The following is a 54,850-nucleotide window of genomic DNA, read 5'->3' on the forward strand; positions in this document are numbered from 1 at the left end:
GAGATTAAAACATTTCCGTGCTATTGCAACTCGATTTGATAAACTGGCACGCAATTATAAATCTATGATTCGTATAGCCTGTATATTTATTTGGTGCAAAGCCAAATGAGGACACACCCTAGTAATCGTTGAAAATGCCAGTTCGAAAGACTGGCATTTATTATGCGTAGTTGATTCTTTTTTATTTGGTTTTGCATTCTGCCAGAAATGGATTTTGAGCCTGTATGATGATTTTATCTGAAAATTTCCCTTCATATTCAAAACCATTTTGTATGATTTTTAGCGTTTGAAAACCACATTTTTCCTAGGCACGACTTCCACCTCAATTATGTCCAAAGACTTTTGAGTTGTAATGGCTTAAAGAAAAACTCTTTGACCAACTTGAGCGCTTCACTGCCACAGCCTTGAGCTGTCCAAGTGATTGTTGAGATTGCAATACAAAATTCAGCATGTTGAGCACAAGATTGATTTCTAGAATTCAAAGTTTACCGATCATTTCATCATGATGGTTTAAACAAATCGCAAAGTCATAACGGGTTGGATCAGCCAAACAGCGCTGACTATGTGCCTGCATATCTTCAAGTGTAAAATGCCATTTCAAGCCGGTCATATAACGCATTTCATCGATTTGCGTGAGCGCTAAAAATGTGAGTAGATTTTCAACTTTCAGTAAGTGTAAGTAGATGCGGTTCCATTTAAGATCAGTGTTGATGTGATGCTCTTTGAGAGCATTTTTTATTTTTAGAAAAGTAATCGACAGATTATAGAATGTCCGACTTTAGAACAAAAATGATTAAAAAAACCACCCCATCTTGCGAGAGGGTGGTGAGTGCGGAGCTATTAAATTTATTGAGCCTGCTGTTCTGCCTGAATCGCGGTTAAGGCGATGGTAAATACAATATCATCGACCAAAGCACCACGAGACAGGTCGTTCACCGGTTTGTTCAAACCTTGCAACATTGGCCCGACACTGACTACATTGGCAGCACGTTGCACAGCTTTATAAGTCGTATTACCCGTATTTAAATCCGGGAAAATAAAGACATTGGCACGTCCGGCCACTTGTGAATCTGGTGCTTTTTGACGGCCAACACTTTCAACCGAGGCAGCATCATATTGTAATGGCCCATCAATTAGCAGGTCAGGACGACGTTCTTTGGCAATTCGTGTTGCTTCAGCCACTTTCTCGACATCGGCACCCATACCTGAAGTTCCGGTAGAGTAAGAAATCATGGCAATCCGCGGGTCAATGCCAAAGGCTTTGGCAGAATCTGCTGATTGAATCGCAATCTCGGCCAGCTGCTCTGCATCTGGATCAGGATTAATCGCACAGTCGCCATAAACATAGACTTCATCTGGCAGCAGCATAAAGAACACAGAAGAAACCAATGAATAATCCGGTGCAGTCTTGATCAGCTGAAAGGCAGGACGTACGGTATTGGCCGTGGTATGTACCGCGCCAGAGACCAGACCATCAACCTGATCCAGCGCCAGCATCATGGTGCCGAGCACCACAGTGTCTTGCAGCTGTTCACGCGCTTGCAGTTCGTTGAGTTTGCCTTTACGTAGCTCGACCATCTTGTCGATATAGTTATCACGAATCAGATCCGGATCCAGAATTTCCAGATCTTCAGGCAATTCGATACCACGAGCTTTTGCCACTTCTAAAACAGATTCGGGATTGGCCAATAAAATACATTGTGCAATGCCACGCGACTGACAGATTGCTGCAGCTTGTATCGTACGTGGTTCATCACCTTCAGGTAATACAATACGTTTTTTGGCCGCAATCGATTTTTGTACCAGTTCATGCCGGAAGGCTGAAGGCGAGAGACGTGGCTTATAAGAACCATTCAACATCTGACCGAGCCATTCCGGATTGATGTGACTCGAAACAAAGCGCGTGACCTGATCTGCACGTTCCGTATCATCTACTGGAATTTCATTGCTGAGATTTACCAGTTTTTGTGCGGTTTCAAAGGTACTAAGCGGTGTATGTAAAATTGGTAAACCTTGTTTGATGGCGGTCTGGCAAAATTCCAGTACGTGATCATTTGGTTGATGATGTTCAGTTAGCACCAAGCCAGCCAAAGGAATACCATTGCTGCTGGCCAGACTGCTGGCCAATAACACATCAATCCGGTCAGATGCACTGATGATCAATTCACCCGCTACAAATTTATGCAATTCATGTTCAATATTGGCCGAAATCAGGCTGCTGTGCTGGACACGGCGCTGTTTCGCTTCGCCTTCATTAATCCAGTAGGCCTGAATATGTGCCGCCAGATCAGATATACGCGGCACACTTAAAGTTTTACTGAAAGGCACCAGTCCAATTACAGGTAACTTTTCTGAACCAATATGTGGATGGGTTTGCTGGATGGCACGAATAAATTGTGTGGTTTCTTCTGCAAGACGTAAATCCGGATCAAGCGTTACAGGAATCTGTGCAGATTCTTCAGGCAGACCTTTGGTTCGCATCAACAGGATGCCAGACAGGCGGGTTGAACTGGCGCCACCAAAGTTGCGAATCTGGTTTTCAACTTTATCGGCAGTCTGACCTGGCTGCTGGATATTGGCATTGCTGACCACAATCACTTTGGCATCCAAAGCCTGCGCCAGCGAGGCATTCAGATCATCGGCAAAACTGTCCTGAGCATTTGGCAATAGACCTTCGACAATAATCAGGTCATGTTGTCTGGCAATTTGACGATGCAGACGTACCGCTTCTTCCAGCAGTTCATCCTGTTCACCCAGATTAATCTGCTGCAAGACTTTGCTATAACGGATTGGTTCAACAGTTTCACTTTGAGAAATATGACGATACAAAGCCGTAGTACGGTCTTCGACTTCATTCAATTCCTGAGCAAAAGGTTTGAGAAAGCCAGCTTTAACCCCTTGGCATTCCAGTGCATAAATCAGGCCTAAACATGCAGAAGTTAAGCCTACGCCTTCCCCAGTGGGAACCAATAGAATCGTTTTCATAAGTTACGTCAGTCACACAATAATAAAAATCAGTTAAAAAGTGGCCCTGCTTGCTTATGCAAGCGCTACCTCAGCTTCAGACTTTTTTGCGTTTTTTTGCTCCACTTCAAGTTCTACAACGCTATGTACTTCTTGAGCGATACGACCTTCTTCGTCTGTTGGCACTACCCAGATTTGTGGACCTGTACCTGAATCGATACGGCCTTCAGTGCCACGTTTCAGGTCATTATTGGCACTTTTATCCAGGTTGAAGCCGAAGTGGGGCAGATAAGTCATGGTTTTTTCACGGATATAGGCAGAATTTTCGCCAATACCGCCAGTGAAGAACAAGCCATCAATACGTGGCAGACCACAGCTCAGTGCTGCCAGAGATTTGGCTAGACGGTAGCAGAATACTTCAATCGCTAATGCAGCATCTTCATTACCTTGTTCCGATGCTTCAATCAGGGTACGCATGTCATTCGACAAATCAGACAGACCCAACAGACCGCTCTGGCTATTCAGCATCTTGTCAATTTTATAGATATCCCAACCCAGGTTCTTTGCCAGGAAGCTGTGCAGGCTTGGGTCGACATCGCCACTGCGGGTGCCCATGACAATACCTTCAAGCGGGGTCAGACCCATTGACGTATCTACACTTTTCCCATTCCACACGGCACAGGTCGAGCTGCCATTACCGAGATGTGCTGTTAACCAGCCGCCTTGTTTCAGGCTACCTGCCAGTTCAGAACCACGGTCTGAAACATAAGCATGGCTGGTGCCGTGGAAACCATAACGACGCACACCATGGGCTGTATATAAGAATTTTGGCAGGGCATAGCGATATGCATGTGCTGGCATGCTTTGATGGAATGCGGTATCAAATACTGCTATTTGCGGTAAGTCTGGGAACAAGCGTTTGGTGGCTTCAATGCCAATCAGATGTGCCGGATTGTGTAAGGGCGCAAGCGGCGTTGCTTCACGAATCTTTTCAATAATTTCATCATTGATCAATTCTGCTTTGGTCAGGCTGCCACCATGTACCACACGGTGACCAATCGCATCTGGGCGATAGTTAGCCAGACGCTCCAAACCAACTTCAAGGGCTTTTTTATGATCTGCAAATGGAATATGGATATCGACTGGTTCGTTACCGACAGTCACGCCTTTGATACGAGCATTCTCTGTGCCTAAGTTCTCAGCTAAACCATGAATACGGAAGTTCTGTTCCTCAAGAAGTAATGCAAACTTGATTGAAGAAGAGCCACAATTAATAACTAATACTGATTTAGACACGATTGATTACCCGATTTTTAATTAAAATTCTCGTCCATTGACTTGATCCAGTGATCAGCAAAAAGGCACTAAGCTGAATCAATATTGATGTTTTAACATTTGTTTTTTTTCTGTCCTAGATAGACTTTAGCAGATTAGACTTAAGCATTATCGACCAGGCTGACAATAATAACTAAAATTTATCAGTTCATAGTTTTCATTTATAAATAAAATGATGTTGAAAATATAATCAATAAAGCTGCCAAATTCTATTTTCAATGTCGTACTGGAACAGATTGCTTTCAGTTTAGTGCCTAAAACAGCAAATATGACTTATACATACAATTCTATACAGAGATTCATCAATAAAATGACCCAAAGGTTCTGATCCATTTTGGTTTTAATTTTTATATCCATAAAAAATCAGCCTTGCGAACAAAGCTGATTTTTAACGTGATCATCTGAAATAGTTATTGGCGAATCTGACCATCACCAAATACGATCCATTTTTGTGAGGTTAGGCCTTCAAGACCAACCGGACCACGGGCATGAATTTTATCGGTTGAAATTCCGATTTCCGCGCCTAAGCCATATTCAAAACCATCAGCAAAGCGGGTCGAGGCATTGATCATCACCGAACTCGAATCGACACCGGCCAAAAACTCGCGTGCCAGACTGTAATTTTCAGTAATGATCGAATCGGTATGATGTGAGCCATACTGATTAATATGTTCAATCGCTTCTTCTATGCCAGAAACCACTTTGATGGCCAGAATTGGGCCCAGATATTCGGTATACCAGTCTTCTTCAGTGGCCGCAATCACTGCATCAGCAAGAATACGCTGGGTTTCTTTGCAACCACGGAGCTCTACTTTTTTCTCCTGATAAAGTTCTGCGATGCGGGGCAAGAACTCTTCAGCAACTTTTTCATCGACTAGCAAAGTTTCCATGGCATTACACACGCCATAACGATGGGTTTTAGCATTTAAAGCAATGGGTAAGGCTTTTAACAGATCCGCCTGTGCTTCCACATAGATATGGCAATTACCATCCAAATGTTTGATCACCGGGACACGAGCTTCTTCAGTAATGCGCTCGATCAGGCTCTTGCCGCCACGGGGCACAATCACATCGACATATTCGGTCATGGTAATGAGCTGGCCGACTGCAGCACGATCAACGGTATTGATCACTTGTACTGCTGATTCTGGTAGGCCGGAAATTTTCAGCGCATGTTGAATTGCTACGGCAATCGCCTGATTGGATTCCAGAGCTTCTGAACCGCCACGTAAAATAATCGCATTGCCTGATTTCAGTGCCAGTGAAGCCGCTTCCAGGGTTACGTTGGGACGTGATTCATAAATCATGCCAACCACACCCAAAGGTACACGCATCTTGCCCAGTTGAATGCCAGATGGGCGATAAGCCATATCGCTAATTTCACCAATCGGATCTTTCAGGCCAATCACATCTTTCAGACCTTCTAACATACCTTTAAAGCGTGCGGGGTTGAGTTCTAAGCGATCAAGCAGGGCACTGTCCAGATTGTTATTATGCGCTTTGGTCATATCTTTCTGGTTGGCAGCCAAAATAGCTGGCTGGCTATTTTCCAAAGCCGTATAAATAGCCGATAGTGCGTTGTTTTTGGTTTGGGTGGACGCACGAGCCAAAATGCGAGAAGCCTGGCGTGCCTGCTGTCCTACCGTTTGCATATATTGTTCAATAGACTCTTGCATAGCGCTTTGATCACTTAGAAATTTCACTTCGATATTAACAGTCTGCTGCCGGACAATGAAGCCCATCTGTTAAAAATCATCCGTTTTCGCGGACTTCTAAACATTTTGAAATTGTTTTCTGTTTAAAAGCAGATAAGTGGTCGCTGAAGCGGTTGCTTGTGAAAAGCCGCTCTGTATAGAATGAAATAAGCGACATTGAAGTCATATATAATTATTAAAGAGCAGGATGCGTGTTCAGGCTCATCGGAATGTGTCTGAAGCATAAGATCTGTTAATCATGACTTGCACAATAAAAATAAGGCAAGGACGGAGGAAAAGGAAAATGAATTCCATTATCCACATGGATGCCCATGTATTGGATTCGCAAAGCCATTATGGTTTTTTTGATCTTTATGATAAGCACAGTTTTAAGCAGCCAGCACGAAGCACCTGGATGGATGGCTGGAAAATCGAATATATGGCGATTGCCCGTTCGGATACCTTGCATCTCAGGCCGATGGTGATCATTGGGGGCGCCTTCCAGAATTTTAATTCCTATAAATATTGTGTCGAACAGCTCTTCGCTGCCGGCCCGATCATTCTGATTGACTTGCCTTCGATGGGAGCCAACCAGCAGATCAGCAATGTGGATACTGGTCTGTCGGCTGGAACTCTGGAGCTTGAAGACCTTGCTGCCATGCTGGGGCAATGGCTGGAGCAGATGCAACTTCCTCAAGTTTCAATTTTAGGCATGTCCTTAGGCTCAGTAGTCGCCTCCTGTCTGGCAGACCAGCGCCCTGAACTGGTGGATCGGATGATCCTGATGGGCGTAATGCAGAAAACCCGCAAAAGCTGGCGCATGCTATTGGAAGAATCCTTGCATCTGATGAAAGAACAGCGCATGGATGAATTTGGTCAGGCGGTCATTTTATATCTGGTCAATCATGCCCGTCTCAAAGAAACCCGCATGTCACCAACAGCAAAGCGCTTATTCTTCAAGCAGATGTCAGAATTCACGGTGACCGAACAAGAGCGTTATGATATTAACTGCAACCGTCTATTGCGTCTGACCCACGTGCCGATTCCACAGTGCAAGGTTCTGGTGGCCTGTGGTCAATATGACAGTTTTACCTTGCCACATGAGAATGCCAATTTTGCCCTGCAATGTCCAAATATGCAGTATGTACAAATTGCCGGTGCTGACCATGTGCCTCAGTTGCAGCGCAGGAAAGAAACTATGCATCTGTTTGCCACCTTCTTGCGTGATGAAGCAGTCGAGCAGTTGCCGGGAATTATTCCGTTTAGCCGTGAACAGATGCAGCAGATTGAACGGCGCGGTGAAGAACGGATTTGTGTGCAACAGCCACAACGTTATTTGAGTCATCGTCATTCGGATCTGCTGTTGAATGTAGAAATTATCGACATGAATTTCTTTGGAGTATTGCTGGAGTTAGACGCAGGACAGACAGAGTGTGCCGCAGCTTATCCGCGTGATCTGGCCTTGCATCTGGAAGATGAAAACGGCGAGTTCAAGATCGAATGTCTGATCTTTGAACAGGATGAGACTCAAGTGCGGGCCCTGTTTAAACATGGCAGTTTTGAAGTGGCAGAACGTTTATTGGCTTTTGTGCAACAACAGAAAATCCTTCAGCAAGAAGACGCTTTCGATGCAGTGATTTAATCGGGGCTTAATAAAAAAACAGCGTCATTTAACGCTGTTTTTTTTCACTGCATGAATCATCCAGACCAGATCACCGAGATGTTCATCCTGCTCCGGTGTCAGATTTTGCTGACGAGGCTCGGCAAAATAACGTTGCGGTTGTTGTACCTCAACCTGATTGAAACCGGCATCTTGAAAAAAGTGCTGTAATTCTTGGGGGATTTTAAAATGAAAGGTAAATGCACTGCGTGACATGAATTTAAGCAGACGGCTACAGCTCCAAATAAAATTCGCCAATTTATTTTTGACGGGTTCCGGGTAAATGTCGCTAAGGTAATGCAAGGCTGGAAAATGTCGTGCATTCTCTGCAATACCTTGCAACAGAATACGCAACATGCGTTGATCAAAGTAATTAATCAGCCCCTCATTAATTACCACCAAAGGTTGGTCGGGATCAAACATCTGAAAGATACAGTCCAACTCTTCACTAAAAATATCTGCAGTGAGCACTTCGGGAGCCTGCTGATCAATCTGCTGCAAGGCTTGGGTCTTGATTCTGGCCATGTCGGGAAGATCCAGTTCGCGATAATCAATCTCGGGAAATTTTTGCCTGAAATTCCAGCTACGTGGAGACAAACCGCAGGCAATTTCAAGAATCTGAAGTTGTGGATGTTGCTCGATCAACTGACACAGATGTTCATCAATCATCTGATGACGCTGCTTGAGTGTGGTACGCATACTGCCACCCACAGAGCGTTCTGCCCATACTTCGAGTGGATGTAGCAGTGTGGCCAGAAACTTGCCTTTAGTCGTGGCAAAAACCGGATGTGAGATCCCCATTTGATACCAGATATAGCCGGTATAATGTGCTGTAAAAGAAATATGGCGATGCTGCGAAAGTGATTTTGGCATAGGGTTCTGACCTTATTGTTATTTTAGTTGGGTGCTACAGAAGTAGCGCCTTTTTAACATCATAATAAAAAAGGAACACTTTGTCGTGTTCCTTTATCATATTGATTGGATTTAAAAAGTTTCAGCTAGTCTGCTGCTTGAATACCAGTATTTCATCACGAATCTTGCGCCATTCATCACCCAGATCCAGTTCAGTGCCAATTTGAATCGCTGGAATTTGACCGCGCATACGTTCTAAACGTTCCTGATTTGGCAACGGCAGATCAACAATCCCTTCCAGTGCAATACATTGTGCTGTACGGTCATTACAGACCAGACCCATATCACAACCTGCTTTAAGGGCTGCCTGAATTCGGGCATCGGCACCGCCTACCACACAGGCGGCCTGCATGCTTAAATCATCCGAGAACAGAACGCCGTCAAAACCGAGTTGCTGACGCAAGACTTTCTGAATCCAGAATTCCGAGAATCCGGCCGGGTTTGGATCGACCTGACTATAGATGACATGAGCCGGCATTAAAGCATCGAGTTGCGGCTGTAACTGGATAAAGGTCTGCATGTCTTTTTGCTGAATGTCTTCATAGCTGCGCATATCAATGGCTGCCGCAACATGTGAATCCGCTTTGACTGAACCATGACCTGGGAAATGTTTCCCGGTTGACGCCATTCCTGCACGTTTCATCCCTTTTAAAAATGCGCTGGCCAGTGGAATAATATCCGGAATATTTCTGGCAAAGCTTCGGTCACCAATCACATCACTGATGTCGTTTAAATCCAGCACCGGCGCAAAACTGAAATCAATCCCGACAGCCAGTACTTCAATCGCCATCAGCCAGCCGCATTTTTCGGCCAAATCTAAAGCACGCTGCGAATCATGAGCATACAGTTCGCCAAATTTCCCCATCGCAGGGAGCAGGGTAAAGCCCTGTCTTAAGCGCTGCACACGTCCACCTTCCTGATCGACTGCAATCAAAATATCAGGACGAATCTGGCGCATGTGATCGGTTAAGGCACGGACTTGAGCCGCAGATTCGATGTTACGTCCAAATAAAATGACTCCACCGACTTGCGGCGCACCGAATAGTTCAATATCTTCTTGAGTCAGGGTTGTGCCTGCGATGTCGAGCATCAATGCGCCAATCATATGCGGAATCCGTTTTAGAATTTTTCCGGGAAACAATACCTGATTTCTGCAATGATTTGCTACACTTTGTTAGCACAGAATATGATAAAACTACACGACATAAACATATTAAGTTGTTTAAGATGCTGAATACTTTAAATTCTGGTCGAAAAGCAACACGGTCACATTGGTCTCTAGGCCAAGGAAGTACGAATTATTTATGAAATTTCAAACGATAGCTTGCGCCGTTGCGATTGCGACAGGTGGCTTCTTTTTTACCCATGTCGTGAATGATGCGATTGCAGCCAATAGTGCAGAAGTGGTCAGCAAAGCCATTCAGCCATCTCAAGAACAGGCGTTGGTATCACGTCAACTGGCGACGCTGGTGGACCGTCAGCACTATTTGAATATGCGTCTGGATGCCCAGACTTCGCAGCGTATTTTCGATTTCTATATCGATAGTCTGGATCCGGAACATAGCTTATTTCTGGCACCAGAAGTTGAAAATTACAAGAAACGTTATGGGGCCAATTTCGGTGCTCACCTGAAAGCTGGCAATTTGTCGGGTTCTTATGAAATCCATGCGCAATATCGTCAGCGCCTGACTCAGTTCTATACTTATATGCTGGATGAGCTGAAAAAACCACAGAACCTGAATCAGCCAAATGTCTATATCGAAACGGATCGTGAAAAAGCACCATTCTTTAAAACTGAGGCTGAACAGCGCGCGCACTGGTCAAAAATGCTGGTGTCCCAGCTGATCAATCTGACCATCAGTAAAGAAGAAGAACAGGCCAAACAGAAAGCACTGAAGGCCAATCCAGAACTGGCCAATGGACAAGACCTTACCGGTCCTGAAGATCTGACGCCTGCACAAACCTTGACCAAGCGTTATACCCGTCAGCTGGAACGTGTCAGCCGGATCAAGAGTGATGATGTGCTCGACAAGACCTTGAATGCGATGATGCTGACCTATGATCCGCATAGTAATTATTTCCCGCCTGTAGATGCGATGGAGCTGAATCGTCAGACCACTTTGCAGCTCGAAGGGGTTGGGGTCTCGATTCGTCCTGAACGTGGCAATGAAGATTACACCAAGATTGAAACCATTGTCGAAGGTGGTCCTGCGAGTAAATCCGGTCAGGTGAAATCGGGTGATCGTATCATTGGTGTAGCCCAGGATGGCGAACAGATGGTCGATGTGATTGGCTGGCCAAGCAATGAAATTGTCGGTCTGATTCGCGGCAAGCGTGGCACTAAAGTCACTCTACGTTTACTCGGTGCAGGCGCGACCATGGGGCAGGCACGTAACGTGACCATTACCCGTGATGTGATTCAGGAAGAAGATGCCGGTGTGCGTACGCGTGTCGTCGACATTCAGCGCGATGGCAAGAAATATCAATATGGTGTGATCGAAATTCCGTCGTTCTACCTGAACTATCGCGCACGCCGTGCCGGTACGGATTATCGTTCGGTGTCTGAAGATACCAACAAAGCCTTGAAAGAACTCGCGGCGAAGAATGTTGCCGGAATTATTGTCGATTTGCGGAATAATCCGGGCGGTTCACTGGAAGAAGTGGCACGTATGTTGGGGCAGGTAATCAAGTCTGGTCCAGTGGTGCAGATCCGTGATGGTAATGGCAATGTCAGCGTCTTTGAAGATGATGATGGCGGTGCACAAACGTATGCGGGTCCATTGGCAGTGATGGTCAATCTGGCGTCTGCCTCAGCCAGTGAAATTTACTCTGCTGCGATTCAGGATTATGAGCGTGGGATTGTGATTGGCAGTACCACCACAGGTAAAGGTACGGCACAAGTACAACTGGATAGTCTGGCGCATGGTCAGGCGACATTGACGCAGCGTAAATTCTACCGTGTGACCGGTGGCAGTACCCAAAATAAAGGGGTTATTCCGGACATTAAACTGGTTGATATTTATAACGAAGAGTTCGGTGAGCGTAAGGCCAAAAATGCCTTGCAGTGGGATACCATTCCAACTGCGCCATTTAAACGTGAAGGGGCTGTACAGAAATATGTCCCTGAATTGGCTAAACTTTCTCAGCAACGGGTTACACTGGATTCTCAGTTCAAGTATCTGGAACAGCGTAAGGCGGTGATGAAAAAAGCCGAGGAAGAAAAGCGTCAGGTACTGGACTTGCAACAGCGTAAAGCAGAGTTGATTGCCATGGAGCAAAAAACGCTGGAGGCAGAAAATACCCGCCGTATGGCTACAGGTCTTAAACCTTATCCGAACTGGGAAACTTATCAGGCTTCAATGGATGCACTGATTGAAACCCGTGCCAAAATGAAAGCCAAAGAGCGTCCGGCGCTTCCTGAAGAAGAAGCCTTTGTGATCGAAGCTGCACATGTGTTGCTGGATTATGCCAAGTTACAGGCCAAACAGTAACTTTTAAGCATGTCCATTTAAGTATCTAAGGATCTAAAAAAATAGCCTGTTTCGACAGGCTATTTTTTTATGATATCCGGCTATTTAAAAATCAGAATAAATTTTTCACATGAATTGCTAGCTGTCTAAATAAAAAGAAAAAAATTGTGACGGTGGTCGAATAAATAAACTGGAAAAATAGATTTAAACATTTGCTAAAATTTTCAAGACTCATAAGATAGAAGTCATATTTTATGCTGATGCTCATCATGATTTCAGAATCTGTTCTCGACCCTGAATTAAAAAAATATAAATTCTAATTTTATTTAAAACCAGAGGCTTTGCACAGCGACACATGTGCATTGCTTGTCAACTTTACGATTCTGACGGCTTTAAACTTGACCAGGTGGAAATAGAAATACACGTGAGGGGAATAATAACAATGATGACCAATACGGAACATTTTATATGATCCCTATTCAGCATGATATCAGTCTGGTCATCGGATCAACTCTCTTTGCTTTCGTCGCTGGCTATTTTTTGATGCCGATTCAAAAAATATGGTGGCGTGAGTCGCGAAGAAAATTTGCAACACTCATGCTATTTGCAACGGCCGCATTACTGGGGCTGTTGATCTGGTCGATCCATTTCATTGGGATGACAGCAATTCATTTAAGTCATGTCTATCATTTTGATTTCAGCTGGATGTTGCTCTCTTATTTGAGTGTCTTTACGGCTTCTATTTTTACTCTCTGCTTAATGATCCAAAGCATCTGGTCATTTTCCCGAGTGGCTCTCGCGATCGTGGTGATGAGTCTCGGGGTCTCAGCCATGCACTATACAAGTAGTCTTAGGGCCAACTTTGAGAGAACAGAGATTACGCCAATCACAGAATCTTCACATGCGACTTATGATCTGTTGTTCGCGGTTGTGTTAATCAGTGCTCTGTTACTGATTGCCATGATTCGTCTGGTTCTCTCAGAATTGCGCCTGGCCTCTCGGAATCGCCAACTGCGATGGGCCAATAAAGAGCTCGAAAATCAAAATATCCAGGATAATCTCACCAAATTACCCAACCGTTTATACCTGGCTGAATACGCAGATATCTTGTTTTCCAAGCAACAACATCAGCAGGAAATTGCCTTTTTATATATTGATCTGGATCGTTTTAAGGCGGTGAATGATGTGTTTGGTCATCAGGTCGGAGACCAGTTGCTGATTCAACTGACTGCGCGTATTCATCAGTTATGGGGTGACCGTTCCAAGCTGCTCAGAATTGGCGGCGATGAGTTCCTGATGGTGCTGGAAAATACGTCCGTCAGCAAAGCTTCAGAAATGTCAGAGCAGATTCTAAATCTGATTCAGGACAGCTTCCTGATTGATGGCAAAACCATTAATATTTCGGGCAGTATCGGAATCGCGATGTATCCGGAGCATGGCAAGAATCTGCAAGATTTACTGGTGAATGCCGATGCAGCAATGCTCAGTTCTAAATATCAGGGCCGCAATACCTATTCAGTCTTTAATTTTTCTTCTGATCAGCATGAATCCAAGAGCCAGAGCAAACTGATTAATGATCTGTATAAAGCAGTTGAAGATCAGCAATTTGTACTGTTTTATCAGCCCAAATTTACCAGTGAGCGAAAAATTTGTGGGGTAGAAGCCCTGATTCGCTGGCAGCATCCGTTACATGGGTTGCTGGGTCCCAATATGTTTATTCATGGCGCTGAGAAAACTGGGCTTATTATTCAGATGGGCTATTGGGCACTGGAGCAGGCTTGCAAACAGATCCAACTCTGGGAAAAAAATAATACCGACTTTTTCCCGATTGCCGTGAATTTGTCTGCGGTGCAGTTTGAGCATAAGCATCTATTAGCTAATCTGCAAAACCTGTTTAAACGCTATAAGATCAATCCGCAGCACTTGATGATCGAGATTACTGAATCGACCGCCATGCATTATATCGATGCCAGTATTCGTACCCTTGAACAATTACGTAATATCGGCATCCAGCTGGCGATTGATGATTTTGGAACCGGACATTCCAGCTTCTTATATCTAAAAAATCTGCCCGTGGATGAACTGAAAATTGATAAAGAGTTTATTCAGGATCTTAGCGTCGGCTCTAAAGAAGAAATGATTCTGGAAAGCATTATTCGGCTGGCGATTAAACTAGGTTTAAAAGTGACGGCTGAAGGCGTAGAAACCACGCTGCAAGCAGATATTTTGACTCGCCTCGGTTGTCAGCAATTACAAGGTTATTTGCTGGCAAAGCCGATGCCAGTCGAGTCATTGGAAATACAGGGTTTTCTGTCTTAATTTGAATTTTTATACGCTACTAATGCGGTATTAAATAGTACATTGAACCTATATTTAGCATTATTCAGCAGGCCAGTTGAATGACACAAACTCCCATATTTAAGCTTCATAACCGTATTGTTTCCGACTCAATCTGGGCTGAAAAATACCGCAATCAACAAGCATAGATCTTATAAATACTGTCATTTCCTTCAGCCGTGGGCATACTTATTGGCTTTAGAAATCTGCTACAATATTGCCAATTTTCATATTGATCGTTTTTGATCTTGAGCACTGCGGTTCTGCAGTAGGTATTTTCCATGAGTTTTAAAGATGAGTTAGCGGCGCAGGTCGCTCAGCGACGTACATTCGCCATTATTTCCCACCCCGATGCCGGTAAAACCACCATGACAGAAAAGCTGCTGTTATGGGGGCAGGCGATTCAGGTTGCAGGTATGGTGAAAAGCCGTAAATCTGACCGGGCCGCTACATCGGACTGGATGGAAATGGAAAAAGAACGTGGCATCTCGATCACGACCTCGGTGATGCAGTTCCCGTTCAAAGACAAGATGATCAACCTGCTGGATACTCCGGGACATGAAGATTTCTCGGAAGATACCTATCGTACCTTAACCGCCGTCGACTCGGCATTAATGGTGATTGATGGTGCAAAAGGGGTGGAAGACCGGACCATTAAATTGATGGACGTGTGTCGTATGCGCGATACACCGATTATTTCTTTTGTTAACAAAATGGACCGTGAAATCCGTGAGCCACTCGAGCTTCTGGATGAAATCGAAAACGTTCTGAAAATTAAATGTGTTCCGATCACCTGGCCATTGGGTACGGGGCGTGATTTTGCCGGTGTATTTAATTTAATCGAAGAAAAATTCTACATTTACAAAACCGGTTTTGGTTCAACCATTCCTACAATCGAAATACGTGATGGTTATGACTATCCGGATCTTCGTGAGAAAGTTGGTGAGCTGGCGTGGGCTGCATTTGAAGAATCACTTGAACTGGTGCAAATGGCCAATGAGCCATTGGATCGTGAAGAATTTCTGGCAGGCCGTCAAACGCCGGTCTTGTTCGGTACAGCCTTGGGTAACTTTGGGGTTGACCATGTGCTGGATGCCTTCAGTCAATATGCACCGCCGCCGAAGGCCCATCCTACTCAGGCTCGTGTTGTCGAAGCTGATGAAGAAGGTTTTAGCGGTTTTGTCTTTAAAATTCAGGCCAATATGGACCCGAAACATCGTGACCGTATTGCATTCATGCGAATTTGTTCAGGTAAATATGAAAAAGGCCTGAAAATGAAGCATGTACGTCTGGATAAAGATGTGCGGATTAGTGATGCCTTAACCTTCCTGGCCGGTGACCGCCAGCATCTGGAAGAAGCGTGGCCGGGCGATATTATCGGACTGCATAACCACGGCACCATTCAGATTGGTGATACCTTTACTTCAGGTGAAAAGCTACAGTTCACAGGTATTCCGCACTTTGCACCGGAAATGTTCCGCCGTGTACGCTTAAAAGATCCTTTGAAATCGAAACAGTTGCAAAAGGGCCTGAAAGAGTTGTCTGAAGAAGGTGCAACACAGGTATTTATGCCACAGCATAATAATGACCTGATCGTGGGTGCAGTGGGCGTACTTCAGTTTGAAGTGGTGGCGTATCGTTTGAAAGAAGAATATAAAGTTGACTGTGTTTACGAACCCGTGAACATCAATACTGTTCGTTGGGTGTCTTGTGATGACGAGAAAAAATTTAACGAATTTAAGAAAAAAGCCCACGACCAGTTGTCAGTCGATGGCGGTGGTCACTTGACTTATCTTGCGCCAAGCCGAGTGAATTTACAGCTCATGCAAGAACGTTATCCGGACATCGTGTTCCATAATACGCGCGAACACTAAACTTTCAGGTATTCAAATATCGTCTAAAAATATCAAACAGCTTCTCCGGAAGCTGTTTTGTTTTATGTTACATTTAAACTATTCATAACCTGATAGATTGTTTAAAAATGAAGTTCAGCAAGGAAGCCGCCCTCGGTGCTGTCATTGGTTTAAGTCTTGTCCTGAGTGGCTGTGATAAAAGCGAAAAAGAACCGGAACTTGACCAGCCGGATGGAAAAACAACCCCAGTTAAGCAAAGTGCCAGTATTTTGCCTTACCTGAATATTCAAGAACAACCGGCCAAGATCGCCTTGCCATTTTGTGAAACCAAAAACTGTATCAATGTCGATATCCAGACTTTATATACGGCTGATCCATGGATGAATCACTGGATCGAAAAACAGCAGGCCAAGGTAATTCAGGATCAAATTGGCTTAAAACAGGATATGAGTTTACAACAGGCGATGAATGCCTATGTGAAAAAATCGGATGCCTGGCAGGCTCAACTCCAGCTCAATCAGGCTTATGAATTATCGCTGTATACCCGCATTCCCTATCAGCGTAATCAATATGTCTTGCTGCAAATTGGTATTGATAGTAAACAGGAAAATATCAGTGTGTATGAGCGCTATTATTTTTTTGTAGCCGATCGTCAACAACAAAAAATGCTGACCCCACTGGATATTATCGATCCCAAACAACAGTTGTTAATGGACAAGATCATTCAAACCGCTTATGAAAAATGGTTAAAGGACAATAATCACGAGGTTCAGCAGCAAGCACCGAAAAAACTGTATTGGGGGCAGGCTGAGTGGTTCTTCGATCAGGAAGGGATTGGTCTGCATTATCGCAGTCATGACATTAGCAAAGATGCCAAACAACTGGATATCTATTTAACAAAAGAACAAACACAACAGGTCTTGAAAGCCGAAGTCTATCGGAATATCTTCTAAAGGTCGTAATCCTCTCAGGATTAATTACACGTTTTGAAAAGGGTAATGAATGCCAAAATATAAGAATATTTTTTGTCTATCGATACTGGCATCCGCAGTTTTACTGAGTGCATGTCAGCCGAAGAGCAATGAGCCGAAAGAGCCGACTTCTCCTGAAGTGGTACAAACCGAGCCAGAAGTCCTGAAACTTAGTGGTGATACCGAAAAACTCAAGCTGGTGATTCCAGAGTGTGAGGGTAAAAACTGTCCGGAAATTTCGATTGAACGCCTGAACAGTAATCAGCGCTTTATTGATGAATGGATCGATCAGCAGATTTTGCAACAGTTAAAAAATATCCTGTCTGTCGATGCGATTGAGCCGGCAAAAGCCACTGCTGCCAGTGAAGCCGAAGTGGCTGCTTCTGAACCAAAAACAGCCTTGTCGACGGTCACTACACCAAAACAGCAGCTTGAGCAGCAAATTCAGCCTTCTATGCAGACCTTCTTGAATCTGGACAAGGAGCTCAAAGCACTGAGTGCCAGTCATAGCATTAGCCTGATGATTAAGCCCAAGATTCTGAATTCGGGTGATCCATTGGCGACTGTGGTGCTAAACAGTAGCCATTATCTGGGAGGTGCGCACGGAGCATCTGCACAGCGCTATTATAATTTTGATCTTGAACAGCAAACACTGGTCAAGCTGGATGACATTATTGCCGAGAAGCAAAAAGCCAAACTCGAAGCACAGGCGTATGAGGCTTTTAAAGTCTGGGTCATGGAGTCCAAGCTGGCAAAAGATGTCGCTGAATATGAACAGGCCTGGAAGTTCATACTGACCGATAATTTTTATCTGGCCAAAGAAGGTTTGATCTTACAATATGCCGAATATGAAATCGGACCTTATGTGGTGGGTTTGCCGCGCTTAATGATTCCTTATGCGCAGCTACAAGGCGTGCTAAAACCGCAATATCTGCTGCAAGCTGAAACAGCAGCCTCTGAGGCACAGCCAGCGTTAGCATCTAAAGCCGAATGAAGTTAAAACTGTTCGATACGCATACCCATTTTGATGTTCCCGATTTTGATCCTGATCGGGAACATCTGGCCTATGCGGCCAAAGCGGTAGGTGTGGAACATCTGGTTCTAATTGGCTTTTTGCAAAACCGCTTTCAGGATTTGTTAAAAACCCACCATTTTATCAACGGGTTGGAAAATGCACCGCATAGCCACTTGGCACCCGGCTTGCATCCGTTTTATATTGAACAGCATCAGGCTGAACATTTATATGATCTGGAGCAGCTACTTAGAAATGAACAATGCATTGCCATTGGTGAAATCGGTCTCGACACATTTTTAAAGCAGCATAAACAACCTGAAATTTTTCAAAAGCAGCAAGATTTTTTCGCTGCACAAATTGAACTGGCACAACAATTTGATAAGCCGATTTTGCTGCATATCCGTAAATCACATGCAGAAGTTTTACAAATTTTAAAACAGCATCAGTTTAAACAGGGTGGAATCGCACATGCCTTTGGCGGAGGTGTCGAGGAAGCCAAGGCTTTTGTCAAGTTGGGGTTTAAGCTTGGTGTTACTGGTCAGATTACCAATCCGAATGCCAGAAAACTGCATCAGGTGGTACAGGCAGTCGGTGCAGAACATCTGGTGCTGGAAACCGATTGTCCGGATATGACGCCGTTATGCTGTCAACAGTCAGGTGAGCAACGTACCCGAAATACACCTGCAAATTTACCTTATGTGCTGCAAGGACTGGCAAAGAGCCTGCATATGCACAAAGAGGAACTGGCTGAACAGCTCTGGCAAAATACTCATCAGGCCCTGCATCTGACCATTTAAGTTAATACTCTTAACTCAGTCTTAAATTCCCAGTTCATCATAAATCGAAAAAAAGGTGCATTATGCAATTTCTAAAATGCTCCAGACTTGGCATCATGCCATATACATTTTTTTAGGTGAGATTCACATGGCACAAGGACTTTTGGCGGGTAAGCGCTTCTTGATCGCGGGCATTGCGAGTAAATTATCGATCGCTTTTGGTATTGCTCAGGCATTGCATCGTGAAGGTGCTGAATTGGCTTTTACTTATCCAAATGAAAAGCTGAAAAAGCGGGTAGATGACTTTGCTGAACAGTTTGGTTCGAAACTGGTTTTTCCTTGTGATGTGGCAGTCGATGCTGAAATTGACCATGCATTCGCTGAACTGGCTAAACACTGGGATGGTCTGGACGGCGTGGTGCATTCTATCGGTTTTGCACCGGCACATACGCTGGACGGTGACTTCACCGAGATCACGGATCGTGAAGGCTTTAATATTGCACATGACATCAGTGCTTATAGCTTTATCGCAATGGCACGTGCGGCAAAACCTTTGCTACAAGTCCGTCAAGGTTGTTTGCTGACATTGACCTATCAAGGTTCTGAGCGTGTAATGCCAAACTATAACGTGATGGGTATGGCCAAAGCCTCTTTAGAAGCTGGCGTACGTTATTTGGCGTCTAGCCTGGGGCAGGAAGGTATTCGTGTGAACGCGATCTCTGCGGGTCCCATCCGTACTTTGGCAGCTTCAGGTATTAAATCATTCCGTAAAATGCTCGACTTAAATGAAAAAGTTGCGCCATTAAAACGTAATGTAACGATTGAAGATGTCGGCAATGCAGCATTATTCCTGTGCTCGCCATGGGCCAATGGCATTACCGGTGAAATCCTGTATGTCGATGCCGGTTTCAATACCGTGGGTATGAGTGCTGATTTAATGGCGGATGCGGAATAAATCCTATAAGTTCTCTCTCCCTCAGGGAGAGAGTTAGAGAGAGGGGAATGACTTCTTCCTCTGAGTGAGGAAACGATTAAAATCCCCCTCATTCCCCCTTTGATAAAGGGGGAGTTCACTCAAGGCCATAAAAAAGACCGCATAAGCGGTCTTTTTTAGATTTGCAGGACAGCGATTAAGCCTGACCATCTACAGCGGCAGTTTGTGCACGTTGCATATTGGCTTCAAATTCAGCATCGAAGTTGATTGGGGTAAGCAGCAACTGTGGGAAGCTACCTTTAGTCACCATATCATTCACTGCTTCACGCAGGAACGGGAACAGAATGTTCGGGCAGTATGCGCCCAGGATGTATGGAAGACGCTCTTCTTCAACGCCATCTACCAAGAAGATACCGGCTTGAGTCACGTCGACGATAAAAGCAGTATCACCTTCATTGGTCGCTTGAACAACGACTTTTAAAGCCACTTCAAAATGAGTCTCATCAATTTTTTCTGCAGAAGAAGAAAGGTTGATGTTGAGCTCAGGTTGCCATTGCTTGGTAAAAACTTGTGCCCCAGGAACCTCAAAAGAAATATCTTTGGTATAAATACGCTCTAATGCCAATTGTGGTTGAGCTTGTTGTTCTTCACTCATTCTTTGATCCTTAATATAAAGTGATGATTTTAATAGAATTAAGCCAGTAATTCATCGAGTTTGCCTTCACGCTCTAAAGCATAAAGCTGGTCGAAACCACCGATGAATTGATCCTTAATAAAAATTTGTGGCACAGTGCGGTGATTGGTACGCTGCATCAATTCAAGACGTACTTCAGGTGCTTCTTGAGATAGATTAATTTCTTTATATGCGACACCTTTGCGCTCAAGCAACTGTTTTGCACGCACGCAATAAGGACACACAGTCGTTGAATAAACAATAACGTCAGCCATGATCAATCTCCTGTTCGTGGATTATTTGCTTTTCACCAAAGGTAAACCCTGGGCTTTCCAGTTGCTGATGCCGCCATCAAGACGGTATGCATCGGCATGACCCACTTGTTGTAGCGCAGTACCAGCCACCTGTCCAAGGTTACAAATGAACACCAAAGGGCGATCAGATGCTTTCAGCTCTTCAACATGCTTTGTAATCTGGCTATATGGAATGTTACGGCTGCCGCTGATATGACCTTCACGGAAGTCTTTGGCATCCCGTAAATCAATCAGCATGGCATTTTTTGCTTTGACTAAAATTCCCAGCGACTGCGGAGAAATTTTACGACCGTTACGTTGACCTTCGATAATGAAGAACAAAACTACCAATACCGCGAGTGTTCCAAATAAGAAGGGGTGATTCCCCATAAACTCGAACCAACGTTCCACAATTCACCTAATTACAATTTTAAAATTGCCAAGAGTATAGCTCATAAATATGGTGATCAAAATCACCGCTTCAAGGGTTGAGGCACAAGAAAATTAATTTTTTTGCTGTGCTTCAGTGATTTCATCGATTAAACGCAAATAGCTGTCCAGTCGGCGCGGTAAAATTTCACCCGCACTCGCGGCCTGACGTAAAGCACATTGTTTTTCATGCTTATGCGTGCAGTTCCGGAACTGACAGTGTCCGAGCAGGTTTTCAATTTCAGGAAAACCGATTTGTACCTTATCTAAAGGCAGATGCCACAGGCCAAATTCACGAATTCCCGGAGAGTCGATCAGGGCAGCACCTTCACCAAAACCGATCAAACGGGTTGAGGTGGTGGTGTGCTGACCGAGTGCCGAGTTTTCCGAAATAATATTGGTTTTCTGGGCTGCATCTGGCACGATCGCATTGATCAGCGTACTTTTACCGACACCCGATTGACCGACAAAAGCCACCGTTTCATTTTCCAGACGATTGGACAATCCAGTCAGATCACCATCGGACTGGGTTTGCATTACTTCATAACCGAGGTCTTGATATTCTTGTAGCAGAATCAGAATTGGATCGTTCTCTTTTAACAAATCGGCTTTGTTCATCACTAGAAGCGCAGGAATATCGGCATCGGCACAGGCCACCAGATAACGGTCGATCAGGCCCGGTGCTGGCTCAGGCAATGGTGCAAACACAATCACAATCAGTGAAATATTGGCCGCTACCGGTTTAACCTTGTGATAGCGGTCAGGACGGGTCAATAAGGATTTACGTGGATGAATCGCCGTAATAATTCCTAAACCGGTATTCGGATCGGCTTGCCATTTAACCCGGTCACCCGTGACCAGTAAATCCAGATTGGTTCGGGTATGACAGCGCCAGACGCTGCCTAGTTCAATTTCTTTCCAGAAAGGTTCAGGCTCACCATCGGCGACCACAGGTTTTTCAGGGTGAATGTCAGGAGTAGACAAAGCTTGCACTTCAAGTTGGCGGCCGTAGTGTTGCACTACCAAACCTTCCAGATCACTGGAGGTATCGAGATCTTCTTGACGTGTTTTCTGTTGTTTCTGAATGCGGCGCTGTTGTTGCTCTGTCAGACGACGCTTACGTATTAAGGCCATTCATATCCTAAAAAACCGGGTAAATCAGATGGCAAAAATAGCATGAAGCAGCCCCCGAATGACACCCAAGATGTAATTAATTTGCTACTATAGTTGTTTTTAAACCCAATAAGATTGCACATTTATGAGCAGCACCGCTGATACCCGCCTGATTTGGATTGACCTTGAAATGACAGGTCTAGACACAGACAATGACCAAATTATTGAAATTGCGACGATTGTAACCGATGACAATTTGAATATTCTGGCAGAAGGTCCTGTGCTTGCGGTGCATCAGCCTACACGTCTGTTAAATGCCATGGATGAGTGGAACACTCGTCAACATGGCCAGTCTGGTCTGATTGAACGGGTGCGTCGCAGTAAACTGACGGCTCAGGATGCAGAACAGCAAACCATTGAATTCCTGAAAAAATGGGTCAATCCAAAGTCATCCCCGATGTGTGGCAACTCGATCTGTCAGGATCGCCGTTTCTTGCACCGCCTGATGCCTGAGCTGGAACAATATTTCCACTACCGTAATCTGGATGTATCTTCAGTGAAAGAGCTGGCAAAACGCTGGCGTCCTGAAATCATGAGTGGTCTCAAGAAAAATGCTTCGCATCTGGCGATGGATGACATTCGTGATTCAATTGCCGAACTGAAATACTATCGTCAATATTTCTTTATCATGAATAAAGACTAAATTCCGATGAATTGAAAAGAGGCGAAAGCCTCTTTTTTTATGAGATTGATGCTTTTTTCTTTTGATATAAACTCTCAATCAGTTCAAATATCACCCAGGATATCAGTACCAAAATCAGATGGGTCTGGGTTTCATGGCGATCTAGGATCACATATCCGAATAAGCCTAAAATCAACAAACGAATAAAAATACTCAGCGCATAGTTTTTCTGTTTTTGGCTACTGTAAAAATAAAAATGTAGAGTGATCAGTATAAAATTGAGAGCCAAAAGAGCATTGATCAGCACAGTGTTTGACTCCCATATTTAAAGTTTTATGTATGAATTTTATCCAATTATAAATGTTCCTGAATTTATCTTTCTGATTTTGCTGATAGATTTTGTATCAAAATTTTAGAAGCAGTAAAAAAATGCTGACTTTGCTAAAATAAGCCGTGATTTAACAGCTATTGATGACTTATGACTGAACTGCTTCAAGACGATGAATATGAGCGCCGCTTTGCGGGTGTTGCCAAAATTTATGGAGAAGACAGCTTCAGTCATTATGAAAAAAGTCATGTGATGGTGATTGGCATCGGTGGTGTCGGTTCTTGGGCAGTAGAAGCGCTGGCACGTAGCGGTGTGGGCGAGCTGAGTTTGGTCGATATGGATGTGGTGGCGGCATCCAATATTAATCGTCAATTGCCTGCCATGAGCACGACCTTGGGCCATGAAAAAATTGCAGTGATGGCCGAGCGTTGTCATGCCATTAATCCACGGATCAAGATCAATCTGATTGATGATTATCTGACGCCGGAAAATATCAAAGAAATTTTAGCAGGTAATCCTGATTTAATTCTCGACTGTATTGATGATGTGAAGGCCAAATTTGCCTTGATGCTGCATTGTCGCTTTAACAAGATTCCCTTGATTGTGTCAGGCGGAGCAGGCGGTAAACTGGATCCCCTGAAAATTCGGGTGGCCGATTTATCTAAAACCGAACAGGACCCGATGCTGGCCAAATTGCGTGCCCAGTTACGCGGCAAAGGTATTTGTAAAAAACCTAAAGAAAAATTCGGCATTACCTGTGTCTATTCTATCGATAATCCGTTCTCGAGTGCCGATGTCTGTGCCAGTGCCGGCTTGCGCTGTGGTGGTTATGGCTCTGCCGTGGTGGTGACTTCAAGCTTTGCCATGGTCGCTGTGGCAGAAGGCTTGAAGAAGCTGGATAGTAAAAGAGCAAAAGCCTGATTTACAAAATAAAAAGCACAAGATATGTGCTTTTTTTGATACGGCGTTTAGAATGAAAGGATTCATTTGCAGAACAAAAATAATGTTTTGGAGCAGTTATGTGGTTCTTGCTGGTATTGATTTTGGGGATAGGGGCCTTGGGGATTTGGATGTGGAAACGTCCGGATCCGGTAAAACGTGATCAGGCCAAAGCTGTGCAGCATGATCTATGGATTGAGCAGCTTGATGCACAGCTCAAGCATGCGGCGCGCTTGAGTTCAGATCCTGAACATCCGAATTATGCACGCGCCTATCAGATTTACCAGAATCTTGCCCAGCAACAGGAAATTCCACAGGCTTATGTCGGCATGGGGCTGATGCATTTGCAGGGTCTGGGACATGCGCAAAATACGGAAACAGCCATCAGTTATCTCGATAAAGCCTTTCATCTGGGCAGTGATGACGCAGCTTATCATCTAGGGCAGATTCATGAGGAGCAACGCTATCAAATGGCTGACCCGGAAAAAGCGCTGTACTGGTACCGACATGCCGTAGCCCGTGGCAATCTGGATGCCCAGTACCGCATCACTGAACTTTCTTCCACTACAGAAACAAATCCAGAAGAGAAGAGCGCTGAACAGCAGCGCTTGGCCTTACTCATTCAAAATGCCGGGCAGGGACATAGCAATTCGCAGTATCAACTGGCGCAGTATTATTTAACAGATTCAGCGGCTCAAGATTTGGTTCAGGGAATTCATTATCTGTTTTTAGCTGCGCAGCAAGATCATCTGGCTGCCAATCAGCAGATCGCCGATGATTATGCGCGTGGACAGAGGCTGCCCCAAGACCAGACTCAAGCCCTGCAATTTATTAAACGCTGTATCAGTCTTGGTGATCAAAAAGGTCTCTATGATTATTATGCTGGCGTACTGCAAGGCCGTATCGATACCGACCAGCGTCAGCGCGTGTTCCAGCATTTGATGCAGCAGTCGAAAGAACATGCCGATGCGCATTCCAAGACTTTAATTGGACTGGCTTATTTTCATGGCTGGTATGTCGATAAAAATGAAACCATGGCGTTTCGTTACTGGTCTGAAGCTGCCAATACTCAGCATCCGCCCGCTTTATGCATGATTGCCGCGCTGTATTTTGAACAGCATCTAGTGGCTTATGAGCCGCAAAAGGCATTTGAATTATATCAGGCAGCATTTCAGCTTAGTCCCGATGATGCTTATGCACAAATGGGTCTGGCACTGTGTTATTTAAATGGCATCGGTACTGTAAAAGACACAGCCAAAGCCACCCGCATGATTCAGGCAGTGGCCCAGCAATACTGGCAGATCGAGGCTCAGTCTGAGGCAGATTTAATTTATGTGGTCGGGCGTTTTTATAGTCTGGCGGAATATCCATTGCCGACACGCGACAAAGCCATTCAATATCTGAATCAGGCGGTTGCGAAAGGCTCCAAGGAAGCAGCCTGGTTCCTGTATCAGGCTCTGTCAGGTCTTTATCCGGTCTTTATCCTTAATCCAGAGCAGGCCAATCGTTATCTGCATCAGGCTGCACAACTGGGACATGCACAGGCACAGGCAGAATTGGGCTTGGAGTATCTTAAAGGAAAACAGATTGCGCAGGATATTGCCTTAGGTTTGAGCTATCTGCAAAAAGCGGCTGCTCAGCAGAATAGTGTGGCACTGAATGCGCTGGGGGAAGCGTTTGAAAATGGCATAGGCACTGAGGCAAATATTGAACAGGCGGTACAGTATTACCGTCAGGCGGCAGCGCAGGTCAATGCCGATGCCTATAGTCATCTGGGACGTTTATATACCAAGGGAATTGGGGTGGAACGCGATATTGGAGTCGCGCGGGACTGGCTGGAAAAAGGCAGTTTGCTCGGGCATGAGCGATCAACTGAATTATTGAAAAATGTGCATGCCTATTTGCAAATGAAGTAATTTTTATTGACATCACGCAATATAAAAAACCGCTGTTAGACAGCGGTTTTTTTATGGTTCAAGCTTTGTTTAAGGTAATTGCTGGATTGGACTGCCACCTAATGCCTGCATTAAAGTCACATAGGCATTGTATTGGTTCTGTCGGGTTTGTACCAAAGACAGCCGTGCATTCCGCGTAGTTTCCTGCGCATCTAGCAGGTTCTTTAACGCCACCGCGCCATTACGATAACGTACTTCAGTCAGGCGTTCGGTACGTTCAGCCAGTTCGACATTACGTTGCTGCAAAGTGACTTGCTTACTGATTTCAGTCCGGTTCGACAAGGCATTTTCCACATCGGCGAAGGCTTCATACATGGTCTGGCGATATTGCATAATCGCTTTTTCATATTCTAGCTCATTGACTTGCAGATCACGTTTCATGTCATTCCATTGCAGGAAGGGCAAGGTCAGACCCGCACCTAAAGTCGCCACCGGATTCTTCAACGCATTTGAAAGCGAGGTACTGCTGCCAATACCTGTAGTCAAATTCCCAGTCAGACTGATTGAAGGATAATAACTGGCTTTGTTGGCATCCTTATTGGCCAGCGCTTTACGCAAACGTAGTTCAGTCGCTTGGAGGTCGGGACGACGGGACAATAAACTCGCGGGTAAGTCGGCCTGAATACTCGGTAATTGAATATTCGGTAAACGGCTTGGCTCCTGAATAGAAAGCTGTTGTACTGGCATATGCAGCAATACTGCGAGGCCGGTACGCGTTTCCACCCGTTGCTGCTCAATCTGGCTTAAGGTGGCTTGCTGGCTTTGAATCGCCTGTTCGGCCTGGGTTAAATCTAGACCGGACACCGCACCGGCACGATATTGTACCTGCACCAGATCATAGGTTTTTTGCGCTGTTGCCAGATTTTGCTGTACCACGCTATAACGCTCGTTTAAATAAGCCAATTGCCAGTAAAGCTGTGCCGTGGTGCCAATCAGGCTCTGCGCCGTCGCCTGTAAGTCCTGTGCAGATGCCAAGGCTTCCCAGCGCGCCGCTTCAGTCTGATTGGCCAGTTTGCCAAACAGATCCAGTTCATAGCTTAAGCCCGGATAGCCCAGTGAAAGACCCGTCGAAGCATTGCTGCCACCCTCCAGATCAAAACGCTGGCCCGTTGAAATTCGTGCATCACCGACACGGACGCCTTGCTGGCTTTGTGCCTGTCTGGCCTGAATGCGCGCCTGTTGCAAACTGATGCCAGCCACCGCCAGATCTGTATTCTGCGCCAGCACTTGATCGACCAGACTGTTCAATTGCGGATCTTTAAATAAGGTCCACCATTGATCTGCCAGAATGTCGGCATGGATCTGCTGACTTAAGACCTTATTATTTTGAAAGTTGCCCGGCATATTAATCGCAGGCTGCTCATAAGGTGTTTTTACCACTGCCGCACAACCGGTCAGCGAGCTTCCCAGCAACAGGGCACTGGCAAGCTTGGTTAAATTCATTTGCATATCAGGTTCCTTATTCGCGAGAAAGCGCATCGACTGGATTCAGACGAGCGGCATTACGTGCCGGGATAAAGCCAAACACAATTCCAATCAGGCTTGAGCAGACAAAGGCAGCCACAATCGAAGTGGTTGAATAGGCCATCTGGAAAGTACCGCCGGCAAAGTGGGTAATTAGCTGGCCAATCCCGAGCGAGAGCAGCACCCCCAAAATACCGCCTAAAATACACACCAGCACTGCTTCAATCAGGAACTGCTGCAAAATATCACTTTGACGTGCACCCACTGCCATCCGCACCCCAATTTCCTGAGTACGTTCAGTCACGGACACCAGCATGATATTCATCACCCCGATCCCGCCGACCACCAGTGAAATCACCGCAATCGCCGAAATTAAAAGCGTCATAGTCGCTGTGGTCTGCTGAATGGTTTCACGAATACTGTCGGCATTCTGGGTAAACACGTCCTGCGCGCCATGGCGCTGTACCAACAGGTTTAAAATTGCATTTTCAGCCGCCGCACTTGGGTATTCATCCTTAATCCGCACAATGATGCTGCGAACGTTAGATTGCCCCAGCATACGACTCATCACGGTAGAATACGGCAGGTAGACATTCAGGCTGTCATTATTGCCCATCATGCCTTTTTGTGCATCAATCACCCCGATAATCCGGCTCGGGACGCTACCCAGTAAAATCACCTGTCCCACCGGATTAGTACCATCTTTAAAGAAGGTATTTTTGGTATTGGTGTCAATGACAACATCTTGTGCCTGTTGCATGACGCTACTGCGGTCAAAGGGCTGACCGGACTGGAAAGTCATGCCACGCACATAGAAGAAATCTTCACTGACGCCATTGACCGTGGTTGAGGCTTCAATTTCTTTATAACGGCCGGTAACACTGCTGTTCACAGAGGGACTGACGCCATCGACATACGGTTGTTCGGCCAGCGCATCGGCATCGGCTGGAATCAGGGTTTTGGCTTGTGAAGATCTGGAATTATCTCCGAAGCCCCGCCCCTGAAATACGGTAATGGTATTGGTGCCCAGACTGCTGATATTTTCCAGAATCTGCTTCTGTGAACCATTCCCCAAAGCCACCACTGAAACCACCGAAGCGATACCGATAATGATCCCGAGCATGGTCAGGAAAGTCCGCATGCGATGCGCATTCATGGCCAGCAAAGCCATACGGAAGGCCTCACCGAGGCGGTCAACCGCCGAACGCCATGAAGAAATCTTCTTTTGTTGATTACGGATCAGCGGCTGCTTTTCCAGATGGTCTTCGGCTTCAGGCACATTCGGCTGATCGGAAATGATATTCCCGTCTGAAATTTCAATGATTCGTGTCGCATTTTTTGCCACATTATGATCATGCGTAACCAGAATGATGGTATGACCCTTGGCATTCAGTTCGCGCAAAATACGCATCACCTCAATACCGCTGTTCTTATCCAAGGCACCTGTCGGCTCATCGGCCAGAATCACATCACCGCCATTCATCAGCGCACGGGCAATCGACACACGTTGCTGCTGACCGCCTGACAGTTGACTCGGACGGTTCTGGGTTTTTTCGCCCAGACCCAGATCGGTCAGAATCTTGACCGCACGCGCATGCCGTTCCGATGAATCTGCACCCGCATAAATGGCAGGGACTTCGACATTGCCTGCTGCGTTTAAATCGCCGAGCAGATGATAACGCTGAAAAATAAAGCCGAAATATTCACGACGTAACTGTGCCAGTTCATCTGCTTCCAGTTCCCGGGTTTCACGGCCTTTGACCTTGTAGCTACCCGTGGTCGGTTTGTCCAGACAACCCAGAATATTCATCAGGGTTGATTTGCCCGAACCGGACTGGCCGACAATCGCCACCAGTTCACCCGGATAAATCTCCAGGTTCACCCCTTTTAAAATCTGGACTGTACCTTCACCCGCAGGGAATTCACGTACCAGATTTTTTACCTCGAGCAGAGGCTGCTGTTGTGAATTCATGCTTACATTCTCATTGGGCCACGGCTATTACCACCGCGTTTTGCTGCATCATTGGAAGTATCAGAACCATCGGCAATCACCACCTGATCACCACGTTTTAAACCTTTCAGCACTTGTGCAGTGGCACGGTTATTCAAACCGATCAGCACAGGGGTTGGTTTTGCAGTACCATCGGCTTGCAAGATACGCACCATGGCACGTTGCGCTTTTCCTTGTTCAATCAGCGCAATTTCAGCGTCAGACAGATTTAGGCGGGCAGGGCGTTCAGCGGCAGGACGATTGCCTTGAGTTGATTCAGTTTCAGGACGTGCTGCTGGATTAGCTTCGCTACGGGAGCCTTCTCCGCGAGAACCTTCACCCCGATTGGCACGTGCCGGACGATTTGAGCTCTGAATCGCAGCGGCTGGAATGGTCAGCACATTTTTAGCTTCATCCAGCACGATATAAACCTGCGCCGTCATATCAATACGCAGTTTGCCGTCTTCATTTGGCACATCAAATAAAGCGTTGTAATACACCGCAGAACTTGACGATGAACCAGATGTATTTGAATCGGTATTAATCGAATTGGGTGCAGGTTCAACCTGACGCAGTTTGGCGTAAATCTTTTTCTCGTTATTGCCCAGCGTGGTGAAATAAACGGTTTGACCTTCTTCCACTTTCATCACATCTGCTTCAGAAATTTCAGCTTTGATGGTCATGGTGTCGAGCTTGGCCAGTTTCACAATGGTCGGTGCACTTTGATTGGCATTCACGGTTTGACCTTCTTCGGTCACAATCGCCACAATCGTGCCATCCATCGGTGCCACAATCTGGGTATAACCCAAGTCTTCTTTGGCAGTTGCCAAGGTCAGGCGCGACTGTTCGATTTGTGCATTGATTGCCGTGATATCGGCCTGAGCCGTTTTATAACTGGCAAATGCAGATTCCAGCTCTGAACGGGAAGTTGCATCCTGTGCATACATGGATTTCTGACGATTGTATTCAGCTTCAACTTTGGCCAGATTCGCCTGTCTCACTGCAAGCTGTGCCATCTGGTTTTTAATGCTGGCTTCAGCAGTTTTTAAATCATTTTCCTGACGAACAGAATCAATTCGTGCAATCAGCTGACCCTGTTTAACCTGATCACCGAGTTCCACATACATTTGTCTCACCTGGCCAGAAACCTGGGCACCTACGCTGACCATTTTGGTGGCTTCTAAAATACCGGTCGCCAGTACAGAACTTTCAATATCACCCTGTGTTACTTCAGCAGTAATATACTGTGGCGGCTGTTCTTTAGGTTTGAGGAAATACCACCCCGCAGCGATTAACACAATGGCAATCACGGCGGCCATAATCAGTTTCGTCGGTTTTATTTTTGGCATATTGAGTACGAATTCGGATCAAAGATAGGGATTGATTATAAAAGCGAAATTGGGATAAATCGTGAATTTTTTGAATTATAATGAGAATTATTTTCTATTGGCTGATTTCTGAAAATATCGCCCATACAGACCATTTTAAAATGCTCCATGAATTGCTTGTTCTGACATTGCTGACAGGATTTTGACCCTCTCTAGATAACATCGATCCTATTTAAAAGATCATCAGCTGACTCTTAAATAAAATATTACTGTCCCCAACAGTATTTTTTCAATCAAAGCGCTGCACAAATAAAATCGAGTGTGAATCAATAAAGACATAAGACCAAACATACTAGATTTGTTGTGTGATATTTGTTCTAAGGCTGTTTCTGGCTTAATTTTCCTCCCTTTAGTCCCAATAGTAAAAACCAGTTGAAAATTAAGTAGAAAAAAAATTTAAAAACCCATGTTTTATATATGGATTTAAATAAATAAAGCTTGTAAGATTTAATTCCATAATAAAATTATGGTTTTACCGCTTAACAAGAAAACGCACATGTATTGTGCAAAAAATAATACAACTTTGCTCGCAACATTGATGAGGGTTTAACGATGGAATGGAATGAAAGCTATAATATTGGAATCGACGTAATCGATAATCAGCACCGTCAAATTTTAGATTATATAAATGCTTTGGAGCAGGTAAAAAGCACAGGAGATCGCGATCGAATCAAAGAGGTCTTGGAGGATTTAATCGATTATACCCAGTCACATTTCAGCTTTGAAGAAAACCTGCTGGAACAGGTCAGTTATCAATACTTAGCTTCGCATCGCGGTATACATGAATTATTTGTGAAACGACTCAATGATTATCGTCTCAAGTTCGAAAAGGGAGAATCGATTGAAAATGATTTATATCGTTTATTGTCCAAATGGCTGATCAATCATATTCAACATGATGATCAGGACTATGTCGATGCAGTGCGCGATAATATGTTGAGTTATTTACGTGCTCAGGAAAGCAAAAAAGGCAAGGGCTGGTTTGCACGTTTCTTTGGTTAAGCACTCGGCGCTAAAAATAAGCGTTGACCGCACATTTCAGCAATGGCCTGTAAGATGAGATGTTCAGGGTTCTCTTTGGACATCCCTTTAATGGCTGCATCAATACGGATTAACAGCTGGGGCCAGCTCAAAAAGCGTTGTGGGCTGAGACGGCGTAAAGCTTGCTGATATAGCCCGACTTTGGTTTTCCAGATTCCAATTTGCAAGGCATTTTGCGGCTGTTCAAACAGTTGCATCAACAGACGCATTTCCTTGCTCAGGCTCCATAAGATCAGGCTCATCGGTTCACCTGAAGCGACCAGATACTGGAAAATCTTGATCGATTGCGAGAGATTGCCTTGCAGCAGGGCATCACTTAAATCATAGGTGCTATAGCGTGATTGATCCTGTAAGCAGGCATATAAATGATCAATCTGAATCACATCAACTTCCGTAAAGGTGTCACTGACCCGCATCAGGCTGTTTTTGGCTGCCAGCAAGTTGTGCTCATGATGCTGTTCCAGCCATTGCCAGGCATCATGGGCCAGTTTAATCCCCAGTTTCTCTGCTTCAACTGCCAAAATTTGCTGACGATCGCGTGGATAATTTGCAGTAAGCGCAACGCAGACACCATTGGCCTCAACCGTCTGGAAGAAGCTGGATTTGAGGCTGCTCGCATCTTGCTTGGGCATAACGACCAATAGCAGATTATCACTGTCTTGTTGTAAATAGCTTTTCAGCAGTTTGAGGCTACTGGCATCTGGTTTGATATTGCCATGCACTTCAACTGCCAGTTGGGTTGAGAACAATGACAAACTGTTCAATGCATTAAAGACATTTTTCCACTCAGAAACTGAACTGACATCATAACGTTGACGTTCGATATCTTTGGCTTGCCAATGTGCGCGAAAGGCATCGATCAGGTTTTGTTCTAGCAAAGGCTCTTGACCATGCAAGACCCAGGCACCGCGAGCTTCATCGACACGTTTTAGGGCTTGCAGATAGTCAAGTTTCATAAGGCGTTCTTATTGAGCAGGTTGCGCTGGGGTATTTTGTTTGGCCAAGGGGAGGCGGTTCGATGAAATCTGACGCGCGATCTGCTGTGCCACATCATCAATAATCACCTGATTCAAAAACTTTTGTTCCTGGTCATCAGTGTTGACTGTTTCAATGTCATATTGATAAGTACGCGTTGCCACCACAGTGCGTGGTTCGGTCACCGGATTACCTTGCGCATCTTCAATGCGGAAGGTTACATTTAAACGCAGCAAGGTTTCTACCAGCTTGCCGTTTAATTCTAAGCGGCGCGGCGTGTAATCGAGAACACGCAATACATAAGCATTAGGTGCATTACTTAGCTGTACGCCTGCAGCACCGAGGTAAACTGCCAGTTTTTCTTGCAGTTCTTCAGTATTGGGCGGTAAAGACAGGCTCATGACAGAGTAAGCAACAGGTGCGGAGCTCGGATTGGTTCCTTTCAGATGAAAACCACAGCCGACTAAGCCTGCACTCAGACCACAAGTTAAAACAATTGCTGCTAAACGTTTGCCCAAATGCATGTGTTGCCCTCTATGCTTCCCGAAGGGGAATATTTGAAATCCTGAACTGGATTGTAAAGTCAAAGCCCGTTGGCTGGCAACGGGCTTTGTGTTTTTTAAGCCTCCCTTTGGCAAAGGGAAGTTTGGAGGGATTATTTCTTAAAGTCCTTCTCCTGAGTGAGGTTTTAAAGCAGCGCTTTTAAAACTGAACGCAAGTGAGGGTTAGGGAGAGGTGAATTATTCGCCCTCATCCCCTTGCAGAATTGTTTAAAGCAGTGCTTAAACAATTCCTCAGGATTTAAACCACCAAGTTCACCAACTTATTTGGAACAACAATTTCTTTCTTGGTTGGACCAGTCAAGAATTGCTGAACTTCAGGCAATGCTTTGGCTTGAGCCAAGATGTCATCTTTAGAAGCATCTACAGATACTTCAAGCTTGCCACGAAGTTTACCGTTGACTTGAACCACGATGGTTTGCGTATTACGTGTCAGCGCAGATTCATCTACTGCAGGGAATAAAGTTGAATTCAATTCAATCCCAAATTCAGCCAATAAAGTCTGGCTTAAATGCGGTGCAAATGGTGCAAGTAAAGTTAATAGCGTTGTAATCGACTCACGTGCAACAGCAACGTCATTGTCATCTTGGGCTTCAAACTTGTTGTTCGCGTTTAGAAGTTCCATCAATGCAGCAATTGCAGTGTTAAATGCATGACGACGTTCGATGTCATCACCGACTTTCTGGATGGTTTCATGGGTTTTACGGCGTAGGTCTTGTGCAGCCGTAGACAGTGCCGCTTTGTCGATGTTTGATGCACCGTTACCTTTTTCAAGGAAGCCTGTTGCCAAACGCCATACACGTTTCAAGAAACGGTTAGCACCTTCAACACCGGCATCCGACCATTCAAGCGATTGATCCGGTGGTGCTGCAAACATCATAAATACACGTGCGGTATCTGCACCGTATTGGTCGATAATGGATTGCGGGTCGATACCGTTATTTTTCGATTTCGACATTTTTTCCTGACCACCAACAATTACGTCCTGACCATCACCTTGGTATTTCGCAGACAGAATACGCCCTTTTTCATCACGTTCGAGGTCGATATCTGCAGGGTTAAACCAGGTTTTCTTGCCTGATTCAGCTTCACGGTAATAAGTATCTGCCAAAACCATACCTTGAGTTAACAGGTTGGTAAATGGTTCATTACCTTGTACTACACCTTCATCACGCATCAATTTGTGGAAGAAGCGTGCATAAAGTAAGTGCAGAATCGCGTGTTCAACACCACCGATGTATTGATTTACTGGAAGCCATGTTTGAGCAGCTTCAGGTTTAACTAAACCATTAGTAAAATCAGGAGATGCATAACGTGCATAGTACCAAGATGACTCTACAAAGGTATCCAGCGTGTCTGTTTCACGACGCGCATCACCACCACAGCTTGGGCAAGTGGTTTGATAAAACTCAGGCATCTTGTTCAATGGATTACCCGAGCCATCAGGTACGACATCAGTCGGTAAGACCACTGGAAGTTGCTCTTCAGGTACAGGAACCTGACCACATTTTTCACAGTTGATCATTGGAATTGGGCAACCCCAATAACGCTGACGGGAAACACCCCAGTCACGTAAACGGAATTGAACTTTAGAGCTTGCCAGACCTGTTGGTTCTAGTTTGGCTAGGAATGCATCATATGCACCCTGAAAATCTAGACCGTCAAACTCGCCTGAATTCACCAGTTTGCCTTCTTTCGAACCGTACCATTCTTGCCATTCTGTTGCAGAAAAGTCGCTATCGTCAGCGCCTTTGGCATCAATGACTTGTTTGATGCTTAAGCCATATTTATTGGCAAATTCGAAGTCACGCTCATCGTGTGAAGGCACCGCCATCACCGCACCTGAACCGTAAGACATCAACACATAGTTGGCGATCCAGACCGGAACTTCTTCACCAGTCACAGGATGCTTCACAGAAAGACCGGTTGCCATGCCTTTCTTCTCGGCAGTCGCAAGATCCGCTTCTGCCACAGAACCCATACGGCATTCTTCAATGAATGCAGCCAATTCTGGGTTTGTTTCAGCCGCTTTCAGTGCCATTGGATGTTCAGCTGCAACTGCAACATAGGTCACGCCCATCAAGGTATCGGCACGGGTAGTAAATACCGTTAAACCGTCTGCATAGATTTCTGGATTTGCTGAAGGGAAACTAATATCCATCCCTTGTGAGCGACCAATCCAGTTACGCTGCATGGTCAAGACCTGTTGTGGCCAGCCATCTTTAAGCGTGTCTAAATCGTCAAGTAATTCTTGCGCATAATCGGTAATGCGGAAGTAGTACATTGGGATATCACGTTTTTCTACCAATGCACCTGAACGCCAACCGCGACCATTTTCAACCTGTTCGTTGGCAAGCACAGTCTGATCGACCGGATCCCAGTTCACTGTAGAAAGTTTACGGTAGATCAGGCCTTTTTTATAAAGCTGAACAAATAACCATTGTTCCCAACGATAGTATTCAGGGGTACAGGTCGCAAATTCACGATCCCAATCTACTGCAAGACCGAGTTTTTTCAACTGGTCGCGCATATAGGCGATATTTTCGAAAGTCCATTTTGCTGGCGCAACCTGGTGTGCAATCGCTGCGTTTTCAGCAGGTAAACCAAAAGCATCCCAACCCATCGGTTGCAGAACGGTTTCACCTTTTAAACGGTGGAAACGGCTGATCACGTCACCAATCGTATAGTTACGCACATGACCCATATGCAGCTTGCCACTTGGGTAAGGGAACATCGAGAGAATATAACGACGTGGACCTTCTACTTTGTCGGCAACTTTAAAGGCTTTGCGAGATTCCCAATCCTGTTGGACTTGAGGCTCGATCGCACTGGCTTGATATTCGGAATCAATGTGAGTAGTCATAAACGTATCAGTGAATTACGGTGAAAAAAGTCTGTTGCACAGCATAGCGCAAAATACACCTAAAAGTGAATTTTGCGCCGGCATTTCCCGAAGAAAAAACATGCTGTTCTATATGGAAGTGTCTTATAAAGCCACTGCGCGATTTTTCGATTGTTCTAAGGCTTCGTTGGCTTCACGTTGCTGCTGATCCTGATTCGCAGGAATTTGAGGCTGTTGCAGTTGTTCTTGAGCGCTATTTTCTGTTTGCACTTCAGTTTCACTCGTTCTAGGCGGTGTCGGTGCCGAGTTTTTCCAGCCATAGGTATCGACAGTTGTGGCTTTTTTCGCTGTTTTCGGGGGCGGTGTTTTCGTATAGTGTGTGGTGCCCTTGGCATCGACCCATTTATAATACTGGATTGCTGAAGCACTGCTGCTACAGATGCCCAGAGAAATTGCACAACTCAGACTTAAGGCAGTTAAAAAAGATATTTTCATTGTTTTTGAGCCTCTGTGTTCTAGCCATAAAATACTACAAAACATTGTAGTGATTTTCACAGTAAAAATAATGAATTTTTATCCGCTCTATTCATGATCAAGGGTCGAACAGCTTCTGCATCTCGTTTGTAGAGGTGGTGAGCAAATTTTCAGACACAAAATTTATTGATAAACAACTTCACTGGATTTATTAAAAATTCATTCATTTTTTTTATATAAGACATACTAAAAATTTATAAAATTAAATATATAAGTTTATGAATTTTATTGGATTAAATATTATTAGATTAATTCTTTATTACTGTCCTTGCTCTAGATTGCTGTTAAAAACAGCAAATCAGGTATTTTAAAGCGCATATTGCCTGTTTTTTAAACTTGACTTTAAAGCCTGAAAACACAAGAATGCTGCAATAGTTTTATATGCCTTAATCGATCACCCTTCGACTAAGTGTCATTTCATGCAGTGGGCGATTTTTCTAGCCGAGAAATTGAACAAAGCTAAGCAAAATATGTTTATCCCAACATGTTTTAGATCCCGTATTGCTCGAACAGCCAAGAGATCAGATTTTTTTTCCTATTGCTTTGAAAACTATGAAATTTGTGTGCTATAACAGTGCAGACAGTTAACAAATGAAACACTGCAAATGCCTCCCATTTGTGCAGTGAATAATATTAGGGTGAATCACGTTGGAACTTCTATCTGGTGGTGAAATGCTTGTTCGCGCATTAGCGGACGAAGGCGTTGAACATGTTTTTGGATACCCAGGCGGCGCAGTTCTTCATATTTATGATGCGCTATTTCAACAAGACAAAATCAATCATTACCTCGTACGTCACGAACAAGCTGCCGGTCACATGGCGGATGCTTACTCACGCGTCACAGGTAAGACCGGTGTGGTACTGGTGACCTCAGGTCCGGGTGCAACCAATACGGTAACGCCAATTGCAACGGCCTATATGGACTCAATCCCGATGGTGATTTTGTCAGGTCAGGTTGCGAGTCATCTGATTGGTGAAGATGCATTCCAGGAAACCGATATGGTCGGCATTTCACGTCCAATCGTGAAGCATAGTTTCCAGGTGCGTCATGCCAGCGAAATTCCTGCAATCATTAAAAAAGCCTTCTATATCGCGTCTTCAGGTCGTCCAGGCCCTGTAGTGATCGATATTCCAAAGGATGCGACCAATCCTGCAGAAAAATTTGCTTACGAATACCCAGAAAAAGTGAAGATGCGTTCGTATCAGCCACCATTCCGTGGTCATTCAGGTCAAATTCGTAAAGCAATTGAAGAATTAATCAACGCTAAACGTCCAGTGATTTACTCAGGCGGTGGTGTAGTTCAAGGCAATGCTTCAGCACAATTGACAGAATTGGCGCATTTATTGGGTTATCCAGTGACCAATACCTTGATGGGTCTAGGCGCATTCCCGGGCGATGATGAACAGTTCATCGGTATGTTGGGTATGCACGGTACTTACGAAGCCAATATGACCATGCACAATGCAGATGTAATTCTGTGTGTGGGTGCGCGTTTCGATGACCGTGTTACTAATAACCCTGCGAAATTCTGTCCGAATGCCAAAGTGATTCATATTGATATCGACCCAGCGACGATTTCAAAAACTATTATGGCGCACATTCCAATTGTCGGTGCTGTAGAGCCTGTATTGAATGAGATGCTGAACCAGTTGAAACAGCTTAATGTTTCTAAGCCAAATCCTGAAGCGATTGCGGCATGGTGGAAGCAGATCAATGAATGGCGCAAGGTTCATGGCGGTCGTTTTGAAGCAGGTGTTGATGGCGTAATGAAGCCACAACAAGTGGTTCAGGCATTGGACAAAGTGACCAATGGCGAAGCAATCATTACTTCTGACGTCGGTCAGCATCAGATGTTTGGTGCGATGTATTACAAATACAAACGTCCACGTCAATGGATCAACTCAGGTGGTCTAGGTACCATGGGTGTGGGCTTGCCGTATGCAATGGCTGCGAAGCTTGCATACCCGGAACAGCAAGTGGTGTGTATCACCGGTGAAGCATCGATTCAGATGTGTATCCAGGAACTGTCGACCTGTAAGCAATATGGCTTGAACGTAAAAATCTTGTGCCTGAATAACCGTGCTTTAGGTATGGTGAAACAATGGCAGGACATGAATTACGAAGGTCGTCATTCTAGCTCTTATGTAGAGTCACTGCCTGACTTTGCCAAGTTGATGGAAGCGTATGGTCACGTCGGTATTCAGATTGATCATGCCGATGAGCTTGAGTCGAAACTTGCAGAAGCGATGGCGATTAACGACAAGTGCGTATTTATTAACGTCATGGTTGATCGTACTGAGCATGTTTATCCGATGTTGATTGCAGGTCAATCGATGCAAGATATGTGGTTAGCAAAAGGGGAGCGCACAGCATGAGACATATCATCTCTGTACTTGTTGAAAACGAAGCAGGTGCGCTTTCCCGTTTAGTGGGCTTATTCTCACAGCGTGGCTACAACATCGAAACATTAAACGTTGCGCCAACTGAAGATCCAACACTTTCTCGTTTGACTTTGACCACTTATGGCGATGATCACAAGATTGAGCAAATCACCAAGCAATTGAACAAACTGGTTGAAGTGGTGAAAGTGGTTGACCTGTCTGAAGGTGCTCACATTGAGCGTGAACTGATGCTGATCAAAGTCAAAGCACTGGGTTCATCTCGCGACGAAATTAAGCGTACCGCAGATATTTTCCGTGGTCAGATTGTCGATGTAACGCCGACAACCTATACCATTCAAATTGCAGGTACGACTGAAAAAGTTGATGCATTTATTGATGCACTTGCAGAACACACCATTTTAGAAGTGGTGCGTTCAGGCGTTTCAGGTATTGCGCGCGGCGAAAAAGTTTTAACCATCTAATTTAAATATTTCCTCATCCTAATAAGAAGGGGGTATCAGGCAATGTAAATACAAGGGTCATTGCCTGATTTAACGGACAAACAAGCATTAAGCGGAGACAGCAATGCAAATTTTTTACGATAAAGACACTGACTTATCTATCATCCAATCTAAGAAAGTAGCGATCATTGGTTACGGTTCACAAGGTCACGCGCATGCGCTTAACCTGAAAGATTCTGGCGTTGATGTCACTGTAGGTTTACGTGCGAACTCTACTTCTTGGAAAAAAGCTGAAAATTCAGGTCTTAAAGTTGCTGAAGTTGCTGCTGCTGTAGCGCAAGCGGATGTAGTCATGATCTTGACGCCAGACGAATTCCAATCTCAACTTTATCGTGACGAGATTGAGCCAAACATCAAGCAAGGTGCTACTTTAGCGTTTGCTCACGGTTTCTCGATTCTTTACAACCAAGTTGTTCCACGTGCTGACCTTGACGTAATCATGGTTGCGCCTAAAGCACCTGGTCACACAGTACGTTCTGAATACCAGCGTGGTTCAGGTGTTCCTGACTTAATCGCAATTCACCAGGATGCATCTGGTAACGCGCGTAACGTTGCACTTTCTTATGCTTCAGGCGTAGGTGGCGGCCGTACTGGTATTATCGAAACTTCATTCCGTGAAGAGACTGAAACTGACCTTTTCGGTGAGCAAGCAGTTCTTTGTGGTGGTGCAGTTGAGCTGGTTAAAATGGGCTTCGAAACTTTGGTTGAAGCTGGTTATGCGCCTGAAATGGCGTACTTCGAATGTCTACATGAACTTAAATTGATCGTTGACTTGATGTTCGAAGGCGGTATCGCGGACATGAACTACTCTGTATCGAACAATGCTGAATATGGCGAATATGTAACGGGTACTGAAGTAATTAACGAGCAGTCTCGTGAAGCGATGCGTAATGCACTTAAACGTATTCAGTCTGGTGAATACGCGAAGATGTTCATTCAAGAAGGTGCGTTGAACTACCCATCTATGACTGCTCGTCGTCGTCAAAACGCTGCTCACGGTATCGAAGTAACGGGTAACAAACTTCGCGCGATGATGCCTTGGATTCAAGCAAATAAAATTGTTGATAAAGAGAAAAACTAATTTCTCGAATCAATTGATTTGAATGCGAAGACCCACTCATTTTGAGTGGGTTTTTTATTTTTGGTGTTACGTGCCTCAAGAAGAATAAAGCAGTGCTTTATTTTTTTCGTACCTTGGATTCAAGTAGACAAAATCGTTGATAAGTAAAAGAATTAATACTCCTTTTGGTTGAATTTTATGCTATAAAGACCTCGTTATTATGGGGTTTTTATTGGAAAATGCATGAAAGTTAAATGCTTAGGATTTGAGATTAGTACAGAAAATAATCTAATAAATATTAATGATTTTATTGAGAGCAATTTAGTTTTTGAGATAAAAGATATTTTTAAGCGTGATGTATTTATTGATTGTAATGACCCTAATTACTACAAAGGATTAATTCTAACTATTAAAGATCAAAAAGCTTCTACAGCCAAAATGATATTCAATTCAGAAGGCTTATTTTGGGTTGCATAGCACCCATTATTAAGTTTTTGCTACTTCATCAAACAGTCACACAGAACACCTATGCTTTGCTTAAAACATAAATAAGTAAGATAGGTGCGACATGAATCAGCCCTACAGCCAAGCCTTAACAAAACAACAAGCACTCCTTGATGGCTTTCAATTTGACTTAAAACAGCAACGTCTGAAAAGTCCTCAAAAATCATCTGCGCTTGCAGATTTGGTACGCCCCCGCTTAAAAATTGCCATAGTGACCGAAACATGGCCACCTGAAATTAATGGGGTAGCCCATTCACTGTTACAACTCTGCAAAGGGCTGAAAAAACAGGGGCATAAAATTTTATTGATTCGACCCGAGCAAAAAGGCATCTGTGCTGAATTTCAACCCTATCGGGAATGTTTGGTTAAAGCACAGCGTATTCCCAAATATTCAGGCTTACAGTTCGGTTGGCCGCAGTTTCTAAAAGTTCGCCATGCGGTAGAAGTCTTTGCACCCGATGTAGTGCATATCGTCACAGAAGGCCCATTAGGGCTTGCCGCGCAGCAAACTGCAAGATTCCTTGAAATTCCTGTATCAAGCGGCTTTCACTCTCCATTTCAGGAATTTAGCCGTTTTTTTGATTTGGCATTCTTGGTTAAACCTATTCAGCATTATCTCAAATGGTTTCATAACCATACCGCAATTACCTGTGTGCCGAGTCGTGAAACTGCCGAAGCACTCCACAAATTTGGAGTGACGTGTCCACTGGTTGTGGTGGGGCGAGGGGTAGATACACAAGCCTTTTCACCTAAATGGCGTTCTGATTCCCTACGCCAGAACTGGGGAGCTTCCAAAGAGACCCGTGTCATGTTGTATGTCGGGCGTTTATCGCCTGAAAAAGAAATACCAGTGGTGATTCAGGCATATTTCACATTGCGTCATATGTATTGTCAGGATGTGCGTCTGGTGGTGGTCGGAGATGGTCCAGACCGACAGCGCTTAGAGCAGTTGAATCATGATGCTTCGATTGTGTTTACCGGGAGTTTGCGTGGTCAACAGCTTGCTGAAGCTTATGCCAGTGCCGATGTGTTTTGCTTTGCGAGTCAGGTTGAAACCTTTGGCAATGTGGTATTGGAGGCGATGGCCAGTGGACTACCGGTTATTGCTTATGATTATGCTTGTGCACATCTACATGTACAACACGACCGAACAGGCTGGCTCAGCTCACTGGGTCTACAAGAAGATTTAACAGCCAATATCTTAAAGTTACCAGATTATCACACACTTAGAAGAATGGGTGTGTATGCTTCACACTGTGCACAGAAGGTCGGATGGCAACATCCTGTAGAGCAGTTTGAACAGGTTCTGTATTCAATCACAAGGCAAAATAAATGACCTAATTAAAACAAGAGCGGGAGCAACATGATGAAAATCCACAATGCCAAACTCAAATTTTTAGAAATAGATTTAAAAGGCTGTGTCTACCTCAATCATCTCTCCCACTCAAATCGAGTCGCTGCTTTTTTTAAAATCATTAGCCGTTTGGGGGATGGCGTGTTTTGGTATGTGATGTGTTTTGCCGCATGGGGATTTCGTGGCTTGGAATATGGGCTACAGATGCTCTATATCATTTTGGGCGGAACGTTCGGCACGCTGATTTATAAAATTCTCAAAACAAAAACTGTACGTCCAAGACCTTATCAGGTGCATCAGGTGATTCGACTGGGTGAGCGGCCGCTGGATCATTTTAGTTTTCCGTCTGGACATACCTTGCATGCGGTAATGGCAACCACGGTCTTGGGTTATGTTGCACCGCTATTATTGCTGTTGATGCTCCCTTTTACGCTGCTGGTGGCTTTATCGCGCATGATTCTGGGATTGCATTATCCAAGTGATGTCGCGGTTGGGGCAATGATCGGAGGCATGATGGCCGTGGTCATTGTGCTGAGCGCACCTTATCTCAATATTATGTTGTAAAAAATAAGTGAAAACTGGGGCGAAAGCTCGCAGATTTTTATAAATTTGCTAAAGTACAGCATTAAAGCAAATATGGTGAGAAATAGAGATGGGTTTACGTTGGACTGATACCCTCGATATCGCGATTGAACTCTACGAAGCGCATCCAGATGTGGACCCGCAGTGGATTCGTTTTACTGATTTACACGCCTGGGTATGTGCCTTGCCTGAGTTTGCAGATGACCCGACTAAATCCACAGAAGGCCTGCTGGAAGCGATTCAAATGGCATGGATTGACGAAGCGCGTTAAGTGCCCGATTGAAAAAAGCATATTTTTACAGTGTAAAAGCAGAAAAGTGCGCATTATCTCGGTATAATGCGCCAAATTTTCATGTCAACAATTGACTTAAGGAGCCTATCATGGCTATCGAACGTACTTTATCTATCGTAAAACCAGACGCAGTTGCTAAAAACCACATCGGCGACATCTTTGCTCGTTTCGAGAAAGCTGGTCTTCAAATTGTTGCAACTAAAATGAAACACTTGACTCAAGCTGAAGCTGAAGGCTTCTACGCTGAGCACAAAGAACGTGGTTTCTTTGCTGATCTTGTTGCTTTCATGACTTCTGGTCCAGTGGTTGTTTCAGTTCTTGAAGGTGAAAACGCTGTTCTTGCTCACCGTGACATCCTTGGCGCGACGAATCCTAAAGAAGCTGCTCCTGGTACAATCCGTGCAGATTTCGCTGTAAGCATCGACGAAAATGCTGCTCACGGTTCTGACTCTGTAGCATCAGCTGACCGTGAAGTTAACTACTTCTTCGCTCAAACTGAGATTGCTCCACGTACTCGTTAATTCGCAGTATTCAAACCAGATAAGTGTTATTATACTTATCTGGTTTTTTTATTCTTTGAATAATTCTTTGCTCACATATTGAGCTTCTCCTTTGATCTTTAGACATGGTTTAGGTAATACACATGAGTACTGAAGTCGTCGCTGTATCTGCAGTTTCAGCTGCACAGCAACCATCTCCGTCCACTCCCACACAGCAGAATGCTGTGGAAAAAGTGAACCTACTCGGCATGTCTCGTCCGCAAATGGAGAAATTCTTTGAGGATATGGGGGAGAAGAAGTTTCGTGCCGGGCAGGTAATGAAATGGATTCACCAATTTTTCGTGACCGATTTTGCCGAGATGACCAATATCTCGGGCAAACTGCGTGAAAAACTGGAACGTATTTGTGAAATTAAAGCGCCCGAAGTGGTGCATAAAAATTATTCTAAAGACGGTACCCGTAAATGGGTCTTCCGTGTCGGTGATGGTGACGGCTCTCTTGTCGAAACTGTATTGATTCCAGCAGAACATCGTAGTGGCCTACGTCGTACCTTGTGTATTTCGTCTCAAGTGGGCTGCGCACTAGACTGTTCATTCTGTTCAACCGGTAAACAGGGTTTTCAGCGCGATTTAGATCAGTCAGAAATCATTGGTCAGTTGTGGGTGGCGAACTATTCCTATATGGAAGATGTGCCTGTGGCAGATCGTGAACGTTCAGTCACGAATGTGGTCATGATGGGCATGGGCGAACCACTGCTTAACTACGATGCCGTACTTAATTCCATGCGCATTATGCTGGACGACTTTGCTTATGGCATGTCGAAACGTCGTGTGACCTTATCGACATCAGGTGTGGTGCCGAAAATCGATCAAATGGTCAAAGACATTGATGTGGCACTGGCAATTTCATTGCACGCACCAAATGACGAACTGCGTAATGAACTGGTGCCAATCAACAAGAAATATCCGTTAGAACAACTGATTGCGGCGTGTCAGCGTTATATTGCCAAAGATGGTAATGAAAGTTCACGTAAACACGTCACCATTGAATATGTGATGCTGGATGGTGTGAATGATCATCCTGAACATGCACAGCAAATGATTAAGCTGCTGAAGAACTTGCCGAGCAAGATTAATTTGATTCCATTCAACCCTTTCCCGCACGCGCCTTATGGGCGTTCAAGCCGTAACCGCATTATTTCTTTCCAAAAAACTTTGTCTGATGCCGGTTTTGTGTGTACGATTCGTCAGACACGCGGTGATGATATTGATGCGGCGTGTGGACAGCTTGTAGGTCAAGTGGCTGATCGTACCCGTCGTGCGGAACAGTGGAAAAAGAAAATTGCGCAGTCAAATGAGATTATGCGTTCACAAGGATAATAAGAGGTCGCCAGTTGAGAAATCTAACATCTAAAATTGCTTTGATTTCAACAGTATGTGTGTCTTTAGCTTTGGTTGCATGTCAAACGCCAGATTTAGGTCAGAAAGATCCTGAAAAAGCCACCAAAGTCCGTACCCAATTGGCGGCAGAATATTTAAGAACAGGTGACCTAGATGCAGCCAAACGTGCGCTGGATCAGGCACTCGAAACGACTCCGCGTGATTCGCAAGCGAATATGATGATGGGCGTGCTATTGCAACAGGAAGGTAGTCAGCTCAATCTTGAGAAAGCAGATGCTTATTTCAAGCGTGCAATTTCGGCAGATCCGAAAAATGCACAGGCACGCAACAACTATGGCACGTATTTATATCAGCTAGAACGCTATAATGATGCGATCGAGCAGTTTAACATTGCCGGTGCAACTTTAGGTTATGATCAGCGTTTCCGTGCGCTGGAAAATATGGGACGTATTTACCTGAAAATGGGCGATGTGGTGAATGCTGAAAAATCATTCAAACAGGCGCTTCAGGCGAATCGTGATTCATATATATCAATGTTAGAGTTGTCAGAAATTTTTTATTTAAACCAGCAGTTCCCGGCAGCGACACAACTGTATCAACAGTTTGCGCGTGGTGTGGGACAGAAAAATCAGGGTGCCCGTGCGCTCTGGGTTGGCATTCGCACTGCGCGTGCCAGTGGTGATCAGTTGGGGATGCAGGTATTGGTGAACCAGTTACGTGCATTGTTTCCTGAAAGCCAGGAATACCAACGTTATTTGCAATTACAGTACAGTACTGAGGCCGTATGGAAGTAAATCCTAATTCACCTTCGAATCATTCGAGCGTAGCTCCAAATGCGTTAGGAAATATTCAACGTCCGGGCGAGTACTTGCGCCAGATTCGTCTCAATCAGCAACGTGATCTGGAAGATGTAGCCAAAGAGCTGAATATACCGGTCAAAACCCTGACTGCACTGGAGCAGGATGAATATAAGTCTTTGCCTGAGGCGACTTTTATCAAAGGCTATTACCGGATCTATGCCAAACTTTTGGGTGTAGATGCGTCGACTATTATTCAGCGTTTTGATGAAATTTATACCAATGATACGGGTTTGTTGCCCAATCATGCGCTGAATAATTCTCCCATTAAAATCATGGGGAAATTGCCAGGTTCCAAGCGTGACCGTAACCGTAAATGGTTAAAGCGCATTTTTATTACGCTGGTCTTGCTGCTAATTTTGGGCGCACTGTTTGCCATGATTCAAAACTGGTCGAGCAGTAATTCGCAAAATAGCAGTGAAGTTTCTGGAGTCGGTGCTTCCAATATCGAGATTCTGAATCTGGATGCAGGCGCCGCACTGTCTGGCGACCAGCTAAAACTCGATTTTAACCGTCCGACCTCTGTGCATATCGTCGATTCAGCCGGTAACGTTTTAGCGACTGGCCGTCAGGCATCGAGTTTGCAACTCAATGGTGAAGCGCCATTCCAGATTCGTCTTGATGATGCGGCAGCTGTATCACTCAGCCTGAATAATGAAAATATTTCATTGTCACCTTATACCGTAAACGGAAAAGCAGAATTCCGTTTGTCACCTTAACAGATCAAGAGTAGAGCAAAACCATGATCGTAAATCCAATTAAACGTCGTCCAACACGTAAAATTCGTGTCGGTTCAGTTTATGTGGGTGGTGATGCACCAATCAGTATCCAGTCTATGACCAATACTGAAACCTGTGATGTGGCAGCCACGGTTGCACAGATCCAGCGCTGTGTCGATGCCGGTGCAGACATCATGCGGGTTTCTGTGCCTACGATGGAAGCGGCGGCAGCATTTGGTGAAATTCGTAAGCAGGTGAATGTGCCTTTGGTGGCCGATATTCACTTCGACTATAAAATTGCTTTGGCAGTTGCGGACTTCGGTGCAGACTGTTTGCGGATTAACCCGGGCAATATCGGCTCAGAAGCAAAGATTCGTGAAGTGGTGGCAGCAGCACGTCATAATGATATTTCAATGCGGATCGGTGTCAATGCCGGTTCACTCGAAAAAGACATTCAAAAGAAATATGGCGAGCCGACAGGCGCAGCATTGCTTGAATCTGCGATGCGTCATATCGACATTTTAGACCGTCTGGATTTTCAGGAATTTAAAATTTCAGTTAAAGCATCCAATGTGTTCCTGACCATGGATGCGTACCGTTTGCTGTCACAGCAAATTGATAATCCGCTGCATTTGGGTGTAACCGAAGCCGGTATTTACCGTACAGGTTCGGTTAAATCTGCAATCGCTCTGGGTGGTTTGCTGATGGAAGGCATTGGCGATACCATGCGTATTTCGCTTGCTGCCGAGCCTGAAGAAGAAATTAAAATCGGTTTTGATATTCTAAAATCGCTGGGTCTGCGTTCTAACGGCATTAATTTTATTGCCTGCCCAAGCTGTTCACGTCAGGAATTTAATGTGATTTCAGTGATGCAACAACTGGAAGAGCGTCTGGAAGATATCCGTACCCCGATGGATGTCTCGGTGATTGGCTGTAAAGTAAATGGGCCGGGCGAGGCTAAAGAAGCCGATATCGGTGTCGTAGGTGCAGCGCCACGTTCACTGGTGTATCGTAATGGTGAAAAGAGCCATCTAATTGATACCAATCAACTGGTTGATGAGATCGAAAATATGGTTCGTCAACGTGTTACCGAGCTTGAAGAAGCTAAATCTAAAGAAATTATTCGTACAAGTTTTTCTGAGTAGATCATGAGTTCAATCGTCGCAATCAAAGGTTTTAATGACATTCTCCCAACGCAAAGCCCAGCTTGGAGACGTCTTGAACAACATCTGTCGGGTTTGATGGATGCTTATGGCTATCAACAAATCCGTTTGCCTATCGTTGAACAGACCAATCTGTTCAAACGTTCGATCGGTGATGCCACCGATATCGTTGAAAAAGAAATGTATACCTTTCTGGACAAAGGTAATCCGCCTGAGTCTCTGACACTACGCCCTGAAGGAACTGCAGGCTGTGTACGTGCCATGCTGGAGCATAATCTGCTTCGTGGTGCAACTCCTCGCGTCTGGTATATCGGGCCAATGTTCCGTTATGAAAAACCACAGAAAGGCCGTTACCGTCAGTTCCACCAGTTTGGTGTAGAAACCTTTGGTGTGGCGACTCCGGACATGGATGCAGAGCTGATTTTGATGACTGCACGTCTGTGGAAACGTATGGGCGTAGCGGACAAGGTTCAACTTGAATTAAATACTTTAGGCGAATCGGATGAACGTGCAGCCTATCGTGCAGCCTTGGTTGAATTTTTAGAGTCACATAAAGCCGATCTGGACGAAGATTCTCAGCGCCGTCTGACCACAAATCCACTGCGTATTCTGGATTCTAAAGATGCCAAAACCCAAAGCATCCTAGAAAATGCACCGAAACTGCATGACTTTATGGGTGAAGAAACTCTGGCGCATTTTGCCCAGTTACAACAGTACCTGACTGATGCCGGCGTGAGTTTTGTGATCAACCAAAAACTGGTACGTGGCTTAGACTACTACAACAAAACTGTGTTTGAATGGACCACAACACATTTAGGTTCACAAGGAACCGTGTGTGCCGGTGGCCGTTATGACGGTCTTGTTGGTCAATTGAAGGGCAAGCCTGATCAGTCTGTACCTGCGGTTGGTTTTGCCATGGGTATCGAACGTTTATTGCTTCTGCTTGAACAGGTTGAAGACAATACACCAACGCGTGATTGTGAAGTATTCCTGGTGGCTGAACCGGCTTCTCAAGGTCAAGCCTTGGTCATTGCTGAACAGATCCGTGATCAGCTTGAAGCAGCGGGGAGTCAGGTGCGTTTGAAAGTGGGCTCTCAAGGTTCAATGAAGTCGCAAATGAAAAAGGCCGATCAGGCCGGTGCTTTGTTTGCTGCGATTTTAGGTGAGCGTGAACTTGAAGCGCAGACTTTTACGGTGAAAGAACTGGCAACCGCAGAGCAATCGAATGTGCCATTTACGGACTTCGTTGCATTTTTTAGTGCTAAAATTTCTTTAAAATAATCGATAAAACATCAGGAAAAGGGTAGTCTCATGAGCGCAGTGGGTGATGAACAGTTTGAAAGCTTAAAATCCTTTACGAAGAAATATGGTTCTTCGATCATTACAGGGATTTTGATTGCGCTGATTGCCTTTTTTGGATGGGAATATTGGCAGAAGAAAAACCTGGCAGAGTCGCAAATGCACACTGCCAAGGTTCAGCAGTTGATGGATGATGCACAGGCGACGCAGGGCGATGCCTTTGCCAAGCTGTCTGAAACTGCGGACAAAATTGTCAAAGAAGCACCAGATTCAGCTCAGGCCATTCAGACTCAGCTGGTCATGGCGAAACTGGCCTATGACAAAGAAGATTATGCTGCGGCTGAGAAAGCGCTACAAAAAGTTGAAAACTCGACACTAGACGATAAAGGTCTGGTTCAGGTGGTCAAACTTCGTCTGGCTTATGCGCAACTGGCACAGAAAAAATATGATGCTGCATTGAAAACTTTAGAAGCAGTGACTGAACCTGCGTTTAAAGCAACGGCCGATGAAGCACGTGGCGATATCTATGTTGCCAAAAATGATATTGAAAATGCGAAAAAAGTATATCAAAGTGCATGGGATGCCTTGATTGAACGTAAAGAAGAACGTCAGATTTTACAAATTAAGCTCGAAAGCGTAGGCGTGTTGGTCGATGATCCAGAAATCGAACGCCCAATTATAGAAACACAAGCGGAAGAAGCTGCATGAATAGAAAATACAAAATTACCTGTGCCTTGACTGTTTTAACGCTTGCACTGGCTGGCTGTGCAGGTAAAACAAATAAAGTTCCAGAAGTAAAACCGAACCCACTTCCAAAACTGACCCAAGCCAAAACACTGGTTCCTGTATTTTCCACCAGTGTATCTGCGACAGATGCTGCCGATCCATTGCGTTTACGTCTGGATGCAGACAATGGTGTGGTTTTTGCGATTGATCCAAAAGGTGAGGTGTCTGCATTTAAGGGCAAACAGCGTCTCTGGCAGAAAAAAGTCAGCAAAGATAATCTAAGTTCTGGTGTTGAAGCGGCCGAGGGTCTGGTTGTTGTGGGTAGCCAGAAGGGCCAACTGTTTGCACTCGATCAGCAAACCGGTGAGCAAAAATGGACTGCACAATTGACGGGTGCTTTACTGGCGCCTTCACTGATTCATGCAGGTCGTGTGATTAGTGTGAGCAATGACGGTATGGTCTATGCGCATGAAGTGGCAAGCGGTGCACAAGTTTGGACTTATAACCTGCCTAATGTACAATTCAGCCTGCGTGGTATGGCGGCTCCTGTGCCATTAGATGCGCGTAATGTGCTGATTGCATCTTCAAATGCGTATATTTATGCACTGGATGCCTTAAGTGGCGTACCAAAGTTACAGCGTCGTGTCGCCGTGTCGGATGGCCGTTCTGATATTCAGCGTCTGGTCGATATTGACGGTGAGCCGGTCGTTGCAGGCCAGTTTGTGGTGACGACCAGTTATCAAGGTCAGGTGACTGTACTGGACTTGGCTTCACAGCAAGTCATCTGGAGTGAAGATGTCAGCAGCATCCAGCGTCCAGAAGTTGTCGGCAATGGCGTATTCGTGGCGCAAACTGATGGCAAAATTAAAGCTTTTGAGATTAGCTCGGGTCAACCGCTTTGGGAAAATGATCAATTGTTGAATCGTCAGCTCAGTAATCCAGTGATGTTAGGCACGGATTTGGTGGTCGGTGATCTGGATGGTGTGTTGCACCTGATTGATCCGCGTACCGGACAAATTACTGGTCGTTCGAAAACCTCTGGTGAAGTGCGTAACTTACGCGTGATCGACAACCAGCTTTATGTTTCTACACGCAAGGGCGCATTAAGCATTTGGCAGAACCGTTAATTTTAACGAGCCTTATGTTAAACTAGCCGCAACCGTATTTTTGTGAACGCGGGGTGATTGAAAAATCAATGCCCCGTGTTTTTATTTAGGGTATTTTTCCCCTTATATCTTCCTATACTTTCTGATGTTCAGGCCACTTTGACTGCCTGATTATTGAATAAAGGTTACTCTATGAAACCCGTAATTGCGCTCATTGGTCGTCCGAACGTCGGAAAATCAACTCTGTTCAATCAGATTACCAAGAGCCGTGACGCATTGGTGGCAGACTTTGCTGGTCTGACACGCGACCGTAAATATGGCGATGCAACCTATCAAAATAAATCTTTCATTGTGGTTGATACCGGTGGTATTGGTGAAAATGAAGGCGGTATTGACTCGTATATGGCAGAGCAATCTAAAACTGCCATTCATGAAGCCGATATTATCATTTTTGTGGTCGACGCGCGTGCCGGACTGCTGGCTTCCGATGAGCAGATTGCGCGTGAACTGCGTACTTTAGGTAAAAAGGTCTTTCTGGCGGCCAATAAAGTCGATGGCGTACATGCTGAAGCTGCCTTGGTTGAATTCTACAAACTGGGCATGGGCGAGCCGCTACAAGTTGCTGCCAGCCATGGTCGTGGTGTTCAGCAAATGCTGGAAGACGTGCTTGCCGATGTACCGGAAGATGAAAACCCGGAAGAGCATGATAAAAACACTGGTCTGCGTTTAGCGATTATTGGTCGTCCAAACGTGGGTAAATCTACGCTGGTGAACCGTTTGCTCGGCGAAGAGCGTGTGGTGGCATTTGACCAGCCGGGTACAACACGTGACTCGATTTATATTCCATTCGAGCGTGATGGCCGTCAATATACCCTGATTGATACTGCAGGGGTGCGTCGTAAAGGTAAAGTGGATGAAATGATTGAGAAATTCTCGATTGTTAAAACTTTACAGGCGATGAAAGATGCCAACGTGATTGTGGTTGTGGTCGATGCACGTGATGGTATCGTTGAGCAAGATTTGCATCTGATTGGCTATGCGCTTGAAGCCGGTCGTGCCATGGTCATTGCTGTCAACAAATGGGATAACATGACTGAATATGATCGCAAGCAATGTAAGCTAGATGTAGAGCGTCGCTTCGATTTCATTCCATGGGCAAAAGTGCATTTGATTTCTGCATTGCATGGAACGGGTGTGGGTGAGCTTTATCCTTCGATTCACCGTGCCTATGATTCATCTCGTTTGAAAGTATCACCGGCAAAAATCACCCAGATTTTAAATGATGCAACAGATGCCCACCAACCGCCTATGGTTCAGGGTCGTCGTATTAAAATGCGTTATGCGCATATGGGCGGACAGAATCCACCAACCATCGTGATCCATGGTAACAAGGTCGATAAAACCCCTGCGGATTACCGTCGTTATCTTGAAAACGTGTTCCGTAAAGTATACAAGCTTGAAGGTACGCCGATTAAAATCGAGTTTAAAACCTCTGAAAATCCGTTTGAAGGGCGTAAGACGGTGATGGATGAGCGTATTGCAGCGCGTAAACGTCGTTATGTACAGAAGTTCAAGAAAGCCGAAAAGAAATTTAAGCGTTAATTTTTTGTGTTAAGTTTTCGATAAAAAGCCTGCTGATGCATAATGCCAGTCAGTTAAGAAATTGACTGGCATTTTCTTGGATATTTTTGTGCTTTAATTTTCACTACTCGCGGACATTGCCTTTGCCTTTTTTCAGGTAATACAAATATTTTAGATTGTTCAAATAATTGCGCTAAATGTTTGGGTAGGTTTCCTGCTGATTCTAAAGGTGTGTGCCTTAAGATATTGATAATACTCATGGATGCAATATGGAAACTGATCCTTAAAGGACTCACCTTTGCATGTTCAGCGATAAACCTCATCTGTCTTCTTAAGATATTATAAGCAATAAATACTCCCCACAATTCTTGATAGACCAAATCAGGTTGTCTGCTTCTTAAAATCCTTGCATCCTGTAAATCACTTTTAATTTCCCGATAACACATTTCTATTTCCCAACGCTGGATATAAAGCATTGCAAGGTCTTTGAATGGATAAACTTTAGAATCTGTTAATGATGTAATGTAACGTCTTATTTTCCCTGCATATTCAACTTCAATTAAACGTGCTTCCCAATAGTCACCCAATGACGGATTTATCTTTTTTGCTCTTGCTGAAACAGGCATTTTGATCTGAAAGTCATGGGCCGCATTATGATGAATCACTTCATAACGTAGGTTGTCCTTTGCTCGCATCAACCAATGACTCTCTTCTGCCTGAGATTGCCAACTCACTAAAAAATCAGCAGAGAAGTAAGCACGATCAAATAGGGTAATACTGCGAACTGGTGCTTTTAATTGACTGGCTAAGGTTAATTCACCTTGATCCATACTGCCCATTTGGGCATCAATCATTTCATGGGTATTGGTATTCACCAGACAAGTCGCTCTGACTTGTGGGTAAGGTGCAGCTGCTGTTTTGCCTTTGGATGAACCAAAGTGCTTAAAGTTTTCTTCTGTATGAGGCATAGACCAAACCACACCATCTACAGCACAAACGCATAGACCGTGAAAGCTGCTATATTGTTGTTGTGAGTCTTTAAACCATGCCTGACTTAATGTCGAAAATAAAGCACTCATGGGTTCTAAGCCTAAGCGCTGTCTTGCTTGTACGGATGCACTCGGTACACAGTATTCTGCCGTACCGAAAACAAGTTGCAATTGTTGAACCACATACCAAATCGGCTGATTTCGAAATAGAGCAAGTCCGATTACCAGCCAAACAACATGTTCAGCAGGCAGTTTTCTTTTTCGAATTGATGCTTTACCTGTTTGGTCTAAGCAATCTTCAATCCAGTTTAAATCAATCAATTCACTGAATTGTGAAAGTGAAGGTAGGGTTTGTTTTAATGTTAAATCTAGATTCTGAGATAAATTCATAAAAAAAGAGCGTATTTACATACGCTCTTTTTACAGCATTTTAACTTTTTTTGCTTAACTGACTGGCATTACTGCTGATGCAGGCTTTTTTGTTTTTTGTGAAAAATATAAAAATGTATTTGTGATAAAGCTTAATTCTGATTTTAGCAAAAATAAAAATTTTCTTTTTTTCTAGGGCGTGTCCTCATTTGAAAAATTGGTTTTAAATACTTAAAATCCTCCTTTAAGCTCTTTTGATTTCTATATTTTTTCAATGGCACGTACTCTTCTCACCGATGATATCTGGCAGCAAATTCAA

Annotated in this window: 46 protein-coding genes and 1 pseudogene; 29 read left to right on the forward strand and 18 right to left on the reverse strand. The window is 44.6% G+C overall.

Going from position 1 to position 54,850, the window contains the following annotated elements; genetic code table 11:
* Nucleotides 1–109 (forward strand): annotated as a pseudogene (locus FTU44_RS12620) (IS5/IS1182 family transposase); the annotation flags it as partial.
* A 369-nt stretch (nucleotides 110–478) separates the two neighbouring features.
* On the opposite strand, the gene FTU44_RS12625 reads toward FTU44_RS12620, so the two are convergent.
* From FTU44_RS12625 to FTU44_RS12640, 4 genes are all read right to left on the reverse strand, one after another.
* The gene (locus FTU44_RS12625; RefSeq protein WP_159138498.1) at nucleotides 479–619 is read right to left on the reverse strand and encodes a hypothetical protein; all 141 of its coding nucleotides are present in this window, start codon (nucleotides 617–619) and stop codon (nucleotides 479–481) included.
* 227 nt (nucleotides 620–846) lie between these two features.
* A complete protein-coding gene (pta, locus tag FTU44_RS12630; protein ID WP_100329250.1) occupies nucleotides 847–2,985 on the reverse strand; it encodes a phosphate acetyltransferase in 2,139 nt (712 codons plus the stop codon).
* Nucleotides 2,986–3,039: 54 nt separating this feature from the next.
* Nucleotides 3,040–4,260: an acetate/propionate family kinase gene (locus FTU44_RS12635; RefSeq protein WP_005172750.1), complete on the reverse strand. Its 1,221-nt coding sequence runs from the start codon at nucleotides 4,258–4,260 to the stop codon at nucleotides 3,040–3,042.
* 449 nt (nucleotides 4,261–4,709) lie between these two features.
* Nucleotides 4,710–5,975, reverse strand: a complete 1,266-nt coding sequence (locus FTU44_RS12640; RefSeq protein WP_180050950.1) for a glutamate-5-semialdehyde dehydrogenase — start codon at nucleotides 5,973–5,975, stop codon at nucleotides 4,710–4,712.
* Between the two features lie 322 nt (nucleotides 5,976–6,297).
* Here FTU44_RS12640 and FTU44_RS12645 point away from each other — a divergent pair, with 322 nt between their 5' ends.
* Nucleotides 6,298–7,635 (forward strand): alpha/beta fold hydrolase, encoded by a 1,338-nt coding sequence (locus FTU44_RS12645; RefSeq protein ID WP_180050953.1) that lies wholly within the window; start codon nucleotides 6,298–6,300, stop codon nucleotides 7,633–7,635.
* A gap of 24 nt (nucleotides 7,636–7,659) precedes the next feature.
* Here the strand turns inward: FTU44_RS12645 and FTU44_RS12650 are convergent, their stop codons facing one another.
* Both FTU44_RS12650 and nagZ read right to left on the reverse strand, forming a co-directional pair.
* Nucleotides 7,660–8,526: a class I SAM-dependent methyltransferase gene (locus FTU44_RS12650; protein ID WP_180050956.1), complete on the reverse strand. Its 867-nt coding sequence runs from the start codon at nucleotides 8,524–8,526 to the stop codon at nucleotides 7,660–7,662.
* A 121-nt stretch (nucleotides 8,527–8,647) separates the two neighbouring features.
* Nucleotides 8,648–9,670 carry a beta-N-acetylhexosaminidase gene (gene nagZ / locus FTU44_RS12655; protein ID WP_180050959.1) on the reverse strand — a complete coding sequence of 341 codons (1,023 nt, stop codon included), beginning with the start codon at nucleotides 9,668–9,670 and terminating at the stop codon, nucleotides 8,648–8,650.
* A gap of 199 nt (nucleotides 9,671–9,869) precedes the next feature.
* Between nagZ and FTU44_RS12660 the strand changes: the two genes are divergently transcribed.
* The 7 genes from FTU44_RS12660 to FTU44_RS12690 all read left to right on the forward strand — a co-directional run bounded on the left by FTU44_RS12660 (nucleotide 9,870) and on the right by FTU44_RS12690 (nucleotide 19,942).
* Entirely contained in the window at nucleotides 9,870–12,056 is a 2,187-nt protein-coding gene (locus FTU44_RS12660; RefSeq protein ID WP_180050962.1) for a carboxy terminal-processing peptidase, read from the forward strand.
* A 447-nt stretch (nucleotides 12,057–12,503) separates the two neighbouring features.
* Nucleotides 12,504–14,354, forward strand: a complete 1,851-nt coding sequence (locus FTU44_RS12665; RefSeq protein ID WP_180050965.1) for a bifunctional diguanylate cyclase/phosphodiesterase — start codon at nucleotides 12,504–12,506, stop codon at nucleotides 14,352–14,354.
* 299 nt (nucleotides 14,355–14,653) lie between these two features.
* Entirely contained in the window at nucleotides 14,654–16,246 is a 1,593-nt protein-coding gene (locus FTU44_RS12670) for a peptide chain release factor 3 (RefSeq protein ID WP_005095608.1), read from the forward strand.
* A 107-nt stretch (nucleotides 16,247–16,353) separates the two neighbouring features.
* Nucleotides 16,354–17,178 carry a hypothetical protein gene (locus FTU44_RS12675; RefSeq protein WP_180050968.1) on the forward strand — a complete coding sequence of 275 codons (825 nt, stop codon included), beginning with the start codon at nucleotides 16,354–16,356 and terminating at the stop codon, nucleotides 17,176–17,178.
* Nucleotides 17,179–17,227: 49 nt separating this feature from the next.
* Nucleotides 17,228–18,190 carry an RsiV family protein gene (locus tag FTU44_RS12680; protein WP_180001553.1) on the forward strand — a complete coding sequence of 321 codons (963 nt, stop codon included), beginning with the start codon at nucleotides 17,228–17,230 and terminating at the stop codon, nucleotides 18,188–18,190.
* Nucleotides 18,187–19,008, forward strand: a complete 822-nt coding sequence (locus FTU44_RS12685) for a TatD family hydrolase (RefSeq protein ID WP_180050971.1) — start codon at nucleotides 18,187–18,189, stop codon at nucleotides 19,006–19,008. The genes FTU44_RS12680 and FTU44_RS12685 overlap by 4 nt, the downstream gene beginning before the upstream one ends.
* Before the next feature lie 127 nt (nucleotides 19,009–19,135).
* Nucleotides 19,136–19,942 carry an enoyl-ACP reductase gene (locus FTU44_RS12690; protein ID WP_004647438.1) on the forward strand — a complete coding sequence of 269 codons (807 nt, stop codon included), beginning with the start codon at nucleotides 19,136–19,138 and terminating at the stop codon, nucleotides 19,940–19,942.
* A 175-nt stretch (nucleotides 19,943–20,117) separates the two neighbouring features.
* Here FTU44_RS12690 and secB read toward each other — a convergent pair whose 3' ends face one another.
* From secB to rsgA, 4 genes are all read right to left on the reverse strand, one after another.
* Nucleotides 20,118–20,576: a protein-export chaperone SecB gene (gene secB / locus FTU44_RS12695; RefSeq protein WP_004278389.1), complete on the reverse strand. Its 459-nt coding sequence runs from the start codon at nucleotides 20,574–20,576 to the stop codon at nucleotides 20,118–20,120.
* A gap of 38 nt (nucleotides 20,577–20,614) precedes the next feature.
* Complete coding sequence (grxC, locus tag FTU44_RS12700; protein ID WP_100329331.1) at nucleotides 20,615–20,872, reverse strand: glutaredoxin 3; 258 nt, start codon at nucleotides 20,870–20,872, stop codon at nucleotides 20,615–20,617.
* 18 nt (nucleotides 20,873–20,890) lie between these two features.
* On the reverse strand, nucleotides 20,891–21,298 hold the full coding sequence (locus tag FTU44_RS12705; RefSeq protein WP_005095619.1) for a rhodanese-like domain-containing protein: 408 nt from the start codon (nucleotides 21,296–21,298) through the stop codon (nucleotides 20,891–20,893).
* Nucleotides 21,299–21,391: 93 nt separating this feature from the next.
* Nucleotides 21,392–22,450: a ribosome small subunit-dependent GTPase A gene (gene rsgA / locus FTU44_RS12710; protein ID WP_074384016.1), complete on the reverse strand. Its 1,059-nt coding sequence runs from the start codon at nucleotides 22,448–22,450 to the stop codon at nucleotides 21,392–21,394.
* 124 nt (nucleotides 22,451–22,574) lie between these two features.
* Here rsgA and orn point away from each other — a divergent pair, with 124 nt between their 5' ends.
* From orn to FTU44_RS12725, 3 genes are all read left to right on the forward strand, one after another.
* Nucleotides 22,575–23,132 (forward strand): oligoribonuclease, encoded by a 558-nt coding sequence (gene orn, locus FTU44_RS12715; protein WP_005095622.1) that lies wholly within the window; start codon nucleotides 22,575–22,577, stop codon nucleotides 23,130–23,132.
* A 457-nt stretch (nucleotides 23,133–23,589) separates the two neighbouring features.
* Complete coding sequence (locus FTU44_RS12720) at nucleotides 23,590–24,360, forward strand: ThiF family adenylyltransferase (protein ID WP_005172727.1); 771 nt, start codon at nucleotides 23,590–23,592, stop codon at nucleotides 24,358–24,360.
* A gap of 98 nt (nucleotides 24,361–24,458) precedes the next feature.
* Complete coding sequence (locus FTU44_RS12725) at nucleotides 24,459–26,294, forward strand: tetratricopeptide repeat protein (protein ID WP_180050973.1); 1,836 nt, start codon at nucleotides 24,459–24,461, stop codon at nucleotides 26,292–26,294.
* A 69-nt stretch (nucleotides 26,295–26,363) separates the two neighbouring features.
* On the opposite strand, the gene FTU44_RS12730 is transcribed toward FTU44_RS12725, so the two are convergent.
* Genes FTU44_RS12730 through FTU44_RS12740 form a run of 3 tightly spaced genes read right to left on the reverse strand, consistent with a single transcriptional unit; the run spans nucleotide 26,364 to nucleotide 31,136 of the window.
* Nucleotides 26,364–27,782 (reverse strand): efflux transporter outer membrane subunit, encoded by a 1,419-nt coding sequence (locus FTU44_RS12730; protein WP_159516231.1) that lies wholly within the window; start codon nucleotides 27,780–27,782, stop codon nucleotides 26,364–26,366.
* Nucleotides 27,783–27,792: 10 nt separating this feature from the next.
* Nucleotides 27,793–29,769: a MacB family efflux pump subunit gene (locus tag FTU44_RS12735; RefSeq protein WP_005095636.1), complete on the reverse strand. Its 1,977-nt coding sequence runs from the start codon at nucleotides 29,767–29,769 to the stop codon at nucleotides 27,793–27,795.
* 2 nt (nucleotides 29,770–29,771) lie between these two features.
* A complete protein-coding gene (locus FTU44_RS12740; protein WP_180050976.1) occupies nucleotides 29,772–31,136 on the reverse strand; it encodes a MacA family efflux pump subunit in 1,365 nt (454 codons plus the stop codon).
* Between the two features lie 591 nt (nucleotides 31,137–31,727).
* Between FTU44_RS12740 and FTU44_RS12745 the strand changes: the two genes are divergently transcribed.
* Complete coding sequence (locus FTU44_RS12745) at nucleotides 31,728–32,177, forward strand: bacteriohemerythrin (RefSeq protein WP_180050979.1); 450 nt, start codon at nucleotides 31,728–31,730, stop codon at nucleotides 32,175–32,177.
* Here the strand turns inward: FTU44_RS12745 and holA are convergent.
* From holA to FTU44_RS12765, 4 genes are all read right to left on the reverse strand, one after another.
* The gene (gene holA / locus FTU44_RS12750; protein ID WP_180050981.1) at nucleotides 32,174–33,172 is read right to left on the reverse strand and encodes a DNA polymerase III subunit delta; all 999 of its coding nucleotides are present in this window, start codon (nucleotides 33,170–33,172) and stop codon (nucleotides 32,174–32,176) included. The genes FTU44_RS12745 and holA overlap by 4 nt on opposite strands.
* 9 nt (nucleotides 33,173–33,181) lie before the next feature.
* Nucleotides 33,182–33,715, reverse strand: coding sequence for a hypothetical protein (locus tag FTU44_RS12755; protein WP_005095647.1), 534 nt, complete (start codon nucleotides 33,713–33,715; stop codon nucleotides 33,182–33,184).
* Nucleotides 33,716–33,992: 277 nt separating this feature from the next.
* A complete protein-coding gene (leuS, locus tag FTU44_RS12760; RefSeq protein ID WP_180050984.1) occupies nucleotides 33,993–36,614 on the reverse strand; it encodes a leucine--tRNA ligase in 2,622 nt (873 codons plus the stop codon).
* 123 nt (nucleotides 36,615–36,737) lie between these two features.
* A complete protein-coding gene (locus FTU44_RS12765; RefSeq protein ID WP_005172709.1) occupies nucleotides 36,738–37,088 on the reverse strand; it encodes a DUF4124 domain-containing protein in 351 nt (116 codons plus the stop codon).
* A 687-nt stretch (nucleotides 37,089–37,775) separates the two neighbouring features.
* Here FTU44_RS12765 and FTU44_RS12770 point away from each other — a divergent pair.
* The 16 genes from FTU44_RS12770 (at nucleotide 37,776) to der (ending at nucleotide 53,194) form a co-directional block, all read left to right on the forward strand.
* On the forward strand, nucleotides 37,776–39,503 hold the full coding sequence (locus tag FTU44_RS12770) for an acetolactate synthase 3 large subunit (protein ID WP_180050986.1): 1,728 nt from the start codon (nucleotides 37,776–37,778) through the stop codon (nucleotides 39,501–39,503).
* A complete protein-coding gene (gene ilvN, locus FTU44_RS12775; protein WP_004813125.1) occupies nucleotides 39,500–39,991 on the forward strand; it encodes an acetolactate synthase small subunit in 492 nt (163 codons plus the stop codon). The genes FTU44_RS12770 and ilvN overlap by 4 nt, the downstream gene beginning before the upstream one ends.
* Nucleotides 39,992–40,094: 103 nt before the next feature.
* Nucleotides 40,095–41,111, forward strand: a complete 1,017-nt coding sequence (gene ilvC, locus FTU44_RS12780) for a ketol-acid reductoisomerase (RefSeq protein WP_005172704.1) — start codon at nucleotides 40,095–40,097, stop codon at nucleotides 41,109–41,111.
* A gap of 222 nt (nucleotides 41,112–41,333) precedes the next feature.
* Nucleotides 41,334–41,567 (forward strand): hypothetical protein, encoded by a 234-nt coding sequence (locus tag FTU44_RS12785; RefSeq protein ID WP_074384026.1) that lies wholly within the window; start codon nucleotides 41,334–41,336, stop codon nucleotides 41,565–41,567.
* A 91-nt stretch (nucleotides 41,568–41,658) separates the two neighbouring features.
* The gene (locus FTU44_RS12790; protein WP_180050989.1) at nucleotides 41,659–42,930 is read left to right on the forward strand and encodes a glycosyltransferase family 1 protein; all 1,272 of its coding nucleotides are present in this window, start codon (nucleotides 41,659–41,661) and stop codon (nucleotides 42,928–42,930) included.
* 30 nt (nucleotides 42,931–42,960) lie between these two features.
* Nucleotides 42,961–43,512, forward strand: coding sequence for a phosphatase PAP2 family protein (locus FTU44_RS12795; protein WP_180050992.1), 552 nt, complete (start codon nucleotides 42,961–42,963; stop codon nucleotides 43,510–43,512).
* 88 nt (nucleotides 43,513–43,600) lie between these two features.
* On the forward strand, nucleotides 43,601–43,801 hold the full coding sequence (gene iscX / locus FTU44_RS12800) for a Fe-S cluster assembly protein IscX (RefSeq protein ID WP_005172695.1): 201 nt from the start codon (nucleotides 43,601–43,603) through the stop codon (nucleotides 43,799–43,801).
* 110 nt (nucleotides 43,802–43,911) lie between these two features.
* Nucleotides 43,912–44,343 carry a nucleoside-diphosphate kinase gene (gene ndk / locus FTU44_RS12805; protein WP_004647460.1) on the forward strand — a complete coding sequence of 144 codons (432 nt, stop codon included), beginning with the start codon at nucleotides 43,912–43,914 and terminating at the stop codon, nucleotides 44,341–44,343.
* 122 nt (nucleotides 44,344–44,465) lie between these two features.
* A complete protein-coding gene (gene rlmN, locus FTU44_RS12810) occupies nucleotides 44,466–45,701 on the forward strand; it encodes a 23S rRNA (adenine(2503)-C(2))-methyltransferase RlmN (RefSeq protein WP_005095669.1) in 1,236 nt (411 codons plus the stop codon).
* A gap of 14 nt (nucleotides 45,702–45,715) precedes the next feature.
* A complete protein-coding gene (gene pilW, locus FTU44_RS12815) occupies nucleotides 45,716–46,516 on the forward strand; it encodes a type IV pilus biogenesis/stability protein PilW (RefSeq protein WP_005172689.1) in 801 nt (266 codons plus the stop codon).
* A complete protein-coding gene (locus FTU44_RS12820) occupies nucleotides 46,507–47,298 on the forward strand; it encodes a DUF4115 domain-containing protein (protein ID WP_180050994.1) in 792 nt (263 codons plus the stop codon). Before pilW ends, FTU44_RS12820 begins: the two co-directional genes overlap by 10 nt.
* Nucleotides 47,299–47,321: 23 nt before the next feature.
* Nucleotides 47,322–48,443 carry a flavodoxin-dependent (E)-4-hydroxy-3-methylbut-2-enyl-diphosphate synthase gene (gene ispG / locus FTU44_RS12825; protein ID WP_005172685.1) on the forward strand — a complete coding sequence of 374 codons (1,122 nt, stop codon included), beginning with the start codon at nucleotides 47,322–47,324 and terminating at the stop codon, nucleotides 48,441–48,443.
* Nucleotides 48,444–48,446: 3 nt separating this feature from the next.
* Complete coding sequence (gene hisS, locus FTU44_RS12830) at nucleotides 48,447–49,742, forward strand: histidine--tRNA ligase (RefSeq protein ID WP_005095678.1); 1,296 nt, start codon at nucleotides 48,447–48,449, stop codon at nucleotides 49,740–49,742.
* Between the two features lie 30 nt (nucleotides 49,743–49,772).
* Entirely contained in the window at nucleotides 49,773–50,468 is a 696-nt protein-coding gene (locus FTU44_RS12835; protein WP_005095680.1) for a tetratricopeptide repeat protein, read from the forward strand.
* Nucleotides 50,465–51,613, forward strand: a complete 1,149-nt coding sequence (gene bamB, locus FTU44_RS12840; RefSeq protein WP_180050997.1) for an outer membrane protein assembly factor BamB — start codon at nucleotides 50,465–50,467, stop codon at nucleotides 51,611–51,613. The genes FTU44_RS12835 and bamB overlap by 4 nt, the downstream gene beginning before the upstream one ends.
* Nucleotides 51,614–51,784: 171 nt before the next feature.
* Complete coding sequence (gene der / locus FTU44_RS12845; RefSeq protein WP_005095683.1) at nucleotides 51,785–53,194, forward strand: ribosome biogenesis GTPase Der; 1,410 nt, start codon at nucleotides 51,785–51,787, stop codon at nucleotides 53,192–53,194.
* A gap of 53 nt (nucleotides 53,195–53,247) precedes the next feature.
* On the opposite strand, the gene FTU44_RS12850 is transcribed toward der, so the two are convergent.
* The gene (locus FTU44_RS12850) at nucleotides 53,248–54,552 is read right to left on the reverse strand and encodes an IS4 family transposase (RefSeq protein WP_180050999.1); all 1,305 of its coding nucleotides are present in this window, start codon (nucleotides 54,550–54,552) and stop codon (nucleotides 53,248–53,250) included.
* Between the last annotated feature and the right edge of the window lie 298 nt (nucleotides 54,553–54,850).

The organism is Acinetobacter sp. YH12105, assembly GCF_013419095.1.
Lineage (GTDB): Bacteria > Pseudomonadota > Gammaproteobacteria > Pseudomonadales > Moraxellaceae > Acinetobacter > Acinetobacter pseudolwoffii.

Bases quoted from the DNA above. Each gene is read 5' to 3' on its own strand.
- FTU44_RS12625 (WP_159138498.1), bottom strand. From the start codon at position 619: ATGCGTTATATGACCGGCTTGAAATGGCATTTTACACTTGAAGATATG.
- pta (WP_100329250.1), bottom strand. From the start codon at position 2,985: ATGAAAACGATTCTATTGGTTCCCACTGGGGAAGGCGTAGGCTTAACT.
- FTU44_RS12640 (WP_180050950.1), bottom strand. From the start codon at position 5,975: ATGCAAGAGTCTATTGAACAATATATGCAAACGGTAGGACAGCAGGCA.
- FTU44_RS12645 (WP_180050953.1), top strand. From the start codon at position 6,298: ATGAATTCCATTATCCACATGGATGCCCATGTATTGGATTCGCAAAGC.
- FTU44_RS12650 (WP_180050956.1), bottom strand. From the start codon at position 8,526: ATGCCAAAATCACTTTCGCAGCATCGCCATATTTCTTTTACAGCACAT.
- nagZ (WP_180050959.1), bottom strand. From the start codon at position 9,670: ATGATTGGCGCATTGATGCTCGACATCGCAGGCACAACCCTGACTCAA.
- FTU44_RS12660 (WP_180050962.1), top strand. From the start codon at position 9,870: ATGAAATTTCAAACGATAGCTTGCGCCGTTGCGATTGCGACAGGTGGC.
- FTU44_RS12665 (WP_180050965.1), top strand. From the start codon at position 12,504: ATGATCCCTATTCAGCATGATATCAGTCTGGTCATCGGATCAACTCTC.
- FTU44_RS12670 (WP_005095608.1), top strand. From the start codon at position 14,654: ATGAGTTTTAAAGATGAGTTAGCGGCGCAGGTCGCTCAGCGACGTACA.
- FTU44_RS12675 (WP_180050968.1), top strand. From the start codon at position 16,354: ATGAAGTTCAGCAAGGAAGCCGCCCTCGGTGCTGTCATTGGTTTAAGT.
- FTU44_RS12680 (WP_180001553.1), top strand. From the start codon at position 17,228: ATGCCAAAATATAAGAATATTTTTTGTCTATCGATACTGGCATCCGCA.
- FTU44_RS12685 (WP_180050971.1), top strand. From the start codon at position 18,187: ATGAAGTTAAAACTGTTCGATACGCATACCCATTTTGATGTTCCCGAT.
- FTU44_RS12690 (WP_004647438.1), top strand. From the start codon at position 19,136: ATGGCACAAGGACTTTTGGCGGGTAAGCGCTTCTTGATCGCGGGCATT.
- secB (WP_004278389.1), bottom strand. From the start codon at position 20,576: ATGAGTGAAGAACAACAAGCTCAACCACAATTGGCATTAGAGCGTATT.
- rsgA (WP_074384016.1), bottom strand. From the start codon at position 22,450: ATGGCCTTAATACGTAAGCGTCGTCTGACAGAGCAACAACAGCGCCGC.
- orn (WP_005095622.1), top strand. From the start codon at position 22,575: ATGAGCAGCACCGCTGATACCCGCCTGATTTGGATTGACCTTGAAATG.
- FTU44_RS12720 (WP_005172727.1), top strand. From the start codon at position 23,590: ATGACTGAACTGCTTCAAGACGATGAATATGAGCGCCGCTTTGCGGGT.
- FTU44_RS12725 (WP_180050973.1), top strand. From the start codon at position 24,459: ATGTGGTTCTTGCTGGTATTGATTTTGGGGATAGGGGCCTTGGGGATT.
- FTU44_RS12730 (WP_159516231.1), bottom strand. From the start codon at position 27,782: ATGCAAATGAATTTAACCAAGCTTGCCAGTGCCCTGTTGCTGGGAAGC.
- FTU44_RS12735 (WP_005095636.1), bottom strand. From the start codon at position 29,769: ATGAATTCACAACAGCAGCCTCTGCTCGAGGTAAAAAATCTGGTACGT.
- FTU44_RS12740 (WP_180050976.1), bottom strand. From the start codon at position 31,136: ATGCCAAAAATAAAACCGACGAAACTGATTATGGCCGCCGTGATTGCC.
- FTU44_RS12745 (WP_180050979.1), top strand. From the start codon at position 31,728: ATGGAATGGAATGAAAGCTATAATATTGGAATCGACGTAATCGATAAT.
- holA (WP_180050981.1), bottom strand. From the start codon at position 33,172: ATGAAACTTGACTATCTGCAAGCCCTAAAACGTGTCGATGAAGCTCGC.
- FTU44_RS12755 (WP_005095647.1), bottom strand. From the start codon at position 33,715: ATGCATTTGGGCAAACGTTTAGCAGCAATTGTTTTAACTTGTGGTCTG.
- leuS (WP_180050984.1), bottom strand. From the start codon at position 36,614: ATGACTACTCACATTGATTCCGAATATCAAGCCAGTGCGATCGAGCCT.
- FTU44_RS12765 (WP_005172709.1), bottom strand. From the start codon at position 37,088: ATGAAAATATCTTTTTTAACTGCCTTAAGTCTGAGTTGTGCAATTTCT.
- ilvN (WP_004813125.1), top strand. From the start codon at position 39,500: ATGAGACATATCATCTCTGTACTTGTTGAAAACGAAGCAGGTGCGCTT.
- ilvC (WP_005172704.1), top strand. From the start codon at position 40,095: ATGCAAATTTTTTACGATAAAGACACTGACTTATCTATCATCCAATCT.
- FTU44_RS12785 (WP_074384026.1), top strand. From the start codon at position 41,334: ATGAAAGTTAAATGCTTAGGATTTGAGATTAGTACAGAAAATAATCTA.
- FTU44_RS12790 (WP_180050989.1), top strand. From the start codon at position 41,659: ATGAATCAGCCCTACAGCCAAGCCTTAACAAAACAACAAGCACTCCTT.
- FTU44_RS12795 (WP_180050992.1), top strand. From the start codon at position 42,961: ATGAAAATCCACAATGCCAAACTCAAATTTTTAGAAATAGATTTAAAA.
- iscX (WP_005172695.1), top strand. From the start codon at position 43,601: ATGGGTTTACGTTGGACTGATACCCTCGATATCGCGATTGAACTCTAC.
- ndk (WP_004647460.1), top strand. From the start codon at position 43,912: ATGGCTATCGAACGTACTTTATCTATCGTAAAACCAGACGCAGTTGCT.
- rlmN (WP_005095669.1), top strand. From the start codon at position 44,466: ATGAGTACTGAAGTCGTCGCTGTATCTGCAGTTTCAGCTGCACAGCAA.
- FTU44_RS12820 (WP_180050994.1), top strand. From the start codon at position 46,507: ATGGAAGTAAATCCTAATTCACCTTCGAATCATTCGAGCGTAGCTCCA.
- ispG (WP_005172685.1), top strand. From the start codon at position 47,322: ATGATCGTAAATCCAATTAAACGTCGTCCAACACGTAAAATTCGTGTC.
- hisS (WP_005095678.1), top strand. From the start codon at position 48,447: ATGAGTTCAATCGTCGCAATCAAAGGTTTTAATGACATTCTCCCAACG.
- FTU44_RS12835 (WP_005095680.1), top strand. From the start codon at position 49,773: ATGAGCGCAGTGGGTGATGAACAGTTTGAAAGCTTAAAATCCTTTACG.
- bamB (WP_180050997.1), top strand. From the start codon at position 50,465: ATGAATAGAAAATACAAAATTACCTGTGCCTTGACTGTTTTAACGCTT.
- der (WP_005095683.1), top strand. From the start codon at position 51,785: ATGAAACCCGTAATTGCGCTCATTGGTCGTCCGAACGTCGGAAAATCA.
- FTU44_RS12850 (WP_180050999.1), bottom strand. From the start codon at position 54,552: ATGAATTTATCTCAGAATCTAGATTTAACATTAAAACAAACCCTACCT.